Source organism: Gordonia sp. GN26, from assembly GCF_054823965.1.
This window is the reverse complement of sequence record NZ_JSYC01000040.1, coordinates 1-57,377: the sequence shown is the minus strand read 5'-3', so window position 1 is coordinate 57,377 and position 57,377 is coordinate 1. Positions and strand designations below refer to the sequence as shown.

53 protein-coding genes and 3 tRNA genes are annotated in these 57,377 nt (G+C 67.3%); 39 read left to right on the top strand and 17 right to left on the bottom strand.

Annotated elements, in window-relative coordinates; genetic code table 11:
• Positions 1-138: 138 nt before the first annotated feature.
• A complete protein-coding gene (gene mgtE / locus OK17_RS11105; protein WP_461417470.1) occupies positions 139-1,482 on the bottom strand; it encodes a magnesium transporter in 1,344 nt (447 codons plus the stop codon).
• A gap of 78 nt (positions 1,483-1,560) precedes the next feature.
• A complete protein-coding gene (locus OK17_RS11100) occupies positions 1,561-2,007 on the bottom strand; it encodes a PH domain-containing protein (RefSeq protein ID WP_461417469.1) in 447 nt (148 codons plus the stop codon).
• Positions 2,008-2,341: 334 nt separating this feature from the next.
• Here OK17_RS11100 and OK17_RS11095 point away from each other — a divergent pair, with 334 nt between their 5' ends.
• From OK17_RS11095 to OK17_RS11075, 5 genes are all read left to right on the top strand, one after another.
• Complete coding sequence (locus OK17_RS11095; RefSeq protein WP_461417468.1) at positions 2,342-4,321, top strand: acetolactate synthase large subunit; 1,980 nt, start codon at positions 2,342-2,344, stop codon at positions 4,319-4,321.
• On the top strand, positions 4,318-4,821 hold the full coding sequence (ilvN, locus tag OK17_RS11090; RefSeq protein WP_005199381.1) for an acetolactate synthase small subunit: 504 nt from the start codon (positions 4,318-4,320) through the stop codon (positions 4,819-4,821). The genes OK17_RS11095 and ilvN overlap by 4 nt, the downstream gene beginning before the upstream one ends.
• Positions 4,822-4,916: 95 nt before the next feature.
• Positions 4,917-5,930: a ketol-acid reductoisomerase gene (ilvC, locus tag OK17_RS11085; protein WP_039880683.1), complete on the top strand. Its 1,014-nt coding sequence runs from the start codon at positions 4,917-4,919 to the stop codon at positions 5,928-5,930.
• Positions 5,931-6,692: 762 nt separating this feature from the next.
• Positions 6,693-7,745, top strand: a complete 1,053-nt coding sequence (locus tag OK17_RS11080; RefSeq protein ID WP_461417467.1) for a hypothetical protein — start codon at positions 6,693-6,695, stop codon at positions 7,743-7,745.
• A 68-nt stretch (positions 7,746-7,813) separates the two neighbouring features.
• The gene (locus tag OK17_RS11075) at positions 7,814-8,584 is read left to right on the top strand and encodes a hypothetical protein (RefSeq protein WP_461417466.1); all 771 of its coding nucleotides are present in this window, start codon (positions 7,814-7,816) and stop codon (positions 8,582-8,584) included.
• Between the two features lie 364 nt (positions 8,585-8,948).
• On the opposite strand, the gene OK17_RS11070 is transcribed toward OK17_RS11075, so the two are convergent.
• Complete coding sequence (locus OK17_RS11070; RefSeq protein ID WP_006865709.1) at positions 8,949-9,614, bottom strand: S1 family peptidase; 666 nt, start codon at positions 9,612-9,614, stop codon at positions 8,949-8,951.
• Between the two features lie 331 nt (positions 9,615-9,945).
• On the opposite strand from OK17_RS11070, the gene serA reads away from it, so the two are divergent.
• Positions 9,946-11,541: a phosphoglycerate dehydrogenase gene (serA, locus tag OK17_RS11065; RefSeq protein WP_232716143.1), complete on the top strand. Its 1,596-nt coding sequence runs from the start codon at positions 9,946-9,948 to the stop codon at positions 11,539-11,541.
• A complete protein-coding gene (locus OK17_RS11060; protein ID WP_461417465.1) occupies positions 11,538-12,548 on the top strand; it encodes a 3-isopropylmalate dehydrogenase in 1,011 nt (336 codons plus the stop codon). The genes serA and OK17_RS11060 overlap by 4 nt, the downstream gene beginning before the upstream one ends.
• An 86-nt stretch (positions 12,549-12,634) precedes the next feature.
• Here the strand turns inward: OK17_RS11060 and OK17_RS11055 are convergent, their stop codons facing one another.
• The gene (locus OK17_RS11055) at positions 12,635-13,864 is read right to left on the bottom strand and encodes an MFS transporter (RefSeq protein ID WP_461417464.1); all 1,230 of its coding nucleotides are present in this window, start codon (positions 13,862-13,864) and stop codon (positions 12,635-12,637) included.
• A 123-nt stretch (positions 13,865-13,987) separates the two neighbouring features.
• Between OK17_RS11055 and OK17_RS11050 the strand changes: the two genes are divergently transcribed.
• From OK17_RS11050 to OK17_RS11025, 6 genes are all read left to right on the top strand, one after another.
• Positions 13,988-14,761, top strand: a complete 774-nt coding sequence (locus OK17_RS11050; RefSeq protein WP_461417463.1) for a fumarylacetoacetate hydrolase family protein — start codon at positions 13,988-13,990, stop codon at positions 14,759-14,761.
• Positions 14,758-15,582: an alpha/beta fold hydrolase gene (locus OK17_RS11045; protein ID WP_119032785.1), complete on the top strand. Its 825-nt coding sequence runs from the start codon at positions 14,758-14,760 to the stop codon at positions 15,580-15,582. The genes OK17_RS11050 and OK17_RS11045 overlap by 4 nt, the downstream gene beginning before the upstream one ends.
• A gap of 44 nt (positions 15,583-15,626) precedes the next feature.
• On the top strand, positions 15,627-17,105 hold the full coding sequence (gene gltX / locus OK17_RS11040) for a glutamate--tRNA ligase (RefSeq protein ID WP_461417462.1): 1,479 nt from the start codon (positions 15,627-15,629) through the stop codon (positions 17,103-17,105).
• 85 nt (positions 17,106-17,190) lie between these two features.
• Positions 17,191-17,262 (top strand) — tRNA-Gln (locus tag OK17_RS11035).
• Between the two features lie 50 nt (positions 17,263-17,312).
• A tRNA-Glu gene (locus OK17_RS11030) sits at positions 17,313-17,385 on the top strand.
• Positions 17,386-17,487: 102 nt separating this feature from the next.
• Positions 17,488-17,560: transfer RNA gene (locus tag OK17_RS11025), tRNA-Glu, on the top strand.
• Positions 17,561-17,681: 121 nt separating this feature from the next.
• On the opposite strand, the gene OK17_RS11020 is transcribed toward OK17_RS11025, so the two are convergent.
• Both OK17_RS11020 and OK17_RS11015 read right to left on the bottom strand, forming a co-directional pair.
• Positions 17,682-18,179 carry a PPOX class F420-dependent oxidoreductase gene (locus tag OK17_RS11020; RefSeq protein ID WP_119032783.1) on the bottom strand — a complete coding sequence of 166 codons (498 nt, stop codon included), beginning with the start codon at positions 18,177-18,179 and terminating at the stop codon, positions 17,682-17,684.
• Positions 18,180-18,246: 67 nt separating this feature from the next.
• Complete coding sequence (locus OK17_RS11015) at positions 18,247-18,981, bottom strand: IclR family transcriptional regulator (protein ID WP_119032782.1); 735 nt, start codon at positions 18,979-18,981, stop codon at positions 18,247-18,249.
• Between the two features lie 96 nt (positions 18,982-19,077).
• Here OK17_RS11015 and leuC point away from each other — a divergent pair, with 96 nt between their 5' ends.
• The 3 genes from leuC (at position 19,078) to OK17_RS11000 (ending at position 21,964) form a co-directional block, all read left to right on the top strand.
• The gene (gene leuC, locus OK17_RS11010; RefSeq protein ID WP_232716147.1) at positions 19,078-20,514 is read left to right on the top strand and encodes a 3-isopropylmalate dehydratase large subunit; all 1,437 of its coding nucleotides are present in this window, start codon (positions 19,078-19,080) and stop codon (positions 20,512-20,514) included.
• Positions 20,515-20,562: 48 nt separating this feature from the next.
• Positions 20,563-21,156: a 3-isopropylmalate dehydratase small subunit gene (leuD, locus tag OK17_RS11005; RefSeq protein ID WP_232716148.1), complete on the top strand. Its 594-nt coding sequence runs from the start codon at positions 20,563-20,565 to the stop codon at positions 21,154-21,156.
• A 184-nt stretch (positions 21,157-21,340) separates the two neighbouring features.
• Positions 21,341-21,964: an HU family DNA-binding protein gene (locus OK17_RS11000; RefSeq protein WP_461417461.1), complete on the top strand. Its 624-nt coding sequence runs from the start codon at positions 21,341-21,343 to the stop codon at positions 21,962-21,964.
• Between the two features lie 94 nt (positions 21,965-22,058).
• Here the strand turns inward: OK17_RS11000 and OK17_RS10995 are convergent, their stop codons facing one another.
• From OK17_RS10995 to cofC, 3 genes are all read right to left on the bottom strand, one after another.
• Complete coding sequence (locus OK17_RS10995) at positions 22,059-22,979, bottom strand: NUDIX hydrolase (protein ID WP_461417460.1); 921 nt, start codon at positions 22,977-22,979, stop codon at positions 22,059-22,061.
• A 39-nt stretch (positions 22,980-23,018) separates the two neighbouring features.
• Positions 23,019-25,214 (bottom strand): RNA degradosome polyphosphate kinase, encoded by a 2,196-nt coding sequence (locus OK17_RS10990; protein ID WP_461417459.1) that lies wholly within the window; start codon positions 25,212-25,214, stop codon positions 23,019-23,021.
• A 135-nt stretch (positions 25,215-25,349) separates the two neighbouring features.
• Entirely contained in the window at positions 25,350-26,099 is a 750-nt protein-coding gene (gene cofC / locus OK17_RS10985) for a 2-phospho-L-lactate guanylyltransferase (protein ID WP_461417458.1), read from the bottom strand.
• A 125-nt stretch (positions 26,100-26,224) separates the two neighbouring features.
• Here cofC and OK17_RS10980 point away from each other — a divergent pair, with 125 nt between their 5' ends.
• The gene (locus OK17_RS10980; RefSeq protein WP_461417457.1) at positions 26,225-27,232 is read left to right on the top strand and encodes an NAD(P)H-dependent glycerol-3-phosphate dehydrogenase; all 1,008 of its coding nucleotides are present in this window, start codon (positions 26,225-26,227) and stop codon (positions 27,230-27,232) included.
• A 35-nt stretch (positions 27,233-27,267) separates the two neighbouring features.
• Here the strand turns inward: OK17_RS10980 and OK17_RS10975 are convergent, their stop codons facing one another.
• Together OK17_RS10975 and OK17_RS10970 are read right to left on the bottom strand one after the other, a co-directional pair.
• Entirely contained in the window at positions 27,268-27,918 is a 651-nt protein-coding gene (locus tag OK17_RS10975) for a DUF3515 domain-containing protein (RefSeq protein WP_461417456.1), read from the bottom strand.
• Positions 27,919-27,975: 57 nt separating this feature from the next.
• Complete coding sequence (locus OK17_RS10970) at positions 27,976-28,221, bottom strand: Lrp/AsnC ligand binding domain-containing protein (RefSeq protein WP_006865726.1); 246 nt, start codon at positions 28,219-28,221, stop codon at positions 27,976-27,978.
• A 169-nt stretch (positions 28,222-28,390) separates the two neighbouring features.
• Between OK17_RS10970 and OK17_RS10965 the strand changes: the two genes are divergently transcribed.
• From OK17_RS10965 to OK17_RS10950, 4 genes are read left to right on the top strand one after another with little or no spacing between them, the layout of a single operon-like run.
• Positions 28,391-29,461: a thiamine-phosphate kinase gene (locus tag OK17_RS10965; RefSeq protein WP_461417455.1), complete on the top strand. Its 1,071-nt coding sequence runs from the start codon at positions 28,391-28,393 to the stop codon at positions 29,459-29,461.
• A gap of 58 nt (positions 29,462-29,519) precedes the next feature.
• On the top strand, positions 29,520-30,884 hold the full coding sequence (locus OK17_RS10960) for a type I glutamate--ammonia ligase (protein WP_461417454.1): 1,365 nt from the start codon (positions 29,520-29,522) through the stop codon (positions 30,882-30,884).
• A 50-nt stretch (positions 30,885-30,934) separates the two neighbouring features.
• Positions 30,935-31,456 carry a gamma carbonic anhydrase family protein gene (locus OK17_RS10955; protein ID WP_232716158.1) on the top strand — a complete coding sequence of 174 codons (522 nt, stop codon included), beginning with the start codon at positions 30,935-30,937 and terminating at the stop codon, positions 31,454-31,456.
• 40 nt (positions 31,457-31,496) lie between these two features.
• Positions 31,497-32,180, top strand: a complete 684-nt coding sequence (locus OK17_RS10950) for a uracil-DNA glycosylase (RefSeq protein WP_461417453.1) — start codon at positions 31,497-31,499, stop codon at positions 32,178-32,180.
• 55 nt (positions 32,181-32,235) lie between these two features.
• On the opposite strand, the gene OK17_RS10945 is transcribed toward OK17_RS10950, so the two are convergent.
• Positions 32,236-33,063: an enoyl-CoA hydratase/isomerase family protein gene (locus tag OK17_RS10945; RefSeq protein ID WP_461417452.1), complete on the bottom strand. Its 828-nt coding sequence runs from the start codon at positions 33,061-33,063 to the stop codon at positions 32,236-32,238.
• A 115-nt stretch (positions 33,064-33,178) separates the two neighbouring features.
• A complete protein-coding gene (gene rpmB / locus OK17_RS10940; protein WP_004023092.1) occupies positions 33,179-33,370 on the bottom strand; it encodes a 50S ribosomal protein L28 in 192 nt (63 codons plus the stop codon).
• Between the two features lie 276 nt (positions 33,371-33,646).
• Here rpmB and OK17_RS10935 point away from each other — a divergent pair, with 276 nt between their 5' ends.
• From OK17_RS10935 to OK17_RS10925, 3 genes are all read left to right on the top strand, one after another.
• Entirely contained in the window at positions 33,647-35,296 is a 1,650-nt protein-coding gene (locus OK17_RS10935; protein WP_154884970.1) for a DAK2 domain-containing protein, read from the top strand.
• Entirely contained in the window at positions 35,293-37,548 is a 2,256-nt protein-coding gene (gene recG, locus OK17_RS10930) for an ATP-dependent DNA helicase RecG (protein ID WP_461417451.1), read from the top strand. Before OK17_RS10935 ends, recG begins: the two co-directional genes overlap by 4 nt.
• Positions 37,549-37,691: 143 nt before the next feature.
• Complete coding sequence (locus OK17_RS10925; protein WP_461417450.1) at positions 37,692-38,480, top strand: HNH endonuclease family protein; 789 nt, start codon at positions 37,692-37,694, stop codon at positions 38,478-38,480.
• A 172-nt stretch (positions 38,481-38,652) separates the two neighbouring features.
• Here the strand turns inward: OK17_RS10925 and OK17_RS10920 are convergent, their stop codons facing one another.
• Genes OK17_RS10920 through OK17_RS10910 form a run of 3 tightly spaced genes read right to left on the bottom strand, consistent with a single transcriptional unit; the run spans position 38,653 to position 41,896 of the window.
• Positions 38,653-39,258, bottom strand: coding sequence for a mycothiol-dependent nitroreductase Rv2466c family protein (locus OK17_RS10920; RefSeq protein WP_461417449.1), 606 nt, complete (start codon positions 39,256-39,258; stop codon positions 38,653-38,655).
• Positions 39,259-39,304: 46 nt separating this feature from the next.
• The gene (locus OK17_RS10915; RefSeq protein ID WP_005199352.1) at positions 39,305-39,709 is read right to left on the bottom strand and encodes a DUF302 domain-containing protein; all 405 of its coding nucleotides are present in this window, start codon (positions 39,707-39,709) and stop codon (positions 39,305-39,307) included.
• A gap of 24 nt (positions 39,710-39,733) precedes the next feature.
• Positions 39,734-41,896, bottom strand: a complete 2,163-nt coding sequence (locus OK17_RS10910; protein WP_461417448.1) for an MMPL family transporter — start codon at positions 41,894-41,896, stop codon at positions 39,734-39,736.
• Between the two features lie 132 nt (positions 41,897-42,028).
• On the opposite strand from OK17_RS10910, the gene OK17_RS10905 reads away from it, so the two are divergent.
• Positions 42,029-42,319: a metal-sensitive transcriptional regulator gene (locus OK17_RS10905; protein ID WP_119033803.1), complete on the top strand. Its 291-nt coding sequence runs from the start codon at positions 42,029-42,031 to the stop codon at positions 42,317-42,319.
• 108 nt (positions 42,320-42,427) lie between these two features.
• Here the strand turns inward: OK17_RS10905 and OK17_RS10900 are convergent, their stop codons facing one another.
• Positions 42,428-42,664 (bottom strand): YgaP family membrane protein, encoded by a 237-nt coding sequence (locus OK17_RS10900; RefSeq protein ID WP_039880670.1) that lies wholly within the window; start codon positions 42,662-42,664, stop codon positions 42,428-42,430.
• Positions 42,665-43,045: 381 nt separating this feature from the next.
• Here OK17_RS10900 and OK17_RS10895 point away from each other — a divergent pair, with 381 nt between their 5' ends.
• The 14 genes from OK17_RS10895 (at position 43,046) to holA (ending at position 57,274) form a co-directional block, all read left to right on the top strand.
• A complete protein-coding gene (locus OK17_RS10895) occupies positions 43,046-44,329 on the top strand; it encodes a glutamate-5-semialdehyde dehydrogenase (RefSeq protein ID WP_119032771.1) in 1,284 nt (427 codons plus the stop codon).
• Positions 44,329-45,252, top strand: coding sequence for an AAA family ATPase (locus OK17_RS10890; protein ID WP_005199342.1), 924 nt, complete (start codon positions 44,329-44,331; stop codon positions 45,250-45,252). Before OK17_RS10895 ends, OK17_RS10890 begins: the two co-directional genes overlap by 1 nt.
• Positions 45,252-46,646, top strand: a complete 1,395-nt coding sequence (locus OK17_RS10885) for a vWA domain-containing protein (RefSeq protein WP_461417447.1) — start codon at positions 45,252-45,254, stop codon at positions 46,644-46,646. The genes OK17_RS10890 and OK17_RS10885 overlap by 1 nt, the downstream gene beginning before the upstream one ends.
• Positions 46,647-46,676: 30 nt before the next feature.
• Complete coding sequence (nadD, locus tag OK17_RS10880) at positions 46,677-47,402, top strand: nicotinate-nucleotide adenylyltransferase (protein ID WP_232717686.1); 726 nt, start codon at positions 46,677-46,679, stop codon at positions 47,400-47,402.
• 18 nt (positions 47,403-47,420) lie between these two features.
• Positions 47,421-47,783 carry a ribosome silencing factor gene (gene rsfS / locus OK17_RS10875; protein ID WP_010841291.1) on the top strand — a complete coding sequence of 121 codons (363 nt, stop codon included), beginning with the start codon at positions 47,421-47,423 and terminating at the stop codon, positions 47,781-47,783.
• Positions 47,780-48,493 (top strand): histidine phosphatase family protein, encoded by a 714-nt coding sequence (locus OK17_RS10870; RefSeq protein ID WP_006865742.1) that lies wholly within the window; start codon positions 47,780-47,782, stop codon positions 48,491-48,493. Before rsfS ends, OK17_RS10870 begins: the two co-directional genes overlap by 4 nt.
• A 38-nt stretch (positions 48,494-48,531) precedes the next feature.
• Complete coding sequence (octT, locus tag OK17_RS10865) at positions 48,532-49,239, top strand: diglucosylglycerate octanoyltransferase (RefSeq protein ID WP_232717713.1); 708 nt, start codon at positions 48,532-48,534, stop codon at positions 49,237-49,239.
• Between the two features lie 59 nt (positions 49,240-49,298).
• The gene (locus tag OK17_RS10860) at positions 49,299-50,159 is read left to right on the top strand and encodes a DegV family protein (protein ID WP_232717687.1); all 861 of its coding nucleotides are present in this window, start codon (positions 49,299-49,301) and stop codon (positions 50,157-50,159) included.
• A gap of 197 nt (positions 50,160-50,356) precedes the next feature.
• Positions 50,357-51,376: a helix-hairpin-helix domain-containing protein gene (locus OK17_RS10855; RefSeq protein ID WP_461417446.1), complete on the top strand. Its 1,020-nt coding sequence runs from the start codon at positions 50,357-50,359 to the stop codon at positions 51,374-51,376.
• Positions 51,377-51,378: 2 nt separating this feature from the next.
• Positions 51,379-52,764 carry a ComEC/Rec2 family competence protein gene (locus tag OK17_RS10850; RefSeq protein WP_461417445.1) on the top strand — a complete coding sequence of 462 codons (1,386 nt, stop codon included), beginning with the start codon at positions 51,379-51,381 and terminating at the stop codon, positions 52,762-52,764.
• A gap of 198 nt (positions 52,765-52,962) precedes the next feature.
• A complete protein-coding gene (locus tag OK17_RS10845) occupies positions 52,963-53,706 on the top strand; it encodes a hypothetical protein (RefSeq protein WP_461417444.1) in 744 nt (247 codons plus the stop codon).
• The gene (gene mddA, locus OK17_RS10840; protein WP_232717691.1) at positions 53,703-54,548 is read left to right on the top strand and encodes a methanethiol S-methyltransferase; all 846 of its coding nucleotides are present in this window, start codon (positions 53,703-53,705) and stop codon (positions 54,546-54,548) included. Before OK17_RS10845 ends, mddA begins: the two co-directional genes overlap by 4 nt.
• A gap of 23 nt (positions 54,549-54,571) precedes the next feature.
• Positions 54,572-56,128, top strand: a complete 1,557-nt coding sequence (locus OK17_RS10835; protein WP_232717692.1) for an HD domain-containing phosphohydrolase — start codon at positions 54,572-54,574, stop codon at positions 56,126-56,128.
• A 177-nt stretch (positions 56,129-56,305) separates the two neighbouring features.
• Positions 56,306-57,274: a DNA polymerase III subunit delta gene (holA, locus tag OK17_RS10830; RefSeq protein ID WP_461417443.1), complete on the top strand. Its 969-nt coding sequence runs from the start codon at positions 56,306-56,308 to the stop codon at positions 57,272-57,274.
• Positions 57,275-57,377: the final 103 nt, after the last annotated feature.

The following is a 57,377-nucleotide window of genomic DNA, read 5'->3' as shown; positions in this document are numbered from 1 at the left end:
CCGGGAACTGGGTTGAACGGCGTCGCACGCTGAGGGTGGGCGTCGCGAGTCGCCGAGAGACCAGGCTACTCCGCTGTGACATGCGGAAACAAAACGATTCGGACGTGACCCCGGGCCGTCGACGCAGCGGCGGCGGACTCAGATTCCCAGAACCGCCTTGGCGATGGAGAAGTAGACGATCAGGCCGGTTGCATCGCAGAACGTCGAGATGAACGGGGTGGAGAAGACCGCGGGGTCCACCCGGATGGACTTCGCGACCAGGGGCATCACGCCGCCGACGGTCGCAGCCATCGTGCAGATCGACACGATCGTCAGCCCGATGACCGCGCCGATGTCGACCCCGTAGACCAGTGCGGCGACGGCGAATCCGGCGACGCCGAGCAGCGAGCCCATCGTGAGTCCGACCCGGACCTCCTTGGCGGCGACCCGGACGACGTCGCGGGTGGTGACGTCGTCGGTCGCGAGGGCGCGGGTGACGGTGGTGGCGGCCTGCGAACCGGTGTTGCCGCCGATGCCGGTCAGCAGCGGGATGAACAGGGCGAGGGCGACCTTCTGTTCGAGGGTGCCCTCGAAGATCTCCAGGACGTTGACGGTGAGGATCGCCGACACCGCGAGGACGAACAGCCACACGATGCGGGCGCGGGTGATCGACAGGATCGATGCGTGCAGGTACGGCTCGCGGAGCGGTTCGCGCGCGCCGGCACGGGCCTCGTCGGTGTCGCGGGCCTGTTCGACGACCTCGACCGCGTCGTCGATGGTGAGGACACCGACCAGCCGGTTGTCACGATCGACGACCGGCATCGCGAGAATGCCGCGGTCGATGCATCGTTGGGCGGTGGACTCGGCGTCGTCGTCGACGTGGGCGAACATCGGCTTGCTCATCAGCTCGGCGATGGGTGCGTCGGGTTCGGCGAGGAGGAGGTCGCGGAGGCTGACGACGCCACACAGCGAACGCGCATCGTCGAGGACGGGCACGGTGTAGATCGTCTCGGCGGCGTGGCCGCGGTCCTTGACCCGGGTGAGGGCGGCGTCGGCGGTCTCGTCGCGCCGGGCGTGGACGAACTCGGGACTCATCCGACGCCCGACCGAACCGCGCGGGTAACCCAGCACGACGGCGGTGACGTCGCGTTCGCCGGGGGTGAGTTGCTGGATGAGGGCCCGGGCGACGCCGGCGGGCAGTTCGTCGAGGAGTTCGGCGCGGTCGTCGGGGTCGAGGTGATCGAACGCGGCCGCCACCTCGACCGTCCCGAGATCGTCGATGAGTCGACGCTGGGAGCCCGAGGAGAGATCGTCGAAGACCTCGACGGCGAGATCCTTCGGGAGGAGACGGAAGGCCACGCCCCGCGCCTGATGGGACAGACGGTCGAGGAGAGCCGCGATGTCACCGGCGGGCAGCGCCGAGAGCGCGGTCGCGGCCGCACCGAGCTGACCGTCGGAGATCAGGTCGTCGAGTTGGTTCGCGTCGAGCATCGCGTACGTCACGCGACGAGCCTATCGGCTGCCGTCGTTGTCAAAGCCGTTCGCGCAGCGTCGATTCTGTGCCGCCGGGACCGATCGAACCTACTTGTCGCGGTTCGCGGCGGCCTCGAACGGATCCGGGATGCGACCCTTGCTCACCACGTTCAGTACGGGTAGATCGCGAAAACCGATGGCGGGCAGCTTGATCCGCTCACCGTCGGGCCGGACCGCACGGACCGAGCTCCACTTCGGGAACTGCAGGCCGGCGATCTCGGACCAGGGGAGTTCGGTGGTGGACAGGCCACCCACCACGCGGAGTCCGTCCTCGGTGACGATCGTGCGGAGGCGGTGGATCCACATGTACAGGGCCACCGGGACGACGAAGAGAAAAGCGAACCAGTACGAGGCGCCGAGCAGCAGGACCACCACGAGCGCGACCATCGGCACCGTGAAGTACGCGACACGGTTGATGCGGAAGACCACCGGGTAGGGGATCTCCGCAGAGTCGTCGGGTGTCGAGGCGGCGGGGTCGCTGGAGTCAGTCGGCACACATCCATTGTGCCAACCCGGCCACGAGGAACGCGGCGTCGGGTCTACCCGGCAGTAGTCGGTGAGACGTCCGTCACCACCAGTGCGTTCTCATCATGTGGGACGGCATGGTCCGGAGTTTGACTCAGAACGACGCGCGGTCCTACCGTGATCTACGTGATGACAAACGGGATCCTCGTAGTAATCGGCTGGCGCGTCGCCTGACCGGTCACTTCGCAGACCCCTACCGGCATCGACGCGCCACCCTCGAACAGCGGAAGCTGTCGGGGGTTTTTTCATGTCAGGTAGTCACATCACCCAACCACCGAAATACAAACAAGATGAGGATCGTGCAGTGAGCGCACCAACAGCACGCACCGACGCCGGCCGTAATGAGCCGACGCGTAACGCCGGACTGCGTCAGCAGTCTCCCGCGGCGGGCAACCTCCGTGCGGTAGGTCAGCACACCGTCGCGCCGGAGCGCGTCAGCGGTGCGCAGTCTGTGGTCCGATCCCTCGAGGAGCTCGGTGTCGAGGTCGTCTTCGGCATCCCCGGTGGTGCGGTCCTGCCGGTCTACGACCCGCTGCTCGACTCCACCAAGGTCCGCCACGTCCTCGTGCGCCACGAGCAGGGTGCCGGCCACGCCGCCACCGGCTACGCGCAGGTCGCTGGTCGCGCCGGCGTCATGATGGCGACCTCGGGCCCGGGTGCCACCAACCTGGTCACCCCGCTGGCCGATGCGCAGATGGACTCCGTTCCGGTCGTGGCGATCACCGGCCAGGTCGGCCGCTCGCTGATCGGCACCGACGCCTTCCAGGAAGCCGACATCTCCGGCATCACCATGCCGATCACGAAGCACAACTTCCTGGTCAGTCGCGCCATCGACATCCCGAAGACCATCGCCGAGGCCTTCCACATCGCCGAGAGCGGCCGTCCCGGTGCGGTTCTCGTCGACATCCCGAAGGACATCCTGCAGAGTCAGACCACGTTCTCGTGGCCGCCGCAGATCGACCTGCCCGGCTACCGTCCGGTCACCAAGCCGCACGGCAAGCAGGTTCGCGAGGCGGCTCGCCTGATCAACGCCGCCAAGTCGCCGGTCCTCTATGTCGGTGGCGGCGTCATCAAGGCCAACGCCTCCGAGGAGCTGCTCGAGCTCGCCGAGCTGACCGGCATCCCGGTTGTCACGACCCTGATGGCGCGCGGCGCGTTCCCCGACAGCCACGACCAGCACCTGGGCATGCCGGGTATGCACGGCACCGTCGCGGCGGTGGGCGCCCTGCAGCGCAGCGATCTGCTGATCACCCTCGGCGCGCGGTTCGACGACCGCGTGACCGGTCAGCTCGATTCCTTCGCGCCCGACGCCAAGGTCATCCACGCCGACATCGACCCGGCCGAGATCGGCAAGAACCGTCCGGTCGACGTGCCGATCGTCGGCGACTGCAAGGCGGTCATCGCCGAGCTGACCGAGACGCTGCGCGACGAGCGGGCGACCACCGGCACCACGCCGGACCTGTCGGAGTGGTGGACCTACCTCGACGGCATCCGGAAGACCTACCCGCTGAGCTACGACCGTCAGACCGACGGTTCGATGTCGCCGGAGTTCGTCATCCAGGCGCTGGGCAAGGCCGCCGGACCCGACGCGGTGTACTGCGCCGGCGTCGGCCAGCACCAGATGTGGGCCGCTCAGTTCATCTCCTACGAGAAGCCGCGCACCTGGCTGAACTCCGGTGGTCTGGGCACGATGGGTTACGCGGTGCCCGCCGCCATGGGCGCCAAGGCCGCCGCACCCGACACCGAGGTGTGGGCCATCGACGGCGACGGCTGCTTCCAGATGACCAACCAGGAACTGGCCACCTGCGCGATCGAGGGCATCCCGATCAAGGTCGCGCTGATCAACAACGGCAACCTGGGCATGGTCCGCCAGTGGCAGACCCTCTTCTACGAAGAGCGCTACTCCAACACCGACCTCGCCACGCACTCGCGGATGATCCCGGACTTTGTGAAGCTGGCAGAGGCATTGGGCTGCGTCGCATTCCGCGTCGAGCGTGAGGAGGACGTCGACGACGTCATCGCGCAGGCACGTGCGATCAACGACCGCCCGGTCGTCATCGACTTCATCGTCGGCAAGGACGCCCAGGTGTGGCCGATGGTCGCCGCCGGCACCGGCAACGACGAGATCATGGCGGCCCGCAACATCCGACCGCTGTTCGACGACGAGGAGTCGGCGTCGGACCCGGTCGAAATCCACGAGACGATGAACGCCCCCCGCGGGACCGTCGACCAGCAGGTCGACAACGCCGGGGCCGACCGCGCAGCAGAGAAGGACCCGAAGTGAGCACCACCCACACCCTCAGCGTCCTGGTCGAGGACCGGCCGGGCGTCCTGGCCCGTGTCTCCGGATTGTTCTCGCGTCGCGGGTTCAACATCGAGTCGTTGGCCGTCGGACCCACCGAGCTCAAGGGGATCTCGCGGATGACCATCATGGTCTCCGTCGAGGACTTCCCCCTCGAGCAGGTCACCAAGCAGCTCAACAAGCTGGTGAACGTGATCAAGATCGTCGAGCAGGACCCGGCCAACTCGGTGTCCCGCGAGCTCATGATGGTCAAGGTCCGTTCGGACTCGACGGTGCGCACCGAGGTCATCGAGGTGGTGAACCTGTTCCGCGCCAAGGTCATCGACGTGTCGCCGGAGTCCCTCACCATCGAGGCCACCGGTACGTCGGAGAAGCTCGAGGCGCTGCTCCGGATGCTCGATCCTTACGGCATCCGCGAGATCGCCCAGTCCGGCGCCGTTGCGCTCGGACGCGGACCGAAGAGCATGTCGGCCAACCGCTGACCGTAGACTGCGCTGTTGACAGCGGCGAAAGAATTTATATGTCCCTCGGCGAGAGAGAGAATCGCGAGGGGCGCCACAAATCGAAGGGAAACAAAGTGGCCATCGAACTGTTCTACGACGACGACGCAGATCTGTCGATCATCCAGGGTCGCAAGGTCGCGGTGATCGGCTATGGCAGCCAGGGCCATGCGCATTCGCTGTCGCTGCGTGACTCGGGCGTCGACGTCGTCATCGGCCTGCGTGAGGGCTCCAAGTCCAAGGCCAAGGCCGAGGAGCAGGGCCTCAAGGTCCTGACCGCTTCCGAGGCTGCCGCCTGGGCCGACGTCATCATGGTCCTCGCACCCGACACCTCGCAGGCGCAGATCTTCACCGAGGACATCGAGCCGAACCTCAAGGACGGCGACGCGCTGTTCTTCGGTCACGGCCTGAACATCCACTTCGGCCTGATCAAGGCTCCGGAGAACGTCACCGTCGCCATGGTCGCCCCGAAGGGCCCCGGCCACCTCGTCCGTCGCCAGTTCGTCGACGGCAAGGGTGTGCCCGCGCTCATCGCGGTCGCCCAGGACCCGAAGGGTGAGGGCCAGGCTCTCGCTCTCAGCTACGCCAGCGCCATCGGCGGTGGCCGCGCCGGAATCATCAAGACCACCTTCAAGGAAGAGACCGAGACCGACCTCTTCGGTGAGCAGGCCGTGCTCTGCGGTGGCACCGAGGAACTGGTCAAGGCCGGCTTCGAGGTCATGGTCGAGGCCGGTTACGCACCGGAGATGGCCTACTTCGAGGTGCTGCACGAGCTCAAGCTCATCGTCGACCTCATGTACGAGGGTGGCATCGCCCGCATGAACTACTCGGTGTCCGACACCGCCGAGTTCGGTGGCTACATCTCGGGCCCCCGCGTCATCGACGCCGACACCAAGGAGCGCATGCGCGCCATCCTCAAGGACATCCAGGACGGCACCTTCGTCAAGCGCCTCGTCGCCAACGTCGAGGGCGGCAACAAGGAGCTCGAGGGCCTGCGCAAGCAGAACGCCGAGCACCCGATCGAGGTCACCGGCAAGAAGCTGCGCGACCTGATGAGCTGGGTTGATCGTCCGATCACCGAGACCGCCTGAGTCTAAGCATTTCTTACGATCGGCCCCCGGGATTTCCCGGGGGCCGATCGGCTTTTAGGCCACGGTCGACCGGGACCGGCTGTGAATGGCCTGTGACGTGATGTTGCAGGGGACTGCTACCGTCACCTGCGAACATCAATGGGGGTGTGATGCGGGTAGATTCTGGGGTGCTCCAATCGCTTGCCAACCAAGCCGACGACGCTGCTTCGGCTCTTGTGGCAGCTGATCTCGGAGACAAGGCGCGACTCGCTGCGGATTGTGTCGACGGTTCGGCGACGCAGTGGGCTGCACGACTCGTTGCTTTGGAGCTTCGGTCGCGGGCGGAGTCGATTTCCGACAGTCTGAGCTCCATCGGAAACGCAGTTCGAGGCGCGGGCAATACGTTTGAGGTCGAGGACGCGGCGCTAGCTCGAACGTTCGAAAGTCTCGAGTTCGGGGCCGGGAGGAATTAGCGTGCTGCCGACTCGCCCGCAGCTCACCGGTTGGGCTCCGGCAGCACTCGCCGGCGGCGGGGAATCAGTTGACACAGCAGGGGCGACGACCGAGTCTGCTGTCGGGTCGGTGTACACGGCGTGTCAGAGTCTGCCCTCACTGAGAGGCTGGACAGGGCTGAGTCACGATGCCGGGACAGCGGCGTTCCGGCGCGCGACCAACTCGGCGACAGATCTTGCGTCGTTTGCTGCCTCAGTAGGGTTGGCGCTCTCCGAGGGGGCACACACGCTTGGAAAAGCGCGAACAGACCTTCTGGCGAAGGCTGACGCCGTGGACGCGAGCAAACTCTGGGTGACCGACGCGTGGGTCGTCTTGATCGACCCGATTGAAATGTCCATCGAGGAGGCCGATCGTCTGGCCGGGGAAGCTAATCGACAGCAGGGCGCCACAAACCAACTCCTGTTGGCAGTCGACGCCGCTGACAACTCAGTTGCACAGGCCATCCAGGCCGCCGCGGGCAAGCACGGTTGGACAAACCCGTCGACAAACATGTTTGTACCGATTCCGGGGCTAGTGGCCCCGACCGATCAAGTGCCGAACCCGGGCACCCTTCTGGGTCTGCAACAGCAGCTGATGGTGCGTGCCGAGGACATGGCGATGACGGTGCGAGCAACAGAGAGGTTCGAAGATGATCAGGGCCGCCACAAGATTCTCTACATGCAGGACGGTAGTCGCCAAGTCATCACCGAATGGGATCCGTACCGGGGGTCCATGCCGTCAATGAAGCTTTTCGAGACGACTGTCAAGCATTATGACCGCGGCGGGAAGGTGATCTCGACTTCGCACTCATGGGAGGACCTCACCGGAACGAAGGTATTCTCCACCACCTGGGCTGACGGAACTACGGCATATGCGGAGGAATGGGAGGACGGATACAAGACCGGCCGAGTGACTACGCCGGACGGTCGTACTGGGGACATACCGGCGGACAGCCCGTTCTTCTCGCATCCGATCGAGACGACCATCGGGGGCGTGCTCAGTGGAGTCGACAAGTATGTCGATGACGGTCACGGTATCCCGCGGATCTCGGCGGCAGGCGCCGAGAAGCTCGGGGCGGGTGCTAAGTACGGTGGTCCAGCGCTGGCGATCGGCGTTGGAATCTATGACGTTGTAGTGGCTGAGGACAAGTGCGTCGCGGGGTTCTCGGCTGCGTTCGGCGCCGCCGGCGGGTATGCGGGCGGCGTTCTTGGCGCAGGCGCGTCCGCCCCTGGCGGCCCGGCGGCTGTCGCCGGTGCCGCAGGAGGCTCCATGGCTGGAAGCTGGCTCTTCGGGTGGGTCGGCAAGAAGGTCGGAGAAGCCGTTTGTCCAGCGCCGACGTCGTGACATACGCTCCACGGGTCGAAAACTGTTGCGTCGGGGGCGTTTCCGACGAGGGTAGAGGGGGGAGTTTCGTGACCGATGTACGCAGGCCGGAAGCGTGGCGGGGTGGCCGTGTGATCGGACTCCTATTCGTCGCTCTGATGACGCCGGCTGCGGTTGCTCTGGCGGTGAGTGCGTTTCGAGCGCGGGATGTGCCGACTGCCTTCGTTACAGCTGCGTTTTCGTTGGCGATAATCATCGCTGCAGTCGGTGTACTCCAAGTCCGTGTTCTCGAACGGGTCGAGCCCAACGTTGAGTTCACTGGCGCGCGGACCATTTTGCGTTACGACCGTGTCTACGATCGCCTGATTCGTGTCGCGCTGGCGCTGGCGACTGTCGGCGGTGTGGGATTCGTGGTGCTCGTCCCGTCGGGCGTGATCGACCTGTCGCTGACGCCAGGACAGAAGGTCTTCTTTCCGATCGGGGTCGCCGTCATCGTAGCCGCCGCGGTTTATGGCGAGTATGCCCGCCGGAAATATGGGCCGCCGAGTATCACCTTCGACGACCAGGGCTTGACGCACCATCGGACTGCGTCTGACACGGAGATCCGGTGGGTCGACATCGCTCGAATCACGGCGGAACGGACCGAATCACGGCCGGCCCGCGACGTAGTGGTCATAGAGAGCGCGCCTGATTCGCCGCGATACATGCTGGGTGACGCGCCCTGGTATACGCCGGGCGGAGCGGCGCTCTACTCGATGCTGCGCTTCTATTGGATGAACGCCGAGTCACGGACTGAACTGGTGGACGGCAGTGCCGCGGAGAGGCTCGACGCTGACCAGTTCGCCGACACCGGTCGGTAGGCGGCGGTAGTCCTGCGTATGCACTGACAGCGGGCCCGCATCTCTCCGGAGGTGCGGGCCCGCCGTCGTCGACGCACAAACCCACCCTTTTTCGGCAGACCCACCCCCGCGAAAGGGGCGGATCTGCCGAAAAAGGGTGGGTTTGCGGGAGCGGTGGGTGGCCGCGGGCCCCGAAAACCGCCCCTGGAAAGCACCCCTGAAAGAGACCCTCCACAGGGGGACCGGCGGCACTATGTCGCCGGTCCACCCCTGGAGGGTCGATCTCAGGGGCGGTTTTCAGCGAAAGCTGCGGCTGGGCGGGCAATGTCCCGGAAACGCACAACGCCCCGGGTGTGAACCCGGGGCGTCGCATGGGGAAGTTCGATCAGGCGATCGTGAATCCCTTGTACTCGGGGATTGAGGCCACCCGGTTGAGGATCGGCTTGATGTTGGTGCCGGTCTCCGGGCCGAAGCAACCGAGGAAGTAGTAGGCGTTCACCATGCCGACGAGGCGGTCGCCGACGACGACGGGGCTGCCGGAGTCGCCTTCGATGACGCACAGCTGGCTCAGGTGGACGTCACCCTCGGAGAACCAGGCGATGCCACAGGTGTTTCCGGTGGTGCGGCCTTCCTTGCACGCGATGGTGGGGAAGCCGATGGGTCGGGGGTCGACCGAGCGGATCGTCACGCCGCGGACGGTGCGCAGCGGCACGACCTTCGAGGCGTCCATCTGGATGATCGCCATGTCGAGGTCGGAGAACGAGTGGGTGATGGTGCCGGCCTGGCCGCGGTCCTGGAAGGTCTCCGAGTAGACCTTCTGGCCGGGGTTACCGCAGTGTCCCGCGGTGATGCCGATGAGCTTGCCGGTCTTGGAGCGGCCGATCGTCGTCAGGGTGCAGGCTGCAGCGGAGTTACCACCTTTGAGGACAAGAATTCCAGAGCCGCCCCCGAGGAAGATCTTCGCCGGGGCCGCAACCGCGACACCCGCTCCCCAGCCGGCGAGCACCGTCGCAGCCAAAACCGCCAACAGTGCCGTCAGCTTCTTCGTCATCCGCTCTCCACTTCTAATTCGCAATGCGCCGAAACGCCTGCCGGAAAGGTCGCGGCAGGCGGTCAAAGCACACCGTACCGGGACTCCCCGGCATTCGCTCCGGCGTGGGATCGACCCGCGGTCGGTTTGCAACCCTTCCGTGATGCTCGCCGTAACGCGCCGTAATGCCCGTCACACTCTACCCAGCCACACGGACACGGCTTCCCTTTTGGGGTAGACCGCCTGTTCGGAGCCATCTACCAGACCTTTAAGCTGTGATGCGGAGAGTCCACGACGCTCCGTCCTGCCGAAGGTGAGAAATCGCACCTGCCCCGAACCTGGAGAAAAGACTGTGAGCTCTGCTGGCCGCCCGGTCGTACTCATCGCCGACAAGCTGGCGCCGTCCACCGTGGAAGCACTCGGTGACGGTGTCGAGGTGCGATGGGTCGACGGCCCGGACCGTCCCAAGCTGCTCGAGGCCGTCGTCGACGCCGACGCCATCCTCGTGCGTTCCGCGACGACTGTCGACGCCGAGGTCCTCGACGCCGGCAAGAAGCTGAAGATCATCGCGCGCGCCGGTGTCGGTCTCGACAACGTCGACGTCCCCGCGGCCACCGCCCGCGGCGTCATGGTCGTCAACGCGCCGACCTCCAACATCCACACCGCCGCCGAGCACGCCATCGCGCTGCTGATGTCGGCGTCGCGCCAGATCCCGGCCGCTGACGCCACCCTGCGCGAGAAGACCTGGAAGCGTTCGTCTTTCAACGGCGTCGAGATCTTCGACAAGACCGTCGGCGTCGTCGGCCTCGGCCGCATCGGTCAGCTGGTCGCCGCTCGTCTGGCCGCCTTCGAGACCCACATCATCGCGTACGACCCCTACGTCTCGCCGGCCCGCGCCGCTCAGCTCGGCATCGAGCTGGTCAGCCTCGACGAGCTCCTCGAGCGCGCCGACTTCATCACCGTGCACCTGCCCAAGACGCCCGAGACCCTCGGTCTCATCGGCGCCGAGCAGCTCGCCCGCACCAAGAAGGGTGTCGTCATCGTCAACGCCGCCCGCGGTGGTCTGATCGACGAGCAGGCACTGGCCGACGCCATCAATTCCGGCCAGGTCCGCGCCGCGGGCCTCGACGTCTTCGCGACCGAGCCCTGCACCGACTCGCCGCTGTTCGACCTCCCGCAGGTCGTTGTGACCCCGCACCTCGGCGCCTCCACCAGCGAGGCCCAGGACCGTGCCGGCACCGACGTCGCCAAGAGCGTTCGTCTCGCCCTGGCGGGTCACTTCGTGCCCGACGCCGTCAACATCACCGGCGGCGCGGTCGACGAAGAGGTCGCCCCGTGGCTCGAGGTCGCCCGCAAGGCCGGTGTCCTCGTCGGCGCCATCAGCAAGGAGCCGCCGACCTCCATCGTCGTCGACGTCCGCGGTGAGCTGGCCGCCAAGAACGTCGAGGTCCTCGGACTGTCGGCGCTGCGCGGCCTGTTCTCGGCAGTCCTCGACGAGCCGGTCACCTTCGTCAACGCCCCGGCCGTCGCCGAGAGCCGTGGCGTCACCAGCGAGGTGACCACCGCTCCGGAGAGCCCCAACCACCGCAGCGTCGTCGACGTGAAGGCCGTCTTCGCCGACGGCTCGGTCCACAACGTCTCCGGCACGCTCACCGAGCCCCGCCTCGTCGAGAAGATCGTCAACATCAACGGCCGCAACTTCGACCTCCGCGCCGAGGGCCACAACCTGATCGTCAGCTACGCCGATCGTCCGGGCTCGCTCGGCAAGATCGGCACCCTGCTCGGCGATGCCGGCGTCGACATCCTCGCCGCCGGTCTGTCGCAGGATGCCGAGGGCGGCGGCGCGACCATGATGCTGCGCGTGAGCAGCGCGGTCGGCGACGACGTCGTCGAGGCCATCGGTACGGCCGTGGGCGCCACCCTGATCGAGCAGGTGGACCTGTCGTGAAGCTCGCTGTCATCGCCGGCGACGGCATCGGACCCGAAGTCATCGGGGAGGCGCTCGGTGTCCTCGAGGCCGTCGTCCCGTCGGTGAGCACCACCGAGTTCGATCTCGGCGCTCGCCGCTACCACCGCAACGGTGAGCTCCTCACCGAAGACGACCTCGAGTCGTTGCGCCGCCACGACGCAATCCTGCTGGGCGCCATCGGCGATCCGTCGGTGCCCCCGGGCATCCTCGAACGCGGCCTGCTGCTCACCATGCGTTTCGCCCTGGATCACCACGTGAACCTGCGTCCGTCGCGCAGGTACCCGGGTGTCACCTCGCCGCTGGCCGGCGACCCCGAGATCGACTTCGTCGTCGTCCGCGAGGGCACCGAGGGGCCCTACACCGGCAACGGTGGCTCGATCCGCGTGGGCACCCCGCACGAGGTGGCCACCGAGGTCAGCGTCAACACCCGCTTCGGCGTCGAACGCGTGGTGCGCAACGCTTTCCAGCGTGCGCAGCAGCGTCGTAAGAAGCTCACGCTGGTCCACAAGACCAACGTGCTCGGCTTCGCCGGGAAGTTGTGGAGCCGTGCGGTCGAGGAGATCGGCGCCGAATTCCCCGACGTCACCACGGACTACTGCCATGTGGACGCGGCGACCATCTACCTGGTCACCGACCCCGGCCGCTTCGACGTGGTCGTCACCGACAACCTGTTCGGCGACATCATCACCGACATCGCGGCTGCCGTCAGCGGCGGAATCGGGCTCGCGGCGTCGGGCAACATCGATGCCACCGGCGCGAACCCGTCGATGTTCGAACCGGTTCACGGTTCGGCACCCGACATCGCCGGTCAGGGCAAGGCCGATCCGACCGCTGCCATTCTGTCCACGGCGCTGCTGCTCCAGCACCTCGGTGAGAACGACGCCGCGGCCCGGATCGAGAAGGCCGTCGCCGACGACCTCGCCGAGCGCAGCGGCCCGGTCGTCACCAGTGAGGTCGGCAAACGCATCCGCGAACGCCTCGCCTGAGGTCCGCGAACCCGCACCACGGAATCAACCCACCACCCGGCGATCGGGTGGTGGGTTGATCCATATGTGGTGGATTCCCGGGCCGGTCAGGCCTTCACCGGCTCCTCGTCGAGCCGTTGGGCGTCGCGCGGGACCAGGGGAGTGGCCACCAGCGGTGCGAGCGCGGTCACCGCGAACGCCGCCGGGAAACCGACCGCGGCGATCAGAGCCCCCAACACCGGCGTCGTAGCCGCGGTCACCAGGTACTGTCCGGTGTTCTGCACCGCGAGTCCGCGTCCGCTCCAGTCGGGCCCGGCGAACTCGGCGATGGCGGTGAACGCCAGGCCGTTGTCGGCCACCGAGATCACGCTCGCCACCGCCATCAGAGCGGGTGCGACGGGACTGTCGAACCAATCCGCCACGGCGAGAGCGCACATCGATGCGACACCCGCGACCGCGATGATCCGGATGGGACCCATCCGGGAGAGCCAGGCGTCCGACCATCGGCCCGCGGCGATCCGGCCGAGGGCGCCGACCACCTGCGTCACGGTGATCAGGATCCCGGCGCCGGCGGGTGACCAGTCGTGGGCCACGATCAGCCACGTGGGCACGAAGGTCCACATCATCGACTGCGGTACGACGAGCAGCATGCTGACGACGTGGACGCGGGCCAGAAACGAGTTGCCCCGGTAGGGGTTTCGGTCGGTCGTGGGATCGTGTTCGGTACCAACGGAAGTCGCCGGACGCGGTGGGTCGGTGATGCCGATCAGCACGGCGACCAGGCCGACGGCGGTGATCACGGCGGGGATGGCCAGGGCCACAGCAGGTCCCTGGATGTCCGCGACGACCGGCATGGTCAACGCGCACGTCCCGATGCCCAGGGGTTGCGCCATCTGCCGGACACCCATCGCGGTGCCGCGTTGCTGGGAGGGGAACCAGCCCACCACGATCCGACCGCTGGCGCCGTTGGCGGCGCCGGATCCGATGCCACCCACCAGGAGTGCCGCTCCGACGAGGACGTACGACGCATCGGCGGCCGCAGCGACGGCCGCGCCGGTGGCGCCGACGAGCGAGATCGACAGGGAGATCAGCAGGATCCGGCGTTCGCCGTATCGGTCCAGCAGGATCCCCCACAGGAACGTGGCCATCATGAGGCCGATCGTTGGGACGGCGGCGAGCGTCGACGCCGCAGTGAGGGTCAGTCCGGCGTCGGTGTGCAGCGCGGGGATCAGATACGCGACGCCGCTCACGACGCATGTGGTCGTCAGTGCGGCGAGCAGGGAGCATCCGAGGATGACCCACCTCCTGGTGCTGGAAATGATGCTCACGTCATCCATCCGAACTCACCCCGCTCCGAATCTCATACTTTGGAACAATTGGTTCACATTCTAAGACTGATGGATGGGATGGCCAACTCGGCTCCCAACGGATGGGATCGATGGGTGCGATAGGGTCTGGACATGCGCTTAGGTCGAATTGCGAGTCCCGACGGAGTGGCCTTCGTGTCCGTCGAAGGGGAGGGCGACGACGCTGTCGCCAAGGAGATCGCCGAGCATCCGTTCGGCACCCCGACGTTCACCGGTCGCTCCTGGAAACTGGCCGACGTCCGTGTGCTGGCCCCGATCCTGGCCAGCAAGGTGATCTGCATCGGCAAGAACTACGCCGCGCACGCGGCCGAGATGGGTGGTGAGGCACCCGCCGACCCGGTGATCTTCATCAAGCCCAACACCTCGATCATCGGTCCCGAGGTCCCGATCGTGCGCCCGCCGTCGTCGGACCGCGTCGACTACGAAGGCGAACTGGCCGTGGTCATCGGCCGTCCCTGCAAGGACGTCAAGGCCGCACAGGCCAAGGATGTCATCCTGGGTTACACCATCGCCAACGACGTGACCGCCCGTGATCACCAGAAGGCCGACGGTCAGTGGACACGTGGCAAGAGCTACGACACCTTCTGCCCGCTCGGTCCATGGATCGAGACCTCCTTCGATCCGTCCGACGTCGAACTCGTCACCGAGCTCGACGGAGAGGTCAAGCAGCGCACGCGGACGTCATTGATGCTGCATGACATCGGCGAGATCGTCGAGTGGATCACGCGGATCATGACCCTGCTCCCCGGTGACGTGATCCTCACGGGCACGCCCGAAGGGGTGGGACCCATGGTTGCCGGACAACGGGTCTCGGTGACCGTCAACGGAATCGGCACGCTCTCCAACCCGGTGGTGGACAAGGCATGACAGCTCCCAGTACGGCACGCGTCAACGGCATCGACATCTCCTACAGCGTGGCCGGGAGCGGCCCGCTCGTCGTCATGGTGATGGGCACCGGGAGTCCCGGTCGCGTGTGGAAGGCCAATCAGGAACCGGCACTGGTGAAGGCGGGTTATACCGTCGTCACCTTCGACAACCGCGGCATCGCCCCGTCGTCGGAGTGTGCGGAGGGTTTCAGCCTCGACGACATGGTCGCCGACACCGCCGCACTCATCGAGCATCTGGGTCGCGGTCCGGCGATCGTCGTGGGCACCTCGTTGGGCGCCCGGATCACCCAGGAACTCGCCCTGGCGCGGCCCGACGTCGTCAAGGCTGCCGTCCTGATCGCCACCTATGGTCGCAACACCCCGCTGCAGGAAGCGATCTCGGCCGGTGAGCGCGCGCTCTACGACAACAAGATCAAGCTGCCGCCGGAGTACGAGGCCGCCATCACGGCTCATCTCAACCTGTCGCCGCACACCCTCGACGACGACCGCTCCGCCCGGGATTGGCTCGACATCATCAGTTTCTCGCCGCAGACGATCACCCCGGGGGTGCGTGCGCAGCTCGAACTCCACAACAAGGAGTCCGACCGGCTCTCGGCGTACCGCAACATCACCCGTCCGACGCTGGTCGTCGGGTTCGCCGACGACCGCACCCTGCCGCCGAAGCTGGCTCGCGAGGTGGCCGAGGCGATTCCGGGTGCGGAGTACGTACAGATCGAACGTGCCGGGCATTTCGGCTATCTCGAACAACCGGCCGAGGTGAACCGCGTGCTCGTCGACTTCTGCGGGCGGTTCCGGGACTGAACGCGCCGGTCAGGGCCTAAGGCGGTTTCGATACCCTGAAGGTCATGACCAGTAGTGAAGCCGTACGAGTCCGATTCTGTCCGTCCCCGACCGGTACACCCCATGTGGGACTCGTGCGGACCGCGCTGTTCAACTATGCCCAGGCGCGTCACGACGGTGGAACCTTCGTGTTCCGCATCGAGGACACCGACTCGTCGCGCGACAGCGAGGAGTCGTACCAGGCGATCCTCGATGCCCTGCGTTGGCTCGGGATGGACTGGGACGAGGGCCCCGAGGTCGGTGGCCCGTACGGCCCCTACCGCCAGTCGGAGCGGCGTGAGATCCACGCCGACGTCGTGGCACGTCTGCTCGAGGCGGGGGAGGCCTACGAGGCCTTCTCCACCCCTGAGGAGGTCGAGGCGCGGCACAAGGCGGCCGGCCGCGATCCCAAGCTCGGTTACGACAACTTCGACCGGGACCTCACCGACGAGCAGCGGGAGGCCTACCGCGCCGAGGGTCGCAAACCGGTTGTGCGCCTGCGCATGCCGGACACCGATCTCACCTGGGATGACCTCGTCCGCGGCACGACGACGATCAAGGCCGGCACCGTTCCCGATTTCGCGCTGACCCGCGCATCGGGCGACCCGCTGTACACGTTGGTCAACCCGGTCGACGACGCCATGATGAAGATCACCCACGTCCTGCGTGGGGAGGACCTGCTCTCGTCGACGCCGCGGCAGCTCGCGCTGTATGAGGCGCTCATCCGCATCGGCGTCGCCGACTTCGTGCCGAAGTTCGCCCATTTGCCGTTCGTGATGGGCGAGGGCAACAAGAAGCTGTCCAAGCGCGACCCCCAGTCGAACCTCTTCCATCACCGCGACCGCGGGTTCATCCCGGAGGGTCTGCTGAACTACCTCGCGCTCCTCGGGTGGGGTTACTCCCACGACACCGACGTCTTCTCACTCGACGAGATGATCGCGGCTTTCGATGTGCGACAGGTGAATTCGAATCCGGCCCGCTTCGACCAGAAGAAGGCCGACGCGATCAACGCCGAGCACATCCGCCGGCTCGAAACCGGTGACTTCACCGCCCGTCTCAGGGAGTTCCTGATCGGCCACGGGCACCTGTCGGAGCCGGTCGACGATGTGAGTTTCGCCGCACTCGCCGAGTTGGTCCAGACGCGCATCCAGGTCCTCGGCGACGCCTGGGACCTCATCAAGTTCGTCTACGTCTCCGACGACGAGTTCACGATCGACGAGAAGGCCGCGAGCAAGAACCTGGGTGCCGACGCAGTGGCCGTTCTGGACGCCACGATCGCCGCCATCGAGCCGTTGGCCTCCTGGACCACCCAGGAGCTGCAGGACGCCCTCAACGCGGCGCTGGTGGACGGTATGGAGCTCAAGCCGCGTAAGGCGTTCGGTCCGGTGCGCGTCGCCGTCACCGGTTCGCAGGTGAGTCCGCCGCTCTTCGAGTCGATGGAGATCCTGGGTCGCGACAAGACCCTCGCGCGGCTGTCCGCGGCACGCGAGATCGCCGCCAAATAGCCCTCTGAACTGCACGTTTATGGACTTCCGGCAACCCTTTGCTATCGTCTTTCTCGGCACTTTTCCTCAGGGAAAAGGAAGTCCATGGGGTATGGTGTAATTGGCAACACAGCGGTTTCTGGTACCGCCATTCTAGGTTCGAGTCCTGGTACCCCAGCGAACTGAAGAAGATCGAATCCGTGAGGTTCGATCGCTGGAAGTTCCTTTGGCCCCGTCGTCTAGCGGCCTAGGACGCCGCCCTCTCAAGGCGGTAGCGCGGGTTCGAATCCCGTCGGGGCTACAGAAGCTCCCTCTTCCTGCTCGCGCAGGACGGGGGAGTTTTTCACTGCAAGGTGAGTGCGGCCGGACCCGTGTTAAGGTCTGGTTCGCCGGAAAGTTCCAAGGCCCCGTCGTCTAGCGGCCTAGGACGCCGCCCTCTCAAGGCGGTAGCGCGGGTTCGAATCCCGTCGGGGCTACGCGAACACCCTCCCTCTGTCCAGCAGAGGGAGGGTGTTTTTCTTTGCGCGGCAGACGAACTCGCCCGCGTCGCGATGTGATGATCGCTACACGGGCGAGCTGTCGGTTTCGTCGGTCGGGTTACAGGTACTGGGCGGTACTTCCCGACGCCGGCATCTCCGGGATGCCGAGCTTGCGGTGATCCCACGAGCGGATGCGTGAGGGCACCAGACGGACCGCCACGCGCTTGTGCATCATCTGCTCGACGAAGGGGCGCGATTCCTCGGTGTAAGGGGCCGTGTAGCGCTCCCAGACGCTGATCCCGACCTTCAGGCATGAGTCTGGGTCGTCGAGGATCTCGGCGGTCCCCTCGAAGGAGACGCCGCGCAATGTGTCGTAGGTGTCGCCGTCCTCGATCATCACGGTGCATCGGTTGTTGCGGCGAAGGTTGACCGCCTTCTGCGACTTGGACTTCGTCTCGAACCAGATCTCGCCGTCGATGACGCCGTACCACATGGCGACGAGGTGGATACCGCCGTCGGGGCCCGTGGTGGCGAGGGTGGCCGTGCGGCTGCGCGCGACGAATTCCTCGATCTCGGCGTCGGACATGACGATCTGGTTGCGTTGGTTGACTCCCATGTGACGAAGCTATCCGACGGACCCGTCGCACGGAACGGTCACGATGGGGATCGGCAGTGACGGTGGCTCAAGCGCGGGAGGTCTGCAGCCGCTTGTGGATCGCGTCGGCGGCGGCGAGGAGATCGGCGGCCCAGCGGGCGCCCGGGCGTCGGCCCATGCGGTCGATGGGTCCGGACACCGAGATCGCCGCGACGACGTCGCCGTTGCCGTCGCGCACGGGCGCCGAGACGCTCGCCACGCCCGCGGCGCGTTCGCCGGCACTCTGGGCCCAGCCGCGGCGTCGGATCTCGTGCAGTGCCCGCTCGCTGAAGACGCTGTCGTGCAAGAGGGCGCGCTGCGTCGCGGGGTCGGCCCAGGCGAGCAGGACCTTGGCCGCGGAGCCGGCGCTCATCGGGAAGCGTGTTCCGACGGGCACGGTGTCGCGGAGTCCGGTGGGCGGTTCCATCGCTGCGACGCACACCCGCTCGGCGCCCTCGCGGCGGTAGACCTGAACGGATTCGCCGGTGATGTCGCGGAGTCGGGGAAGGACCATCAGGGCCGACTCGGTCACGGGATCATGGGCGGATGCGGCGAGTTCGCCGAGTGCTGGTCCCGGCTGCCAGCGACCGGTGATGTCACGTGCGAGGAATCGGTGTGTCTCGAGGCCGACCGCCAGGCGGTGGGCTGTGGCGCGGGGGAGCCCGGTGCGCTCGCACAGCTCCGAGAGGTTGCACGGGGCGTCCGCAATGGCATGGAGCACAGCCACGGATTTGTCGAGTACGCCGATTCCGCTGCTGACCCCGAATGCGCTATCCTTTCCCATAGGACGATACTAGCTGTCCAAATAGTGAGATGCACGTTTTCATCGTGAGATGGGCGTGCACCGTCCGCCGAACCCGAGAAGATATCGAGTGCAGCCATGAGCAACAGCCCAGCCCAGCCGCTTACTCTCGCCGAGAAGGTCTGGCGCGACCACGTTGTCGTGCCCGGTGAAGCAGATGCGTCCGGAACCAGGAATCCGGACCTGATCTACATCGACCTCCATCTCGTGCACGAGGTAACCAGTCCGCAGGCCTTCGACGGCCTCCGGTTGGCGGGACGCCCCGTGCGGCGTCTCGACCTGACGATCGCCACCGAGGACCACAACGTCCCGACGATCGACATCGACAAGCCGATCGCCGATCCGGTGTCGCGCACCCAGGTCGACACCCTCCGCAAGAACTGCGAGGAGTTCGGTGTCCGGTTGCACCCGATGGGTGACACCGAGCAGGGCATCGTGCATGTCGTCGGTCCGCAGCTGGGTCTGACGCAGCCCGGTATGACCGTGGTGTGCGGTGACAGTCACACGGCCACCCACGGCGCCTTTGGTTCGATCGCCATGGGCATCGGCACCAGCGAGGTCGAGCACGTCCTCGCGACGCAGACGCTTTCGTTGCGGCCGTTCAAGACGATGGCGATCAACGTCGACGGTGAACTGCCGCCCGGCGTCACGGCCAAGGACCTGATCCTGGCGATCATCGCGAAGATCGGCACCGGCGGCGGGCAGGGATACGTCCTCGAGTACCGCGGCGAGGCGATCCGCAAGCTGTCGATGGAAGCCCGGATGACCGTGTGCAACATGTCGATCGAGGCCGGCGCCCGCGCCGGCATGATCGCCCCCGACGAGGTCACCTACGAGTTCCTCAAGGGTCGTCCGCACGCCCCGAAGGGTGCCGAATGGGATGCGGCTGTTGCCTATTGGGACAGCCTGCGCACCGACGAGGACGCCGTTTTCGACGCCGAGGTCCACATCGACGCCAGTGAGTTGACCCCGTTCGTCACCTGGGGGACCAACCCTGGGCAGGGTGCCCCGCTGGGATCGACTGTTCCGAACCCCGCCGATTTCGGTGACGAGGTCGCGTCGAGCGCCGCCGCCAAGGCTCTGGAGTACATGGATCTGAAGCCCGGTACCCCGTTGCGTGACATCAAGGTCGACACGGTCTTCGTCGGATCGTGCACCAACGGCCGTATCGAGGATCTGCGCGCGGTCGCCGACGTCCTCAAGGGGCGCAAGCTCGCCGACGGCATGCGGATGCTCATCGTGCCCGGCTCGATGCGGGTGCGCGCCCAGGCCGAGGAAGAAGGTCTCGGGGAGATCTTCCTGAACGCCGGCGCCGAGTGGCGTCAGGCCGGTTGCTCGATGTGCCTGGGAATGAACCCGGATCAGCTCGCCCCCGGCGAGCGTTGCGCCTCGACGTCGAATCGCAATTTCGAAGGGCGGCAGGGCAAGGGCGGACGTACCCACCTGGTGTCGCCGGCCGTCGCAGCCGCCACCGCGATCCGCGGGACGCTGGCCGCTCCGGCCGATCTCGGTTGAGTAACCCCCAGACCACATTCCAGACAACTTCCGAACAGGGGCTTTGAAATGCAGCCGTTCACCGAACACACGGGCATTGGCGTCCCGCTGCGCCGCAGCAACGTCGACACCGACCAGATCATCCCGGCCGAGTACCTGAAGCGCGTGACCCGCACGGGCTTTGAGGACGGCCTGTTCGCCGGATGGCGCACGGATCCGGACTTCATCCTCAACAACGAGCCGTGGAGCAACGGCTCGGTGCTCGTCGCCGGTCCGGACTTCGGCACCGGCTCCTCGCGCGAGCACGCCGTGTGGGCACTGTCCGATTTCGGGTTCCGCGTGGTGATCTCGTCTCGTTTCGCCGACATCTTCCGCGGGAACGCGGGCAAGGCGGGTCTCGTCGCCGCCCAGGTCGAGCAGGCCGACGTCGAGCTGCTGTGGAAGCGTCTCGAGGAGAATCCCGGGATGGAAATCACGGTGAGCCTTGTCGATAAGACCGTCACCGCCGGAGACCTCGTGGTGCCGTTGGCAATTGATGACTACACGCGGTGGCGCCTGATGGAGGGTCTCGACGACATCGGATTGACGTTGCGCCAGGTAGACGCGATTTCCGAGTACGAATCGAAGCGCCCGTCGTTCAAACCGAGGACCCTCGCGGACTGACCCGAGACCCCTTTTCGGCCGCGCGGACGGCCGGGTCCCGCCGAAGCGGAGACCTTGTGAGCTGACATGCGATTTCGCAACACGGCGTCTTAATTGGCGTGGAAGATGGACGTTTTCAAATTCGACGTTTACCGTGTGTTGGTAGCTGGCCGAAAATCGGCCAGATCAGCTTGCGGAGGTACTCATGAACAAGGCGGAGCTCATTGATGAGCTGACCAAGAAGCTCGACGCGGATCGCAAGACTGCGACTGAAGCCGTCGAGCTCGTCGTCGACACGATCGTTCGCGCGGTCAACAAGGGCGAGAGCGTGACGATCACCGGCTTCGGCGTCTTCGAGAAGCGGAAGCGCGCACCGCGCGTCGCGCGCAACCCGCGCACCGGTGAAACCGTGAAGGTCCGTGCTACTTCGGTTCCCGCGTTCCGTCCGGGCGCTCAGTTCAAGGCCGTCGTGGCCGGTAAGCAGAAGCTTGCCGCCAACGGTCCGGCTGTGAAGCGCGGCAGCGGAACCACCGCGGCCAAGAAGGCTGCTCCGGCGAAGAAGACCGCGGCCAAGAAGGCCACCCCGGCGAAGAAGACCGCAGCCAAGAAGGCCACCCCGGCGAAGAAGACCACGGCGGCGAAGAAGACCACCGCGGCCAAGAAGACCACGCCGGCGAAGAAGACCGCAGCCAAGAAGACGACGACCGCGGCAAAGAAGACCACCGCGGCCAAGAAGGCTGCTCCGGCCAAGAAGACCGCCGCAAAGAAGGCTCCGGCCAAGAAGACTGCGGCGAAGAAGGCTCCGGCCAAGAAGTCGACGCGTCGCTGAAAACCGGCCCGGTCAGGGCAAACCTCTCAGATCAACCCCTGGTGACTTCCCCATCAGGGGTTGATCTGTGTCCGGGGTACTCAGCGCCCGGTGTTCACTCCGGGGGCAGGGGACTCGCGATGTGATCGGCCGCCACGAGCCGACCGTCGTGTAGCGAGCAGACCCATACGCTGCCCTTGCGGTTGGACGCCTTCGGCAGCGAGATCCCGTCCCGCTCGGCCCACCATTCCATGAGCGGTGGGATCACCTTCCCCTGGCTGCAGACGGCCGATGGGTCCGGCGTCTCCGCGGCCAGCTCCCTGATGCGGCGTTGTGCCGCCGCCGGATTGGCGCGATAGGCCTCTTCGGAGAGGTCCGGTTCGCTCCGTACCTCGACCTCGAGGCCGGCCCGGAGAGGTTCGAGCGTCTGCTCGCAGCGCACTCGATCCGCGGCGTGGACCCGTCGGGCGCCGAAGGCCAGCAGGAGTGGGACGAGGGCCGCCGCCTGCGTGCGGCCCACGGCGTCGAGCGGGCGGAGGCGGTCGTCACCCTTGTACTGAGAACGTCGACCCGCCTTGGCATGACGCACCAGAAGCAGGGTGTGCAGATCGGCCGGTAGCCGCGTGAACTCCCGCAGGACCTGACGATCCAGCTCGTGGCTCAGCGTCTCACGCGCCTTCTCGACCGTGAGCCAGCGCAATTCGTCGACTTCGTCGTCCGGAGTGAAGCCGGCGTCGCTGCCGCGCGCCGACCAGTAGCGTACGTGCTTGCGGCCCGCGTCGACGTCGTAGTGGATATCGCCCAGGTGCCGCCCGAGGACGACGTGTTGTCCGGTCTCCTCGGCGATCTCGCGGACCGCGGTGTCGACGAGGGTCTCGCCCGACTCGCCTTTGCCCTTGGGGATCGTCCAGTCGTCGTAGCGCGGCCGGTGGACGACGGCGATCTCCACGTCCTCCGTCGCCGTCGAGCCCGATGTCCCCGGACGCCAGACCACGGCGCCCGCGGCCCACACGTTCTTCGGCGAGTTCTTACCCATCGGTGATCACCATCTGGAAGGAGCGCCCAGGCCGGCCGGTCACGAATTGGTCTCCGGCCGACGACGATTGCGGCGCATCATCTGCCGTTGGTGATCGCGGACCTCTTCACCGGCGGCGGGGGAGGCCACCCAGCTGCCGTCGGTCTGCAGGACCCAGCAACGGGTACGGGGGTCGAGCGCCGAGGCGAAGATGTCGCCGAGCTCGCCGGCGAGGCGTTTGTCGCGCACGTTCACCATCACCTCGACGCGGCGATCGAGATTGCGGTGCATCATGTCGGCGCTGCCGATCCAATACTCGTTCTGGGCACCGAAATGCAGAATCCGGGAGTGCTCGAGGAACTGGCCGAGGATCGACCGGACGTGGATGTTGTCGCTGACACCTTCCATCCCCGGGCGCAGCGCGCTGATGCCGCGGACCACCACGTCGACCGGAACCCCGTTCTGCGACGCACGATACAGCGCGTCGATCACCTGTTCGTCGACCAGTGCGTTCGCCTTCAGCTGCACGCGGGCACGGTCGTCGCCCGCGCGGAACAACTCGATCTCGCGGTGGATGCGCTTGATGATCCCCGCCCGGATGCCCTGGGGGGCAACGAGGATGTTCCGGTACTCCTTCTTGCGGGAGTAACCGGTCAGCGTGTTGAACAGGTCGGTCAGGTCCGCACCGATGTCGGGAGCGGCAGTCAGCAGGCCCACGTCCTCGTACAACCGCGCGGTCTTCGGGTTGTAGTTGCCGGTGCCGATGTGGCAGTACCGCTTGATCGTCGAGCCCTCGCGCCGCACCACCAGACATGTCTTGCAGTGCGTCTTGAGACCCACGAGTCCGTAGACGACGTGCACTCCCGCCTGCTCGAGCTGGCGGGCCCACTTGATGTTGGCCTGCTCGTCGAAGCGGGCCTTGATCTCCACCAGCGCCACGACCTGCTTGCCGGCCTCGGCGGCGTCGATGAGCGCGTTGACGATCGGGGAATCGCCCGAGGTGCGGTAGAGCGTCTGCTTGATCGCGAGGACCTGGGGGTCGGCCGCGGCCTGTTCGATGAACCGCTGCACGCTCGTCGAGAAGGAATCGTAGGGATGGTGCACGAGGACGTCGCCCTCGCGCAGCGTCGAGAAGACGCTCTTGGGCGTCTCCCGCTCGCCGAACGCCGGATGGGTGCCCGGCACGAACGGGCGGTCCTTCAGATGCGGCCGGTCGAGGTCGTATAGCTCGAAAAGCGAAGACAGGTCGAGCAGACCGGGCACCTGGATCACGTCGGCGGGGTTCACGTCGAGTTCGCGCAGCAGCAGTTCGAGCATGTGCTCGCTCATGTCGTCGGCGACCTCGAGTCGTACCGGCGAGCCGAACCGGCGTCGGGCGAGTTCCCGCTCGAGTGCCTGCAGGAGGTCCTCGTCGCGGTCCTCCTCGACCTCGAAGTCGGCATTGCGGGTGATCCGGAAGGCGTGATGCTCAACGACTTCCATACCCGGGAACAGGGTGCCCAGGTTGGCGGCGATGAGGTGCTCCATCGGGAGGAACACCGCCTGTTTGGGGCTCCCGTCGTCGGTGCCGCGGTAGGGCACCAGCTGATCGACCCGGATGAAGCGGTTCACATTGTCGGGGACCTTCACCCGCGCGAAGTGTTCGCCGCTCTCGGTGACGTCCTTGACTGTTACCGCGAGGTTCAACGACAGGCCGCTGATGTAGGGGAACGGGTGAGCCGGGTCGACCGCCAGCGGCGTCAGCACGGGGAAGACCTCGTCCTGGAAGTAATCGATCATGCGGGCGCGCTGCTCTTCGGTCAACTGCGACCAGGAGACGACATAGATGTCGTTGGCGGCCAACGCCGGCCGGACCGAGTCCAGGAAGACGCGGGCATGGCGGTCGGCGATGCTCTGTGTGCGCCCGGCGATGCGCATCAACTGTTCGCGCGGGGACAACCCGTCGGCGGACCGGACCGACAGACCCGTCTCGTCGCGACGCTTCAGGCCGGCGACCCGCACCATGAAGAACTCGTCGAGGTTGGAGGCGAAGATGGCGAGGAACTTCGCGCGCTCGAGCAACGGCAGCGAGGTGTCCTCCGCGAGGGCCAGCACACGGGAGTTGAAGTCGAGCCAACTCAATTCGCGGTTCAGGTACCGGTCCTCGGGCAGATCCGCGGACTCGTCGGGGACGAGGGTTGCGGCCGGCGGTGCGTTGGGGATCGGCGTGGTCGTGACCGTCGTGGTGGTCGATGAGGTCTCGTCGGCAGGGCTCACCCGTCAATCATGGCCCAAAGTCACCGCGCTTGGCATGGGTCGAAGGCCGGAACCTCGGTGCCGGCGGCACGATGTCCGAATCGGCATGGTGCGACAGGCAAACCGAGCGCACTCAGATGTGGCGCAGAGCAACCGTCACAGACGACGCAGCGCGTCGGCGGTGTGGGGGCCGAGACCGAGTGCACGGGCGGCGTCGAGATCGGTTGCGGTGTCGACGTCCGTGCGCAGATCGGTCCACCGGGTATGGGCGGGATCGAGTTCGACGGCACCGGCGGCCCGGTGCGCCGCCGCCGATCCGGGGCCGAAACGCGGTGCGTCGTCGAATGCTCCGGGGTCACCGGGGGTGAAGGTGCCGTGCAGCAGGACGGTGCCGCTCCCGTCGCGATCGGTGAGGAAGCTGAGGCGATGTGCGGGCGCCTCGTGCAGCACCTCGCGCAGCGAGTCGCTCGTCGCAGCGGGCAGATCGGCCTGGACGAACACGACCCGCGTCGAATCGGGCCATGTCTCCCGCGCCCACCGCGCACCGTGACCGAAGGCGGCGTTGAGTCCGGAGCCCGCGGTCGGAGAGACCACCTCGGGCAGTCCATGGGTACCCGCGCGCTGCGCGGCGGCGAGTACGTCGTCGTCGGGACTGACGACGACGACCCTCGAGACGCCGGCACCGCGCAGCGCCTCGACGGTGTCGAGGAACATCGCGAGGACCAGCGAGCCACGGGTCGTCGGATCGTCGTGGCCGAAGGCGGTCGCCAACGTGGCCGCCAGCCTCGACTTCGCGCGATGCAGACTCTTGACCGCCAGCACGGCCGCGACCGTCGCCCCGCCGGCCGCGGGGCTACCCGAGGCGGCGCTGAGGTCGACGCTCATGTCGACGGCGCTGTGGTCCATGCTGACCATCATGGTCCACCGCCGGACCGGGGGTGACATTCCGGGTCGGTCATCGGTGAAGTGGCATTAGGGTGGGCTGGTAGTCGTTCGGTCCGGTGAAACGGACCCGGGGCAGGAGGAGTGCGGTGCGCGCGGCGGTCATGGGTGCTGGTTCCTGGGGTACGGCGGTGGCGAAGGTCCTCGTCGACGCAGGGACCGAGACGGTCATCTGGGCACGACGCCCCGAACTGGCCGATGCGATCAACTCTGAACACGTCAATCCGAACTATTTGTCGGACATCACGCTTCCCGGAGAACTCACTGCGACCAGCGACCCGGTCGAGGCCCTGAACGGCGCCGACATCGTCGTCTGCGGGGTGCCGTCGCAGTCCCTGCGGGAGAACCTCAAACAGTGGACCCCGCACATCGGCTCCGACGCGTCGCTGGTGTCGCTCGCCAAGGGCATCGAGACCAGCACGCTGCTGCGGATGAGCGAGGTCATCGCCGAGGTCACCGGCGTTCCCGACGACCGGATCGCGGTGCTCACCGGGCCCAATCTCGCGCACGAGGTCGCCGAAGGGCAGCCCGCCGCGACGGTCATCGCCTGCACCGACGAATCCCGCGCGGTCACCCTGCAGAGCGCCTTCAGCACGCGCTACTTCCGCCCCTACACGAATACCGACGTCATCGGTTGCGAGATCGGTGGCTCGGCCAAGAACGTGATCGCGCTGGCGTGCGGTATCGCCAGCGGCGTCGGATTCGGCCAGAACACCCTCGCCACGATCATCACCCGCGGTCTCGCCGAGACCATCCGCCTCGGCGTTGCCGTCGGCGCAGAGATCGAGACGCTCGCCGGACTCGCGGGTGTGGGCGACCTGGTCGCGACCTGTTCGTCCCCGCTGTCGCGGAACCGGACCTTCGGTGCCCGGTTGGGCGAGGGGGCGACGATGGCCGAGGCGCAAGCGGCAACAAACGGACAGGTCGCCGAGGGTGTGAAGTCGTGTTCGTCCGTGCGCGCGCTCGCCGAGAAGCATCAGGTCCCGATGCCGCTCACGGATGCGGTGCACAAGGTGTGCCACGACGGGCAGTCGGTTGCCGACGCCATCAATTCACTGCTCGGCCGCAGAGCCAAGCCGGAGATCTACCGGGACTGAGGCCCTCGAACCGGTCCGCGGAATCCGTCGTCAGGTCAGCCGAAGTCGAGCGGGCCGCGATCGAGGGTCTGGTCGATGAGACCCGAGATGTCGGTGATAGGACCGTTCCCGGCGTTCGACGGCACCCACAGCGCGACGTAGGGACGATGGTCGACGCACACGTAGGCCTGACCGGAACCGTCGACGGTGTCGGTGATGAACCACTGCACACCGGCCTGGCCCGCGGCGTGGATCTCCTGCAGGTTGCTCGTCGGGGACAGTTCCGCCGGCCGGGTCACGCCACAGCGGAGCGTCAGATCGTCGCCGGATCCCTCCGCGGGCCAGGTCGCCCGGTCCCCGGAGATCTCCTTGTCGCCGAATCCCTCGAAGGTCTGCGGCACCGCCTCGAGCAGTCGCGTGCAGTCCGCCGACGCGCTCCCGTCGGCCGCATAGGACTCGACAGGGTTCACCGCATCGGGGCGCAGCGCGGCGAACGCGATGAACCCCGCGATCACCATGATCGGGATGGCGACGAGGGTCGCGATGAGTGCAGGACTCAGCCGGGAATCGGTGCCGTAGCGCTCGTCGGTGGTGGGGTCCTCGGTGGCCACGGCGTCATCATCACCGGCAGGGGCGCCGGCGACCGGGTCGTCCGCCTTGTCGTCCACGGGATCCTGTGGGGTGTCATCCGAACCTGCTGACGTCACCCCACCACATTAGGAGCCATCCGGGCCCGGGCCGACGCCGGGACCAGCAGAACCGAACTAGCGGGTGTTGGAGACCACCGGGCAGGTCAGGGTGCGGGTGATCCCGTCGACCTTCTGGATCTGAGGGACCACGTTCTCGGTGAGCTGCGTGGCATCGGCGGCATCCACCCGGACGATCACGTCATAGGGTCCGCTGACCTCCTCGGACGAGGCGACCCCCGAGATCTCGGCGATCGTCGCCGCTGCCAGGGCGGCTCTCCCGACCTCGGTCTGGATCAGTATGTATGCCTGAACCACGGACATCCTCTCCGTTTGTGCCCCATCGCCGACGCGGCTGTCGAATCCCGCGGCCATGGGCGCTGCGCGGCGAACACCGTTCGCCGTGAGCCCAATACACTGTGGCACACATTGTCACCGACAAACCCGCTCACGCGCGACTCAAACCGGACACGACGAGAGTGAGACCCGACAAGTGACCTCCGACGACGTCGGCACAAACAGATCCGACTCCGTCGGTAAGGACAGGTCCGACTCCGTCGGGATCGACAGATCCGACTCCGTCGGGCAGATCGGCGAGCGGGCCGTGATCGCCGCACTCACGGCGGCGGCGACCGCAGCCGGACCGGCCGACGACATCGTGATCGGTTCGGGTGACGACGCGGCGGTCCTCGACATCGGTGGTTCGGCGGTCATCAGCACCGACACCGTGGTCGAGGGACGGCATTTCCGGTTCGACTGGTCGACGCCGCAGCAGATCGGGGCGCGGGCGGTGGTCCAGAGCTCGGCCGACGTCGCCGCGATGGGTGGCCGGACGACGGGACTGGTCGTGTCGATCGCCTGCCCGGCTGCGACGTCCGTGGGCGTCATCCTCGATCTCAACGACGGGGTTGTCGGCGCCGCCCATGCGCTGGGCGCACGAGTGCTCGGCGGGGACCTGGTGGCGGCGGAGCAGGTGGTCGTGAGCGTCACCGCGGTCGGGGCACTCGAAGGTCGACGGCCGGTGTCCCTGGGTGGCGCCCGTCCCGGGGACGTGCTCGCCGTGAGTGGTTCCCTGGGCGCGAGCGCTGCCGGGTTGGCGGTGTTGTCGACGCCAGGCGTCGACGATTCGCGGTGGCCCGAAGTCGTTGCCCTGCATCGTGTTCCGATGCCCGACCTGAGCCAGGGTCCCGTCGCGGCCGCCTCCGGAGCGCATGCGATGACCGACATCTCCGACGGTCTCGTCGAAGAGCTCATCACCATGTCGCGGGCCGCGGAGGTGGCCATGGTCGTCGAGGTCGACGCGGTGCCGCGACGACCCGATCTGGCCCGGCTGGCAACGGAACTCGGAGCCGATGTGGACGAATGGGTTCTGACGGGTGGCGAGGATCATCACCTGCTCGCGGCCTTCGACGCCGCGTCGGTGCCCGACGGTTGGACCGTGATCGGATCGGTCCGCGCGGCCACGTCGTCGACCCCGGAGGTGTGGGTCGACGGCCGGCGCGTCGGCGGACCCGACGGGCCCGATCTGCACGGGTGGCAGTCGTTCGCCGCTCCGCGCGGATGATGTGCCGAATCCGTGCGGTTCCGCCACCGGGACCGCCGCGCTCCACGACACTGTGGACATGGGCTCGCGATCCGATTCCGTCGGCGACACGTCGTCGTCGATCCTCTTCGCGACCGTCGTCAACCCGGCCGGCCTGACGCTGGCGAAGACGGTCACCCCGGAACGCGTGCCGGCGTTCGCATCGGTGGGACTCGGCGCCAGCCCGTCGTGGCACGCCTTCGCGATCGACCAGACCGGGATCGCGTTCAGCGACGAGGTCGGGGTGGTGGGGGACCAGCGCATCCGGATCGATCTCGATGCGCGGGTGGATCTGGACGCGACGCTGAGTTGGGCGCCCGGTGAGTTCTTCGGCCTCAACGGGGATCCGGTGCCGCAGTGTGCCCGTGGCACCCTGCGACGTGTCGTCGCCGAACTGGCCGACGCCGGTCTGCACGCCATGGTGGGCCACGAACTCGAGTTCGTTCTCGTCGCCGCGGACGGATCGCCGCTGCCGTCCGCCCCGTGGACCCCGTATGGCGCGGTCGGACTACTGGAGTACGAGGAGTTCGTGCGGGACGTCCTCGTCTCATGCCGTGCCGCGGGCATCACCGTCGAACAGTTGCATCCGGAGCATGGGCGATGGCAGTTCGAGGTCTCGCTCGGTCCGGCGGACCCCGTCACCGCCGCCGATCGGCTCGTGCTCACGCGGCTCATCATCGGTCGCATCGCCCGCAAACACGGTCTGCGCGCGAGCTTCTCGCCGAAACCCTTCGCCGACGAAGCGGGATGCGGTGCCCATCAACACGTCTCGCTGCACCGCGGGGATCGGCCTCTGTTCTCCGGCGGAACCGGCGTCGCCGGGATGACGCCCGACGGTGCGCACGCACTCGCCGGCATCGTCGATGCGCTCCTGGAACTGCAAGGAGTGCTGTGCGGGTCGGTGGTGTCCGGGTTGCGCATGCTGCCCGGTCAGTGGGCGGGTGCGCACGTCTGCTGGGGTGTGGAGAACCGCGAAGCGGCGGTGCGGCTGGTCCGGCAGGACTCGGCCCATAGCGCGAGTGTCACTGGAGCGCAGGGTGTTACATCGGATGTTCGCGGGCGGGGTGCCAACGTCGAGGTGAAGATCACCGACCCGTCGGCGAACGTCTACTTCGCCACGGCCGCCATCCTGGGCGCGGCAGCGGCCGGCATCGAGCGGGAGGCCACCCTGCCGCCCGAGGTCGGGGTCGACCCGCGCACCCGTGCAGCCGGGGAACGAACGCTGCTCTCCACCGATCAGGGGGAAGTCGTCGATCGGATGGACGTGTCGCCGCTGCTGCGCGGAATCCTGGGCGACCCGGCGGTCGATGCGCTCGTGGCGGTCCGCCGGTACGAGGTCGTCCACATCCCGGACCACACCCCCGAAGCGCTCACCGAACGGTTTCGGCTGGCCTGGAGCGTGTGACCGGCGCGGGTGGGCTCGGACCGCTGTCGGTACGTGGCTAGAGTCTCGGTATGGCGATCTACGCACTCGACGACCGCGAGCCCGTTCTGGGCAATGACACCTATGTCCATCCCGATGCGGTGGTGATCGGAGCCGTCACCCTCGGCGACGGCGTCTCGGTGTGGCCGGGGGCCGTCCTGCGCGGCGACTACGGCACCATCACCATCGGTGAGCGCAGCAACATCCAGGACGGCACGGTCATCCACTGCACCGTCTTCGAACCGACCGTGATCGGTGCGCGCTGCGTCGTCGGACACAATGCGCACATCGAGGGCGCGACCATCGGCGACGACTGCCTCATCGCCTCCGGGTCGGTGGTCCTCAACGGTTCGACGATCGGCAACGGTGCGATCGTCGGAGCCGGCGCCGTCGTCCCGTTCAAGTTCGACGTGCCGCCGCGCCGCATGGCTCTCGGCGTGCCCGCCCGCCTGCGGGAGAACTACGAGGTCCCCGAAGGCCACACCGACCTCAACAGCGAGATGTACTTCCAGAACGCCCAGTACTACCGCAAGTCGCTGCGGCGACTCGACTGACACGAATGACCACACCGATGGGACCGATGGGGAGACCGGAGTGACCGCACCGACCAAACCGCTCGCCGAGATCATCGACCCCGGCTGGGCCGAGGCCCTCGCCCCGGTCGAGCCGATCATCACCGAGATGGGCCAGTTCCTGCGCAACGAGATCGCCGAGGGACGCCGCTATCTGCCCGCCGGGCAACACATCCTGCGGGCCTTCACCCGGCCGATCGACGACGTGCGCGTGCTCATCGTCGGGCAGGACCCGTACCCGACCCCGGGACACGCTGTGGGACTGAGCTTCTCCGTGGCCCCCGACGTACGTCCGATCCCGCGATCGCTGGCCAACATCTACACCGAGTACTGCTCCGACCTCGGGTATCCGATGCCGAGCAACGGCGACCTCACCCCCTGGGCCGACAACGGCGTGCTGCTGCTGAACCGCGTCCTGACGGTCGCGCCCGGGGAGCCCGCATCGCACCGCAAGAAGGGCTGGGAAACCGTCACCGAATGCGCGATCAAGGCACTCGTCGCCCGCGACGAACCGCTTGTCGCGATCCTCTGGGGCAAGGACGCCGCCTTGCTGCAGGAGTGGCTGCCGGATGTCCCGACCATCGTCTCCGCACACCCGTCGCCGTTGTCCGCGTCGCGCGGCTTCTTCGGATCGCGGCCGTTCAGCCGGGCCAATGAAGAACTCGCCGACCTCGGTGCCGACCCGGTGGACTGGCGACTGCCCTGATGACACAACCGCCCCGCTTCCACGCGGAAGCGGGGCGGTCGGGTCAGCGGTGAGATCAGCGCGTCTTGCCGAACTCCGGCGCGCGCTTGCCGACGAATGCGTCGACGCCTTCGATACCCTCGGCCAGTCCGGAACGCTCGGAGATGGACCGCCCTTCGAGGGCCAGCTGTTCGAGAAGCGAGTTCTCCGACGAGACCGACAGCAGGCGCTTGGTGCCCGAGTCGGCGGAGCGGGGGCCCGCGGCGATCTTCTCGGCGTTGGCGCGTGCTACGGCCTCGACGTCCTCGTCGGCGACGATTTCGGAGAAGATGCCCCAGTTCAGTGCGTCGTCGGCCGAGAGGACGCGGTCGGTGAGGATGATCTGGCGGGCCCGGGCGGCGCCGACGGCGCGGGGGAGGGTCCAGGTGAGCCCGCCGTCGGGGGTGAGTCCGATGCCGCGGTATGCGGGACGCAGCTTGGAGGAGGTGCCGCCGATCGCGACGTCGGCGTGCAGGACCAGCGACATGCCGGCGCCGGCCGACCAGCCCTTCGCGGCGGCGACGACCGGGATCTCGGCCTCGTACAGAGCCGTGACGAAGGCGTGGAAGTTGTCGGCGATCTGGCGCAGGTAGGTGGGACGGTCGTCGGCAGCGGCGAAAGCGCGGACGTTGCCGCCTGCACAGAAGTTCTTGCCCGGACCGACGAGCAACACCGCTCCCACGTCACGACGGCCACGAGCCACCTCGCGCAGCGCCTGGGTGCCGGCGGCGATCCCGTCGTCGTCGAGGGAGTTGCCCGCGCCCGCAGCCGAAATCGCGATTGTCAGGACGCCGTCGGCCTCATTGACGAGAGCCGGGGCGTCGGGCTGGGTGGTGTCGGTGGCAGGGGATTGCGTGGAGGTCATGCGCGAAACATTATCCCGCGCACACCAAAGACCCGACGCCGGGGAGCTTGCGCTCGGTGGCATCGGGTCTTGTGCTCTCGGAACCCCGGATCACCCGTATGCGGGTGACGGAAGATCAGACAGCTGCGGTCTTGCCGGCCTTCAGGCAGGAGGTGCAGACGTTCTTACGCTTGCGGTTGCCCGGGGCGACCTCGACGCGAACAGACTGGATGTTCGGGTTCCAGCGGCGGTTGGTACGGCGGTGCGAGTGAGACACCGACTTGCCGAAGCCCGGGCCCTTGCCGCAAATGTCGCAGACGGCAGCCATCGTCGAACTCCCTTGATAGATGAATATGGTCTTTGGTCAGCCTTCCGGATCGGCACCACCGGAAGGTGTGCGCGTGGACCGAAAGGCAACCCTGCAAGGATAACCAGCTCGGGTGGGCGTGACCAAATCCGGGTCGGAAGGCGCCATCCCGCGGTGCGGACGTCCCCGGGTCGTCGGGGGCGCCGAGTAACCTGACACACATCCTTCCAGCCGGTCCCGTCGGCCCGCGACCCAGCCCCGTCGTATGCCCACGTCAGAGCGAGAAAGAGTCACCGCGTGATCGCCCGCACCATCAACCCGCAGCTGCTGCGCGACTGGGCCCGTGTCTGTGTCGACCAGCTCGAGGAGTTCCGCGGCGAGATCAACGACCTCAACGTCTTCCCGATCCCCGATTCGGATACCGGCAGCAACATGCTCTTCACCATGCGTGCTGTCGCAGAGGCCGCCGACGCGGCACCGGATGACGCGACGTTGCCGCAGGTCGCCCGCGCGATGGCCGATGGTGCGGTGGCCCAGGCCCGCGGAAACTCCGGCATCATCCTGTCCCAGGTTCTCGTCGGCCTGGCCGACGGCGCAGAGATCCTCGGCGACACCGACTCCCTGACGTTCGGTGACCTGGCGTCGCTCGGCCTGCGCCTGGGATCGCTCGCAGCGACCCGCGCGGTCAGTGAGCCCCGCGAGGGCACGGTGCTGACCCTCGTGCGGGTGGCCGCCGAGTCGGCCGCCGCACATGAGAAGGAGACCGCCGCCGACATCGTCCGGGCCGTCGCCGACGACTGCGCCGAGGCGCTCGAACGCACACCGGAACAGTTGTCGGTGCTCGCCTCCGCGGGCGTCGTCGACGCGGGCGGGCGCGGTTTCCTCGTCATCGTCGACGCGATGGTCCGGGTGATCACCGGAGTGGCCAACCGCCGACGCCGCTACCGCGGCATCCTCACCGACAGCGCGACCCTCGGACACGGGGTCGACGACTCGTGCGTGGAGAGCAGCGATCAGGACTTCGAGGTCATGTACCTGCTCGACGGCGCGGCCGGTGAGCAGATCGCCCGACTCCGCGAGCGGCTGAACGAACTCGGCGACGCCGTGGTCATCGTCGGCGACAGTTCGAGCGGCGAGGGCGAGCGATTCTCCGTTCACGTCCACACCTGCGAACCCGGTGCCGCCGTGGAGGCCGGTGCGGGACTGGGGCGCCTGTCGGACATACGCATCAGCTGCTTCGCGCTGGATGCCATTCGCGCACAAGCTGATTCGAACGAGCCTCCGCCCCGGCACAAGCGGGCGGTGGTCGCGGTCGCATCCGGCGAGGGGGCTGCCGACCTCTTCGCCGAGGCCGGGGCTACCGTACTCCGCGCCGACGACGGACTGACCGCACATGCGTTGGGGCAGGCGATCCGCGACACCGACAGTGCGCACGTGGTCGTGATGGCCAACGGCGCATTGAGTTCTCAGGATCTCGTCACCGTCACCACCGACGTGCGTTCGACGCAGCGGTCGGTGCTGATGCTCCCGACGTCGTCGATGACCCAGTGCCTGGCCGCGCTCGCCGTGCACGACCCGAGCGAGATCCCGGATGTCGACGCCTACGCGATGGCCGAGGCCGCCGCCGGTGCGCGGTGGGGATCGCTGCAGCTCGCGACCACCAAGATGATGACGCTGGCTGGAATGTCGGAGGTCGGGGATGTCCTGGGACTCATCGGCGACGACGTCCTGGTGGTGGCGCCCGATCAGACCTCCGCGGGTACCGCACTGATCGACCTGATGCTCGCGACCGGTGGTGAACTGGTGACCGTGCTCGCCGGGACCGACGTCGACGAGGACGCGCTCGAGGCCGTCGGCGAACAGATGCGCCGCAACTACCCGGGCATCGAGCTCGCGGTCTACCGGACCGGGCAGCACAGCGATCTGCTGCAGGTGGGTGTGGAGTGAACGAACTGGCCCTCGCGGATTCGCTGTCCGACGTCCTCGGAGCCAAGCCTGCCGAGAAGCTCGCGGGGCTCGGTGTGACCACGGTCGGCGAACTGCTGCGTTACACCCCGCGCCGGTACATCCGGCGGGGTCTCGTGGCCGACCATCAGCGACCCGAACCGGGGGAGTGGCTCACCATCGTCGGCCGGATCACCAAGGCCGACCTGATCCAGATGAAGAGTCGTCGCGGCCAGTTCCTGAAGGTCAAGGTCACCGACGACAACGAGGTCTACGAGGCGAGCTTCTTCAACCCGAAGTTCATCCGGCACCAGCTGCGCCCCGGCGCCCGGGTGATGATGGCCGGGACGGTCAAGTACTTCCGCGAGCAGATCCAGTTGTCGCATCCGGAGTGGATGATCCTGCCCGACGGCGACCCCGAGATCGAGGACCATGTCGTCGGCTCCAAGATGCTGACCGAGATGTACGCGGTCGAGGAGGAGATCGCCAAAGAACAGGGGGTACATCCGGTCGTCGCGATGTTCGACCGCGAGATCCTGCCGATGTACCCGGCCACCAAAGAGGTTCAGACCTGGGACATCCTCGGTGCGGTGCGGCGAGTTCTGGACCACTGCGCGCCGATCCCCGACGCGTTGACCGATGCACAGCGTCGAGAGCGCGGACTCGTCTCGACCGACGAGGCGATCCGCAAGATCCATCTACCCGACTCCGAGGACGACGTGAAGGTCGCCTCACATCGGCTGAAATTCGACGAGGCGCTGGCGATCCAGACGGTACTCGCCCAGCGGCGCCTCGCGGGTCGCAGCGAGTCGGCGCCACCGTGCCCGCACGTGCCCGGCGGCCTCGAAGACAAGCTGCGCGAGCGCCTTCCGTTCACGCTCACCGAGGGTCAGGTCGCGGTCGGGGAAGAACTGGCCGCAGATCTCGCGCTCGCCCAACCGATGTCCCGACTGCTGCAGGGCGAGGTGGGTTCCGGTAAGACCCTCGTCTCCCTGCTCGCGATGCTGCGGGTCGTCGACAACGGATACCAGTGCGCCATCCTCGCTCCCACCGAAGTGCTTGCCGCACAGCATCACCGGACGATGAAGAAGATGCTCGGTGACCTCGCCGAGGGTGGCGAGCTGACCGCGGCCGAGGGGGCGACCCGGATCGCCCTGCTGACCGGGTCGATGAAGACCAAGGGTCGGCGCGAGACGCTGCTCGACGTGGTGACCGGCACTGCCGGAATCGTCATCGGCACCCACGCCCTCCTGGAGGAGAAGGTCGAGTTCTTCGACCTCGGCCTCGTCGTGATCGACGAACAGCACCGTTTCGGCGTCGAACAGCGTGATGTGTTGCGCAACAAGGGCCGTGACGGTCGCATCCCGCACTTCCTGGTGATGACCGCAACCCCGATCCCGCGCACCGTCGCGATGACCGCCTTCGGCGACCTCGAGACGTCGGTCCTGCGTGAACTGCCGCGCGGCCGTCAACCCATCTCGACGTCGGTGGTGCCGATGGGCCGGCAGAACTGGGTCGACCGGGTGTGGTCGCGAGCCAACGAGGAGATCGACGCCGGCCGCCAGGTCTACGTGGTCTGCTCACGTATCGGCGACGACGACTCCCCGGAACCCGAACCCGGCCCCGACGGCGAAAAGGGGCCGAAGACGACGTCGGTGGTCGAGCAGTACGAGGCCCTCGTGGCCGGTCCGTTCGCGCATCGCCGGGCCGAGATGCTGCACGGCCGTCTGGCGCCGGAGGAGAAGGCCGAGATCATGGACGCGTTCGGCCGCGGCGAGGTCGATGTCCTGGTGTCCACCACCGTCATCGAGGTCGGCGTGGACGTCCCCAACGCCACCACGATGGTCATCGTCGACGCCGAGCGGTTCGGAGTCAGTCAGCTCCATCAGCTGCGCGGTCGCGTCGGCCGTGGCCAGCATGCAGGCCTGTGTCTGCTGATGACCAACAGCAACGAGATCTCCCAGTCGATGCAGCGTCTGCGCGCGGTCGCCGGATCGAACGACGGCTTCGAACTCGCCCGCGTCGACCTCGAACAACGCCGCGAGGGCGACCTGCTCGGTTCGCTGCAATCCGGTGTCAACACCTCGCTGCGGTTCCTCTCGCTGCTCGAGGACGTCGAGGTCATCGAGGATGCGCGCGGACTCGCCGAGGAGGTCGTGAGCGAGGACATCACGCTGCTGCACCACAGCCCGCTGGCCGATCTCGTCGACGGGATTCTGGTCCCGCAGAAGATCGCGTATCTCGACAAGTCCTGATCTGCGCTGGTGTTCCCGCCCTCTGCTCCCTGAGGTGCGAGGAGCGATAGCGACGAGCCTCGAAGGGCGGCGACGTGAATTGCTGCGCAGGAATCAATTCCGAGTAAATGGAACCGCACCGCCCAGCGGTGCGTCAAAGTCCCATGGTCCTTCACGACGCGACGTTCCGATCGCCGACGCTACGGCGGCTGCGCATGCGTCTGCGGTGGATCGGCTGGAACGGATCGGCGGCCGGGTCGTGGTCGGCGCGGCAGTGGGGGCTGCTGGTCTTCGCGGTGGTCACGGCGATCGTGGTCGCGGTGGGGTCCGGTGGATTCGACCCGCGACCCGACACCGACCCGCGGGTTCGGGCACTGGCGCGAGAAGCGTTGGCGCGTCTGGCGTCGATACCTGTGTACGCGCAGCGTCCGGACCGCGACGACTACGACCGGAGCGCATTCGGCTCAGCGTGGACGGACGCAGTGACCGTCGCCGGCGGCGGTAACGGATGCGACACCCGTAACGACATCCTGGCACGGGACCTACAAGACATTCGGGCCGGACCGGTCTCGAGGTGCCCGAGAGGGGTTCTCGCAGGGGAGTTCCGGAGTCCGTACAGCGGTGAGTTCGTGGTGTTCCGTCGTGACCGCGGGGCGTCGAACGTACAGATCGACCACATCGTGCCGCTGGCCTACGCCTGGGACATGGGCGCATGGTCGTGGGAAGCCGGCCGCCGGATTGACTTCGCGAACGATCCGGCCAATCTCGTCGCCGTCGACGGGGCGTCGAATCAGGAGAAGGGCGACTGGGAACCGGCACGATGGATGCCGAAGGCTCGCGGGTTTTGGTGCCAGTACGCGATCCAGTTCGTGACGGTCAGCGCGACATACGGTTTGACGGTCGACCGGGGGTCACGGGAGGTGCTAACCAAAGCACTCCGTTGCGCGGGTTGACCTGATTCGGGCGGTGTGGCCGTCGGACGCGTTGTGCAGCACATGCCGAAAAGGGCGGTGCCGACCCGCACCGATACCGACCCGGACCGCGTAGGCGGTACCGAGCGGTATGGAGCGGATCGTCAACCCCAAGTGTGGCCGGACCGGTTCGCCGGCTGAGCGCCGGACGAGATCAGGCCGAGAATGTCGGCTTGCCTCCGGTGGGGCGCTTGAGCTGCGAGAAAGCGGACGTGACGCCGAGGGTGGTGATCGCGGTGTAGAGGGCGTGCGCTTCGTCGCCGGTCGGGATGGCGGAGAGGACCGGGCCGAAGAAGTGGGTGCCGTCGATGCCGGTGATGGGGCTACCGCCGGTCTCTCCCAGTGCTTCCTGGCTCCGCTGATGCGCTGTTTCCACTGTGTCGTCCCACGAGTCGTCGTCCATTGCGTCGGCCAATTCGGGAGGGAGCCCGGCCTGGGCGAGAATCTCGGCGACCACGGCAGGGGTCATCTCATCACCGGCGTGGTGGATGCGGCGGCCCATCGCCGTGTAGAGCGGCTCAACCGATTCTGCGCCGTTCTTCGCGATGGCGGCCATGAACACCCGGCCGAGTCGGCGGGAGGTGTCCCACTGCCGGCGCTGCTGGTCCGACGCGGGCTCCCGATCCTCGTTCAGGACGGCCAGGCTCATCACGTGCCAGGCGACGGTGTCATCGTGTCTCTCGGACTGGTCGGTGAGCCATCGCGATGCGGCCCATGCGAAAGGGCACACCGGATCGAAGTAGAAGTCGAAGCGGGTCATGACAACTCCTGTCGTATCAGGGGATTCTTTTCCGAGGTCGGCGGGGTCAGGACTGATCCGACAGGGCGTCGATCGCGGCCTGCAGCTTCGCGGCGGCATCGACGGCGACGGACTCGAGCTCGGGCTCACCCGAGACCTGAACCATCAGAGCCGGATTCATCGCCTCGACGAGTGTCGTGCCGGGATGGTCCGGGTTCGCTCGGACGACGACGTTGCACGGGAGCAACAGTCCGATCTGGCGTTGGACCCCCAGCGCTCGATGAGCAAGAGGCGGATTGCAGGCGCCCAGGATCAGGTACGGCTCCATGTCCTCGTCGAGCTTGGTCTTCAGCGTCGCGCGGACGTCGATCTCGGTGAGGACGCCGAATCCCTGGTCGGCGAGAGCGGCGCGGGTGCGTTCGACCGCTTCGTCGAAGGGGACGGTCAAAGTGGTGGCGAGTGCGAGTGTCATTCTGTTCCTTCGTTTCGGAGATGGTCAGTGAGAGAAGCTGATCGAGGGCAGGATGCGGCGCAACCAGCTGGGCGCCCACCAGGCGGCGCGGCCGGTGATCCGCAACAGGGCCGGAAGGAGTGTGAGGCGGATCAGGACGGCATCCAGCAGAACTGCGACACCGAGGATGATGCCCATCTCCTTCGGGGGGAGAGGCTCGGCCAGGGCGAAGGTGAAGAACACCGCCACCATGACCGCCGCCGCGGCGAAGATGATCCGGCCGGAGTGGGCCATGCCGTCGATCTGCGCCTGTGTGGCGTTGTCGGACCGCTCGAAGTGTTCCTTCGCGGTGGCGAGCAGGAAGACCGTGTAGTCCATCGCGATCGCGAAGATCATGGCGAAGAAGAACACCGGTCCCCACCCGTCGAGGAAGCCCTGCGGTGTGAAGCCCAACAGGTCCGCGAGGTGCCCGTCCTGGAAGATGAGCTTCGCGACGCCGAAGGCAGCTGCCGTCGACAACAGACTGACCACGGTGCCGATCAGGGCGATCAGCGGTGCCTGCAGCGAGACCAGGAGCAACAGAAAGCCCAGGATGAGGATGACGGAGACAACCAGCGGGAAGTAGTCGTTCAGGGCCTGCTGGAGGTCCAGGTTCTCGGTGGGCGCGCCACCGACCAGCGCGCTGTCGGGAAGGGTGTTGCGCAGGTCGTCGACGATCGTGCCCATCTGCTCGTCGGATGGATCGACCGACGGAAGTGCCTGCATGAGAACGTAATCCGAGCCGTCTGCGGCGGGCATCGGGGGAGTCACCATCTGGATTCCCGGGGACTGAGAAGCGGCCTGGGCGGTCTGCTGCGCCTCGTCGGCAGGCGCGACGATCTGCAACATCCCGGGTGCGCCCTCGCCCATCTGTGACTGGACGAGTTCGTAACCCTGACGCACCGGTGCGTCCTCGGGGACGACGGTGATCGACGGCATCGCGACCTTCAGGCCGAACACCGGGATCGCGAGCGCGACGAGAACGCCGAGGGAGCCGACGGCCACGGTCCACGGGTGACGGTGCAGGAAGAGTCCCCAGCGGGCGAACACCGGTGAACGGTGTTGCTGACGGCGGGCATACGGCATCGACACCGCATTGACCCGGGGACCCAGCTTGCCCAGTGCGGCGGGCAGAAGTGTCAGAGTTGCCGCCAGGACGAAGACGACGGCGAGCATGATGCCCACGGCCATCGTTCGCACCGCGGGTGCGGGAACCAGCAGCACCGCGGACAGGCTCACCAGGACGGTGATGCCGGAGAGCAACACCGCCTTTCCTGCGGTGTCCATGGTCTCGGCGACCGCGGCACGCATGTTGTCCTCGTAACCGCGCATGGCATCGCGGAAGCGCGACACGATGAACAGGGCGTAGTCGATGCCCAGGGCCAGGGCGAACATCATGGCGAAGTTGATCGCCCACACCGAGATCGGGGTGACCTGGTTGAGCAGGACCAGTCCGCCGGCGGAGGCGACGAGTCCGGCGATGGTCAGCAGCAAGGGAAGTCCGGCCGCGACCAGCGACCCGAAGGCCAGCACCATGATCGTCAAAGTGACCGGCCAGGAGAACAATTCGGCCTTGATCATCGCGTCGTGGTTGGCCTTGTTGAAGTCACTCCACAACGCCGACGCGCCGGTCGGGTAGACCTCGACGCCGTTTCCGGACAGACCGGTCAGATCGTCTTTGTGTTCGTCGACCGCCCGCACCATGTCGTCGGTGTTGGCGGCAGCGCCGATGATGACGATGCCGGTGTGACCATCGGGGCTGATGGACATCCCCGGTTGTGGTGGCACGACCTTGGCGAATCGGTCATCGGTCGCCGCGAGTTCGGTGATCTGTCCGACGACGGCCTGGACCGCGGGACTCTCCACGCGATCGCGGTCGGAGTGGACGACCACCTGGACCGCGGCCGAGGAGTTCCCGCCGAAATGCTGTTGGGCCAGCTCGCGGACCTGGACGGACTCGGACCCGTTGGCCTGCCATCCGGCGCCGGCGAGGGAGGAGAACACCGAGGGTGCCGCCGCTCCCAGGACCACCAGGAGCAGTACCCAGACGCCGAAGACCCAACGGGCGCGACCCGCCATCGTCGCGCCCCAGCGTCCGAGGAGCCCGGCTGTGGGACCCGAGGTATCAGGTGCTGCTTCGTCTTCGGACAAGGCCGAATTCGACGACATGAGAATCCTTTCGTTTATACCCCTAGGGGTATCCGATCTGGCGTCGAACATACCCCTGGGGGTATCCTTGGTCAAGGGGCCGATATCGATCGGTTGCGGAAACGGCGGAATGCCGAGACAGGAGAGGTCGGAATGACCAGTGATGGGAGGGCCCGTGCGGCCGTCGACGACGAGGCGATGGGTGCTGTCCTGAATCGGCTTCGACGCGCTCAGGGCCAGCTTGCGGGCGTGATCGCCATGATCGAGGCGGGTCGGGACTGCGCGGACGTGGTCACGCAGCTCGCGGCGGTGTCACGCGCGCTCGACCGCGCAGGGTTCAAGATCGTTGCATCGGGGATGCGGCAATGTATCGAGGCCGCTGACGGCGAACAGCCGCCGTTGTCCGAAGCCGAACTGGAGAAGTTGTTCCTCGCCCTGGCGTGACGACGCGCGGGCTGATGTGGTGATGGGCGCGGGGCGGAAGAGAGAGGGCTGTGGGGCCCTCCCTCTTCGGTGATCGCCGGCGCGCGCCGGCGTGATGTGTGTGCGGCGCTAGCTGGGGTAAGCGGCGCGGGGCAGCCCGGCCTTCGCCATCAGCAGGCTGGCCGGGCACCATCCGACCGCGCTGTAGAGCAGCAGGTTCGCGGCGACGAACAGAGTGAGCACGGTCCACCATGGGGACACCGTCAGCACGAGGATGACGCTGATCGTCACCATGACGCCCGCGAGCGCGGGCACCATTCTTTCCACCGTCAGTCGGGGCTCGTGAGTACCGGTTGCGCGTGTCATGGGTCTTCCTTCTGCAGGGGACGTGTGAACGCCCGGGATCGACAACGACGCCACTATACCCCCTGGGGTATAGTGGCGTCGTTGTCTCGAACTCGAACGTAAGGACCGAGAGCATGTGTTCACCGGTGAAGTGCCCAACGTGTGGCAAGACGACCTGGTCGGGCTGTGGCAGCCACGTCGACCAACTCAAGCGTCGCGTTCCCGCTTCTCAGTGGTGCGACGGGCACGAGCAAGAGCCGTCCCGACGTTCCAAGTGGTGGTCGCGAGCCTGACCGGACGAATCTCCTTTGGGGACGGGCTCGGCCCGGCGCTACTCTTGAGAACGGCATATCTCCCGCGACGACCTCGTCGCGGCGACCACCCGCGAAGTCGAGGAAGTTGATGAGCGCACCCACCGCAGAGCCCTCCGTCGCAACCGGCGAGTCCGACACCGAGAAGGTCGTCCTCGGACTCGCCAGAGCTGCGAAAACGGCATCCCGCTCACTGGGTGGACTGACGACGGCGGACAAGAACGATGTCCTGCTCGCGGCCGCCGACGCCATCGAGGCCGCCACGGAGACGATCCTCGCGGCCAATGCCGAGGACATCCAGCGCGCCGAGGAGGCGGACACCGAGGCGAGCCTGCTCGACCGCCTGCGTCTCGATGCATCCCGCGTCGTCGGCATCGCCAACGGTCTGCGGCAGGTCGCGGTCCTGCCGGACCCTATCGGCGAGATCGTCGCCGGCAAGACCCTGCCCAACGGGCTCCAGCTCCGACAGCTCCGGGTTCCTCTCGGCGTTGTCGGCATCGTCTACGAAGCTCGTCCCAACGTCACCGTCGACGCCTTCGGCATCGCCTTCAAGTCCGGTAACGCAGTGCTGCTCCGCGGCTCGTCGTCGGCGCGGTCGTCGAACGCCGAACTCGTCCGCATCCTGCGGGAGACCTTGTCCTCCAAGGGGGTCAGTGCCGACGCGGTGTCGTTGCTGCCCAGCGAGGACCGCTCGAGCGTCACCGCGCTCATCCGCGCCCGCGGGCTCGTCGACGTCGTGATCCCGCGGGGCGGTGCCGGACTCATCGAGGCCGTCGTCTCCAATGCGACCGTCCCGACCATCGAGACCGGCGTCGGCAACTGCCACGTCTACGTGCACGCCCTCGCCGACCTCGACGTCGCCGTCCGCGTCATCCTCAACTCCAAGACGCGTCGGCCGAGTGTCTGCAACACCGCCGAGACCGTCCTCGTCGACAAGGCCGTCGCCGTCGACGCGCTGCCCCGGATCACCCAGGTGCTCCAGTCGCAGGGTGTTGTCATCCACGGAGACGAGCCCGGCATGGAACCGGCCACCGAGGACGACTGGCGCAAGGAGTACCTGTCGATGGACATCGCGCTGAAGATCGTCGACGATCTCGACGCCGCGGTCTCACACATCGACACCTACGGCACCGGGCACACCGAGGCGATCATCACCACCGACCTCGCGGCCGCGGACGAGTTCACCCGCCGCGTCGACGCCGCCGCAGTCATGGTCAACGCCTCGACGGCCTTCACCGACGGCGAGCAGTTCGGGTTCGGCGCCGAGATCGGCATCTCCACCCAGAAGCTGCACGCCCGCGGCCCGATGGGCTTGCCGGAACTGACCTCCACCAAGTGGCTGGTCTGGGGCAACGGCCACGTTCGGCCGGCCTGATGACGACCCCCGCCGAGTACACCGGCTCCGGACCGCAGGTTGTCCCGTCGTTCACCTCCGTCGACGACGTCGTCGCGAAGCTGCGTGCGACCGGCTATCTCGCCGACGACGCTACCGCGACGTCGACCTTCCTCGCCGACCGTCTGGGCAAGCCGCTCCTGGTCGAGGGGCCCGCGGGTGTCGGCAAGACCGAGCTGGCCAAGTCGATCGCCGCGGCCACGGACGCCGAACTCGTCCGCCTGCAGTGCTACGAGGGCATCGACGAGGCACGCGCTCTTTACGAGTGGAACCACGCCAAGCAGATCCTGCACATCCAGGCCACCGGCAACCGCGCCTGGGACGAGGCGAAGACCGACATCTTCTCCGACGAGTTCCTGCTGCCGCGTCCGCTGCTCAAGGCGATCTCGCGCGAGGGTTCGACCGTGCTGCTGATCGACGAGGTCGACAAGGCCGACGTCGACATGGAAGGTCTGCTCCTCGAGGTGCTCAGCGACTTCGCGATCACCATTCCCGAGATGGGAACCGTTGCCGCGCAGCGCCGTCCGATCGTGCTGCTCACCTCCAACGCCACGCGCGAACTGTCCGAGGCGCTCAAGCGCCGCTGCCTGTACCTCTACATCGACTTCCCTGATGCCGAGCGGGAGAAGGAGATCCTCGCATCGCGGGTACCGAACCTGTCGTCGTCGCTGAGCGCGGAACTCGTCCGCATCGTCGGCGTGCTGCGGACGCTGGACATCCGTAAGAAGCCGTCGGTGGCCGAGACGATCGACTGGGCCAACACCTTGCTTGCACTCGGCGCGGGCGAGCAGGCCGACACCAAGCGCGGGGGCCTCGACGACGGTCTCATCGCGCGCACGCTCGGGGTGGTGCTCAAGCACCGGCCCGACCTGAAGACGGCTCTCAAAGAACTCAAGCTGGGCTGATGACGACTCCGCTCGTCGCGCACCTCACCGATTTCGTCGACGAGCTGCGTCGTCGCGGGATCGTCGTGGGGCCGTCGGCGCTGATCGACGCGGCGAGCGCGATGGAGGTCCTCGACCTGCTGGAGCGCTCGCGTCTCCGCGAGGGGTTGGCGACCACGCTGCTCGTCGACAATGCGCATCGCGGGGTGTTCGACCGCGTCTTCGATCTGTGGTTCCCGGTGGGAGCCGGAATGCGCACCGTCACGGAGGATCTGCCACGCGACGAGGAGGGCAACCTCGATGTCGAGGCCGTGCGTGACGCGCTCGCCGAGATGCTGGCCGACGACGCGGCGGCCAGTGACGGCCGGCTCGAGCAGGCGATCGCGATGATCGTCGACGAGCTGGGACGCTATGGCTCCACGAAGGGTGAGGCCTTCTCGGCGTACCAGGCGATCTCCGCGGTGAGCCCGCAGACGCTGATCGCCAAGATCGCCGCGGCGATGGCCGGGGACGGCGAGGGCGAAGGTGGCCGACCGGGCACCGAGCCGCTGTACCGGCAGGCCGCCCGCCAGAAGGCCGCCGATCTGCGGGCAGCGATCGAACGCGAGACGCAGCGTCGGATGGCCGACCGCAACGGCCGCGACAAGGTCGGGGCCTACGCGGTGCCGCCGCTGCCGGAGAACGTCAACTTCCTCTCCGCCGGCGCCAAGGAACAGGTGGAGATCCGCAAGACCATCGAGCCGTTGGCCCGGCTGCTCGCGGCAAAGCTCGAGACCCGACGACGCCGGGCCCATCGCGGTGCGGTGGACGTTCGCAAAACGCTGCGTGCGTCGATGTCCACCGGCGGTGTCCCGATCGAACTCAGTCACCGCAAGCCGCGTCCCGGCCGCCCCGAGCTGATCATCATCTGCGATGTGTCGGGGTCGGTCGCCGGCTTCAGTCAGTTCACGCTGCGGCTGGTGTACGCACTGCGCCAACAGTTCTCGAAGGTGCGGGTGTTCGCGTTCGTCGACACCGTCGACGAGGTGACCGAGTTCTTCGACCACGGCGAAGAGGATTTCGGCGCGGCGATGCACCACATGATCTCGACTGCGCGGATCTCCACGCGCGACGGGCATTCCGACTACGGCAACATGCTCGCCGGTTTCGTCGGCGACTACGCCGAGACGCTGACGCATCGAGGAGCGCTGCTGGTCCTCGGCGACGGCCGCAACAACTACCACGACGCCCACGTCGACGCCCTCGCCGAACTCGTCGACCGCGCCCGCCACGCGTACTGGCTGAACCCCGAGGCCAGAGAGCACTGGGGGACCGGTGACTCGGCCGCCACCGACTACGCGGAGGTCATCGACATGTTCGAATGCCGCAACGCGACGCAGCTCGGCACGGTCATCGCCGACCTGCTGCCGATCTGACCGCGGCGTCACCGCGTAGACTGACCATCCATGTCAACCGACCGCCACCGTGCGCGCCGCATCGGCGTGATGGGTGGCACGTTCGATCCGATCCACAACGGACACCTCGTCGCGGCCAGCGAGGTCGCTCATCGCTTCGACCTCGACGAGGTGATCTTCGTCCCGACCGGGCGCCCATGGCAGAAGCTCGGCGAGCACACGATGGTGAGTCCGCCCGAGGACCGCTACCTGATGACGGTCATCGCCACGGCGTCGAATCCGCAGTTCAGCGTCAGTCGCGTCGACATCGACCGCGACGGCGACACCTACACCGTCGACACGTTGCGCGACCTGCGGAAGCAACTGCCCGACGCGCAGCTGTACTTCATCACCGGCGCCGATGCGCTGGAATCGATCCTGTCCTGGCAGGATTGGGAAGAACTGTTCGACCTCGCCCGCTTCGTGGGCGTGAGCCGGCCCGGTTACGAACTCGACGCCACGCACCTGGCCCAGCACCTCGAGCAGATGCCCGATGACACGCTGCACCTGCTGGAGATCCCGGCGCTGGCGATCTCCTCGACGGAATGCCGCACGCGTGCGGCGAAGGGCCGCCCGGTCTGGTACCTGGTGCCCGACGGCGTCGTGCAGTACATAGCCAAGCGGAAGCTGTATCGTGCGCCTCGGGCGTCGTCGCCCGGAGTAGCTGCACCGGGAGCGGAGCGGGTGGGCTACGAGGAGCCTGCACCCGGGGCGGACCGGGCGTCGACCCGTAAGTGAATTTTCGAGAGGACTTGTGTGACTGCGTCAGCTGAAGCGTTGGAGATGGCCAAGGTGGCTGCTCTGGCGGCCGCGGAGAAGCTCGCCCATGAGGTGACCGTGATCGATGTGTCGGAACAGTTGGTGATCACCGACGCCTTCGTCATCGCGTCGGCGGACAACGAGCGACAGGTCAATTCGATCGTCGACGAGGTCGAGGAGAAGCTGCGCGAGGCCGGTCACAAGCCGCTGCGCCGCGAGGGCACCCGTGAGGGACGTTGGGCGCTGCTCGATTACGCGGACATCGTCGTGCACATCCAGCACACCGACGAGCGCCGGTTCTACGCGCTGGAGAGTCTGTGGAAGGACTGCCCGGTCGTCGAGGTCGAAGGACTTTCGTGAGCGGGGGTCCCGACACCCACGACACCGCGGTCGAACGTCTGACCCCGGTCGTCCGGCGGCTGATCCTGTTGCGCCACGGGCAGACCGAGTACAACGCGGGTAGCCGTATGCAGGGACAGCTCGACACCGACCTGTCCGAGCTCGGTGTGCGGCAGGCGAATTCGGCCGCCATCGAACTGGCGAAGCGACAGCCGCTGGTGATCTGGTCGTCGGATCTGAAGCGCGCCCGCGACACCGCGGAGGCGCTCGCCCAGCGAACCGGACTGGCGGTGACAACCGATGTGCGTCTTCGTGAGACGCATCTCGGCGAGTGGCAGGGCCTGACGCATCTCGATGTCGACGAGGTCATGCCGGGCGCGCGTGCGGTGTGGCGCGACGACGCGACGTGGACGCCGCCGGGCGGTGAGAGCCGCGTCGACGTGGCGAGGCGCTCCACCCCGCTGGTCGACGAGCTGATCGAGCAGTTGCCCGACTGGGGTGTCGGCGACAATCCCGAGGCTCCGGTGGTGCTGGTGGCCCATGGAGGGGTGATCGCGGCGATGACGGCGGCGCTTCTCGGTCTGCCGGTGGACAACTGGCCGGTCTTCGGTGGTCTCGCGAACACGAGCTGGGTGCAGCTGTCGGGCCACGGTGCGCCCGGCGACCTTCCGCGGTGGCGGCTGGACGTGTGGAACGCGTCGGCCGAGGACTCGGACCCCGCCGTTCAGTGACCGACGTGAACGGCGGCGCCCCGTCGGGGGAGCGCTGCATGATGGTCCTGTCCGACTCGCTGGCCTACTACGGCCCGGTCGGCGGGTTGCCCGCGAACGACCCGCGGATCTGGCCGTCGCTGGTCGGAGCCGAGGTGGGTCTGCCGGTGAAGCTGTTCGGCCGGATCGGCTGGACGAGCCGTGACGTCTGGTGGGCGCTGACCCAGGACCCGAACATCTGGGCGACCGTGCCGCACACCGACGTCGTCGTCCTGGCGTTCGGCGGCATGGACACGTTGCCCTCGCCCTTGCCGACCGCGCTGCGCGAGCAGATCCGCTATGTGCGGCCGAATCGACTGCGGCAGTTGGTCCGTGACGCGTACTCGTGGGTGCAACCCCGTGGTTCGCGTCTGGGGTGGCCGCTGGCGCTGCCGCCGAAGGTGACCGTCGAGTACCTCGACAAGATCCGTGAGGCCCTCACACAGCTCCGTCCGGATCTGCCGATCGTCGTGTGCCTGCCGCCGACGCATCGCAGCCCGTACTACGGCTATGTCCACACGGGCCGGATCCCGACGACGGCGGCGATCGCGCGGTGGGCCGAGCAGCACGGATTGCCCTGCGTCGACTTCTATCCCGTGACCCGGGATGCCTTCTGGGATCCGGCGGCGGAGATGAACCCGGACGGCATCCACTGGGGCTTCTCCTGCCATCGACAGATCGCCGATCTGGTGGCGCCCGTGGTCGAGAAGAGCCGGGCGAACACGTAGTAGGCGGAGGTCGTGACTCCCATGTGAGGTCCGACCGGTGAACCGGCTAACGTAGACGGGTGCCTGTCGTCGTCGTCACAGATTCGTCGTCTCGGTTACCGGAAGCGGTCACCGAGCGATACGGGATCCGGCAGGTCCCGCTGCATCTCACGATCGAGGACAAGGATTACCGCGAGGGCGTCGACCACATCCCGGAGGATGTCGTCTCGACGCCGGGAGTGACCACCTCGGGTGCCAATCCGAGCGAGCTGACCGAGTACTACGAGTCGGCACTCGAAGCGAGCGAAGGTGCCGGCGTGGTGGCCGTGCACATGTCGCGGAAATTGTCCGGCACCTGGAGTTCGGCGCGGCTGGCGGCGGAGAAGTTCTCCGGGCAGGTCCGCATCGTCGACTCCCGATCTGTCGGTCTCGCAGTGGGTTTCACGGCCATCGCGGCGGCACAGGCGTCCGCGGACGGCGCCGATCGGGATCGCGTGTACGAGTCCGCGATCCGGCAGGCCGCGACCGTCGACTCACTGCTGTGTGTCCAACAGCTCGACAACCTGCGCCAGAGCGGCCGGATCTCCGCCGCCGGCAAGCTCTTCGGTTCGGCGCTGTCGATCAAGCCGATCCTGCACATGGTCGACGGCACGCTCCAGCTCAAGGAGCGTCACCGCACCTTCTCCAAAGCCCTCGACAAGATGGTCGACGCGGCCGTCGAGTCGGCCGGCGGACGCGCGGTCACGGTCGGCGTCCAGCACTGTGAGACCCCCGACGTCGCGGCGGAGGTCCTCGCCACACTCCGAAACCGGCTGCGAATGGTGACGTCCGAGCTGACCGTCGACCTTGGACCGATCCTCGGCTCCCACGTGGGCCCGGGATCGGTGGGCATCGTCATCGCTTCGCATCTCGAACCGATCGACGGACTCGAGGAAGACTGAGCCGGTCCCGCGGCCGGAATGATGTCGCATGCGACATCGCTCCGACGGCACGACGTCGGTCGAGTTCGCGTGTGCGGATCGACGTCGCGCGCGACTCGAGCCGGGACCGGTGCACAGTCTGGTTGCTGTCCACAGATCTCTCGGCTGCCCGCTTTCCCAGGTCGATTCGGCGCTGAAACGCCCTAGCGTGTGGCGCCATGAGCGCATCAGGACGGCGGAATCCGCTGGACCGTCTGGGACCGGTCGTCGAGTCGCCGGCGCGGCGGGACCTGTCGCCGGCCGCCGCCGAATCCGACCCACCGCCCGGTGTCGTCGACCCGGTCGCGGCAGCTGTCGCGGTCGAGGAAGCCGAACATCCCGGCTGGGGGATCGGCGGGATGCCGACGTGGCTGGATGCGGCGCCGGCACCGCCACCGTCGCGACCACGGCCCGACCGGCCCGACCGGCTCGGGCGGTTCGACGAGGTCTTCGACCCCCACGATGACCGGGTGGGAGGGGACTGGGACGAGGACGACGATCCCGTTCCGCGTCGACGCTTTGCCTTGGCACCGCCCGCGGCGATCGCACTGATCGCGGTCGGGGTGATCGCCTGCGTCGTGGCCGGATTCGGACTGTTCCGCGGAACAGATACGACACCGGTGGTGGACTTCGGCACGGCCGGACCGTCGTCGAGGACCGACGTTTCCGCACCCCCGGTTCCACCACCCAGTACGACGCCGGCGCAACTGGTGGTGAGTGTCGTCGGGCTGGTGAACAAACCGGGACTGGTGCGGCTGGCTCCCGGCGCCAGGGTGGCGGAGGCGATCGATCAGGCCGGAGGGGCGCGCAAGGGTGCGGACCTGTTGTCGCTGAATCTCGCCCAGGTGCTGCGAGACGGGGATCAGGTGCTCGTCGGTTACGCCGGTGGCGATGGTCAGATGTCGATGCGCAGCGCGGTGGTCGGTGCGGACGGCGCATCAGCGGCACCCGGTCCCTCTGCGGGTCCGAGCGGTCCACCATCCGAGTCGTCGGCGGCCGCACCCGGCGGTCGGGTCGACCTGAACACGGCGACCGAGACGGAGTTGGATGCGCTGCCCGGCATCGGACCGGTGACGGCGAAGGCGATCCTCGACTGGCGAGAGCGCAACGGGCGCTTCTCGTCGGTGGACCAGCTCGCCGAGGTCGACGGGATCGGCCCGGCGCGACTGGCGAAACTGCGTGACCACGTGACGGTTTGACGATGGACTTCCGGCTGCTCGTGCCGGCGGTGATGGTGTGGTCGGTGACGGCGTGCGGTCTGGTGGCCCCGGTTGGTGTGAGCGTCGGCATCGCGATCATCGGGTCGGTGGTCGCCGTCGCCGGTGCGTTCGGCTCCCGCCGGTTTGGTTGGGGAGTGGTGGGGCTCGTGGTCGTGGGAGCCGGCCTGGCCGCTGCGTGTGCGGCATCGCTCGCTCTCCGGCAGGAAGTGCGCGCCGATCATCCGTTGGCGCATGTGTCGGGAAAGGCTACGGCGGTCATGACCCTCCGCAGCGATCCGACCCCGATCGGCCCCGTCGGTCAGGGACGCATCCGGGCACGAGTGGAGGTCGAACAGATCGGCGGTCAGCGGGTTACGAGCGCAGCTGCAGACCTGCGCGGTGCGGCACAGGCATGGTCGGGGTTGTTGCCCGGCCAGCGGGTTGTCGCGGTCGTGAAGGTGCGGGCACCGCCGGACCGAACCCTGCTCGTAGCATCGGTGACGGCTTCGACTCCGAAGCTGGTCGGTGAACCGCCCACGTATCAGCGAGTCGCCGGTTCGATCCGGCAGCGCCTCCAACTGGTGGCCACCCGCGGCCTCGAACCAGAGGCAGCGGGTCTGCTGCCGGGGCTGGTGATCGGTGACGAGAGCGGCGTCGACGAGGACCTGCGCGACGACTTCCGCGCCGCCGGGCTCAGCCATCTCACGGCCGTGTCGGGAGCGAACTTCGCAATCGTCTGCGGTGCGGCGCTTCTCATCGTCCGGAGCATCGGGGTGCCACCTCGCGCGGCGGCGGTGATCGGGCTCGTGGTGATCGTCGGGTTCGTGATGCTCGTCCGACCCACGCCGAGCGTGCTGCGGGCTGCGCTGATGGGGGCGGTCGGGGTGCTGGCGCTGTTCGCGTCGCGGCGCTCGCAGTCGATGCCGGCTCTCGGGGCCGCGGTGATCGGTGGCCTGCTGTGGTGGCCCGAACTCGCCCTGCAACCGGGTTTCGCGCTGTCGGTGGCGGCCACGTGCGCCATCGTGCTGTGGGCGCCGCGTCTTCGGGACCGGTTGCGGGCGTGGCGATGTCCGACTGGGCTGGCGGAGGTGATCGCGATGGCGGTCGCCGCGCAGGTGGTCACCGCGCCGATCGTCGTGCTGGTCACGGGTCGGTTGTCGGTGGTCGGGATCGTGGCGAATCTGCTCGTCGCGCCGGTCGTCGCGATCATCAGCGTGGTCGGTACCGTCGCCGCCCTCGTGGGTGCGATCGGGCCGCCGGACGGGTTCGGCGCGGGGATCGCGGAACTGCTGGTCCGCGCACTCGGGCCGGAGCTGTGGTGGATGGTCGGGTGCGCGCACGTCCTCGGTGGGCCCGGGTGGGCGAGTGTCGAGATGCCGTGGGCATGAAAACCGCCCCTGAGATTCGCCCCTGGGAACCACCCCCAGGATGCGCCCTCCAGAAACTGGCCGTCGACACTATGTCGCCGACGTCGCTGCACAGGGCGCTTTCCGGGGGTGGTTTTCTGCGAGCCCGAGAGGGATTCGAAACGGAAGATGAGGCAGATGCCCCACGCGGGTGAGGTGGGCGCGGACGACGCTGGGGTCATGAACACACAGACACCCCGTCAGGTCGTCGCCGACCTGCACGCCCACCCTCAGCTCGTGGATACCAGCGACGAACGATTCGCCGGATACGGCGTCATGGGATTGCCGTTCGCGTCGGGCCACTATCTGGCCCTGCGCGAAATGATCGCCAGTTCCATCGGGCCCGCGTACCGGTCCGTCTGGCATCGGAATCCGAACGGGCACTGGACGATCTACACGACGACCGAGCCCGAACAGAGTTGCCCACGCTACTTCGGTAAGGGGGCGACCACCCGCTACGTTCCCTCGATCGACGTCGGATGGAACGACGACCGGACCATCGAGGTGGCGATGGGCGAGACGTTCCGCTGGCAGATCGAGCTGACCTCGTCACCGGCGACGAGCCTGATGACCGCCCTGAGCGGTGCGACGCCGGCCGCAGCGTGGCATAGCCGGGCCCTGCTGCATGCAATCGGGCCGATGGCGACCGTGATGTTGCGCGCCGGCCGGATCCGGATGTGCGCACGAACCCCCAACGGACCGGAGTTCCGCGGCACGCCGCTGTATGTCTGGCGTGTCGCCGACAGCCGGGCATCGCTCGACGGCCAGGACTTCGGCGCTCCCGCACCACTCGACGAGCAGATCAGCGTCGGCGACATCCCGCTCCCGCAACGCGGACTGTTCTTCGTCGGACGATCGGCCTTCGATGCACCCGACACCGCAGACACTCACCAACATCTCACCGACACAGGAGTTCAGACATGACCACGACAGAGACCGCCTCGACAACTGATACCGTCCCGCCGACAAGTCTTCTCACGCGCACCGGGTACCTCGCCTACGGGGTGGCGGCCTACGTCGCCTTCCTGGTGGTGTTCCTGTGGGCCATCGCCTTTGTCGAGGATGCCTCGATCGTGATCGGAGGCGTCGAGATCGTGCCGCGGACCATCGACCGCGGCGGGCCGTCGGCGGGCGTCGTGACCGCGCTGACGATCGACCTCGGACTGCTGACACTGTTCGCCGCACAACACAGCGTCATGGCGCGCGACGGATTCAAACGACGGTGGACGCTAATCGTGCCGCAACCGATCGAGCGCAGCACCTACGTTCTGGCGGCCACGGCATGCCTGGCAGCCCTCCTGTGGTGGTGGCACCCGATCACCGCCACCGTCTGGGATGTCTCCATCCCCGCCCTGCGGTGGATCCTCGTCGCGGTGTCGCTGTTCGGCTGGGTTCTCGTCCTGACCTCGACGTTCCTCATCAACCACTTCGACCTGTTCGGTCTGCGGCAGGTGGTCGCCCACGCACGTCGGCGGCCGCTCCCGCCGTATCGGTTCATCACGCCCCTCTGGTACGGGATCGTGCGTCATCCGATCTACCTGGGCTTCGTCATCGCATTCTGGGTGACCCCGACGATGACCGTCGGACATCTCGTGTTCGCGTGCGCGACGACGGGATACATCTTCGTCGGAATTCACCTCGAGGAACGGGATCTGATCCGGTCGTTCGGGGACGACTACGTCGAGTATCGGCGTCACGTCCCGATGCTGGTGCCCGGGCTACGTACGCGTCGAGCGTCGTCGCGGACGCACGCACAGGTCGGCTGACACCCGAGGCGATGAGGGCGACAATGAACGCCATGAGCCCGCAGACGGTGCTGCCGCGTCGTGTCGAGGTGCTGGCCGGCCTGTCGGTCGCCATCGACCTCGGGCTCGGCCAGCCCGCCGAGCACATGCTGCGGTCTGCGGTCGTCGCCACACGATTGGCACGCCGGCTCGGGCTCGACCGCTCGCAGCAGGACACGGTGTACTACGCGACGCTGGTGATGTGGATCGGTTGTCATGCCGATTCCGCCGAGTATGCGCGCTGGTTCGGCGACGACATCGCGGTGCGTCGCGACGCCTATCTCGTCGACTGGTCGGGGCTTCCGTACCTACGTTTCCTCGTCGGCAATCTCGGTCGCGGAGAATCACTTCCGCATCGGATGAAGATCATGGCCGAACTCTTACGGGATTCACGCGGCAACTTCGCGGCACTCGTGCACTCGCATTGCCTGTCGGCGGCTGCATTGGCCGCCCACATCGGACTGGGGCCCGACGTGGAACAGGCGATTACGTACACCTTCGAGCGGTTCGACGGGGGAGGGCTTCCCAGCGGGATGTCCGGCGCGGAGATCCCGATCGAGATGCGGGTGGCACAACTCGCGGACATGGCCGAGGTCCATCAGCGCACGTATGGCCTCGACGGTGCGGTCGCGATGGCGCGGAGCCGGCGGGGTGGGCATTTCGATCCCGACGTCGTCGATGTGTTCGTCGACGATCCCGCTGAACTGTTCCCGGCGGACTCCGATGACCCGTGGGAACTGGCGCTGGCCATCGCGCCGGATGCCGAGTTGCGTCTCGACGATCCGGGACTCGATCACCTTCTGCTGGCCATCGGAGATTTCGTCGATCTGAAATGTCCCTTCGCGCTGGGGCATTCACGCGGGGTATCGACGTTGGCGGAATCGGCTGCCGGACACCTCGGTCTCGAGCGGTCGGAGATCGACGAGACCCGTCGTGCGGGCTGTCTCCATGACGTCGGGCGGATCGGGGTGTCGAACCAGATCTGGTCGAAGGCCGGCGACCTCACCGCGGCGGAGTGGGAGCGCGTTCGCATGCACCCGTATCTCACCGACCGCGTCCTCACGCGCATCCCCGGGCTCCGGGACGTGGCACGCATCGCCCGCACCCACCACGAGCACCTCGACGGCACCGGCTATCCGCTGGGACTCAGCGGACCGGCGCTCGGGCAGCCGGAACGCATTCTTGCTGCCGCGGTCGCGTATCGGTCGGCGGTCGAGCCACGGCCGTATCGGGAGGCGATGTCGACGGACGAGGCGGCTGCACGGCTCGAGCGCCGTGCCCATCGCGGTGAGCTCGACGCCGACTGCGTCGAGGCAGTCCTCGCCGCCGCGGGTCACGCGCGGGCCCGGGCACGACGCACCGACGCGCTCACACCGAGGGAGCGGGAGATCCTCGGACTCGTCGCGCGTGGGCTGACCAACCGGGAGATCGCGTCGAAGCTGGTGTTGAGCGAGAAGACCGTGCGCAACCACGTCGAGCGGACGTACACGAAGATCGGGGCGTCGAACCGGGTGGGCGCGAGCCTGTATGCGCTGGAGAACGGGTTGGCGGGACCGGCATGAGTCGCCGCCTGAAATCCGCCCCCGGAATCCGCCCCTGGAAACGACCCTCCAGCGGGCCGCGGCCGACAATACGTCGTCGGAGCCGCTGCACAGGGCGCTTTCCGGGGGCGGATTTCAGCGGGGGCGGACCGGCCACACCCGCGAACCCGTGTCGGCCCGATCTGGCACGATGAGCACGTGACCGATCGCCTGCACCTGCTTTTCGGAGACGACGACTTCCTGACCGGCCGGGTGATCTCCGGGGTCGCCGAGGCGACGTCGAAGGAGGCGGGCACCCCGGTCCCGGTGACCCGGGTCCGAGCGGGTGACGTCAGCGAACACGAGCTCGCCGAGTTGCTGAGCCCGTCGTTGTTCGCCGAGGAACGCATCGTCGTCGTCGAGTCCGCCGCCGAAGCGGGCAAGGAGCCGGCGGCGCTCATCGCGGCGACGGCCTCATCCCTGCCCGAGGGCATCACGCTGATGGTGATCCACACCGGTGGCGGACGTGCCAAGTCGATGGTGCCGGCGTTGAAGAAGGCCGGAGCCGTCGAGCATGCGACCACCGCACCGAAATGGGCGTCGGACCGGATGACCTTCGTCCGCAACGAGTTCCGGTCGCTAGGTGTGAAGGTCAGCGCCGACGTCGTCGAGCAGGTCGTCGAAAGCGTGGGTTCGGAACTGCGCGAACTCGCTGCCGCGTGTGCGCAGCTCGTCGCCGACACCGGCGGCAAGGTGAACCGCGAGAGCGTGCAGCTGTACTACCAGGGCCGGTCCGAGGTGACCGGTTTCGAGGTCGCCGACAAGGCGGTCCTGGGGGACAGGGCCGGAGCGCTCGAGTCACTCGCCTGGGCGCTGCACCACGGTGTGCCGCGCGTCCTGCTGGCCGATGCCCTCGCCGAAGCCGTCCACGCCATCGCCCGCATCCGGCCGATGGGTTCGATCGATCATTTCGCCGCCGCCTCCGAACTCGGCATGCCGCCGAACCGGGTCAAGAGCGTGCAGGCGAAGGCCAAGGCGTGGGACTCGGAGTCGATCGCCCGCGCGGTCGGGGTAGTTGCGAAACTCAACGGCGACGTCAAGGGCCAGGCCGCCGACGCCGACTACGCACTGACCTACGCCGTCGCCGCGGTCGCGGACCTGCGGCCGGACGGTCGACGACGCAGCTGATTCAGCAAAAGGTTCCGCTGAGCGATACCTGTTGCTGAATCGCGTCGGGCAGGGCTGGTTTCGATACAGCTCCTCGCTGCGCTCGTCGCCACTCAACCGGCGT

Excerpts from the sequence above, each read along its gene's own strand:
- OK17_RS11070 (WP_006865709.1), bottom strand. The coding sequence starts at position 9,614 with ATGACGAAGAAGCTGACGGCACTGTTGGCGGTTTTGGCTGCGACGGTG.
- OK17_RS11055 (WP_461417464.1), bottom strand. The coding sequence starts at position 13,864 with ATGGATGACGTGAGCATCATTTCCAGCACCAGGAGGTGGGTCATCCTC.
- OK17_RS11050 (WP_461417463.1), top strand. The coding sequence starts at position 13,988 with ATGCGCTTAGGTCGAATTGCGAGTCCCGACGGAGTGGCCTTCGTGTCC.
- OK17_RS11045 (WP_119032785.1), top strand. The coding sequence starts at position 14,758 with ATGACAGCTCCCAGTACGGCACGCGTCAACGGCATCGACATCTCCTAC.
- gltX (WP_461417462.1), top strand. The coding sequence starts at position 15,627 with ATGACCAGTAGTGAAGCCGTACGAGTCCGATTCTGTCCGTCCCCGACC.
- OK17_RS11020 (WP_119032783.1), bottom strand. The coding sequence starts at position 18,179 with ATGGGAGTCAACCAACGCAACCAGATCGTCATGTCCGACGCCGAGATC.
- OK17_RS11015 (WP_119032782.1), bottom strand. The coding sequence starts at position 18,981 with ATGGGAAAGGATAGCGCATTCGGGGTCAGCAGCGGAATCGGCGTACTC.
- leuC (WP_232716147.1), top strand. The coding sequence starts at position 19,078 with ATGAGCAACAGCCCAGCCCAGCCGCTTACTCTCGCCGAGAAGGTCTGG.
- leuD (WP_232716148.1), top strand. The coding sequence starts at position 20,563 with ATGCAGCCGTTCACCGAACACACGGGCATTGGCGTCCCGCTGCGCCGC.
- OK17_RS11000 (WP_461417461.1), top strand. The coding sequence starts at position 21,341 with ATGAACAAGGCGGAGCTCATTGATGAGCTGACCAAGAAGCTCGACGCG.
- OK17_RS10995 (WP_461417460.1), bottom strand. The coding sequence starts at position 22,979 with ATGGGTAAGAACTCGCCGAAGAACGTGTGGGCCGCGGGCGCCGTGGTC.
- cofC (WP_461417458.1), bottom strand. The coding sequence starts at position 26,099 with ATGGACCACAGCGCCGTCGACATGAGCGTCGACCTCAGCGCCGCCTCG.
- OK17_RS10970 (WP_006865726.1), bottom strand. The coding sequence starts at position 28,221 with ATGTCCGTGGTTCAGGCATACATACTGATCCAGACCGAGGTCGGGAGA.
- OK17_RS10960 (WP_461417454.1), top strand. The coding sequence starts at position 29,520 with ATGGGCTCGCGATCCGATTCCGTCGGCGACACGTCGTCGTCGATCCTC.
- OK17_RS10955 (WP_232716158.1), top strand. The coding sequence starts at position 30,935 with ATGGCGATCTACGCACTCGACGACCGCGAGCCCGTTCTGGGCAATGAC.
- OK17_RS10945 (WP_461417452.1), bottom strand. The coding sequence starts at position 33,063 with ATGACCTCCACGCAATCCCCTGCCACCGACACCACCCAGCCCGACGCC.
- rpmB (WP_004023092.1), bottom strand. The coding sequence starts at position 33,370 with ATGGCTGCCGTCTGCGACATTTGCGGCAAGGGCCCGGGCTTCGGCAAG.
- OK17_RS10925 (WP_461417450.1), top strand. The coding sequence starts at position 37,692 with ATGGTCCTTCACGACGCGACGTTCCGATCGCCGACGCTACGGCGGCTG.
- OK17_RS10920 (WP_461417449.1), bottom strand. The coding sequence starts at position 39,258 with ATGACCCGCTTCGACTTCTACTTCGATCCGGTGTGCCCTTTCGCATGG.
- OK17_RS10915 (WP_005199352.1), bottom strand. The coding sequence starts at position 39,709 with ATGACACTCGCACTCGCCACCACTTTGACCGTCCCCTTCGACGAAGCG.
- OK17_RS10910 (WP_461417448.1), bottom strand. The coding sequence starts at position 41,896 with ATGTCGTCGAATTCGGCCTTGTCCGAAGACGAAGCAGCACCTGATACC.
- OK17_RS10905 (WP_119033803.1), top strand. The coding sequence starts at position 42,029 with ATGACCAGTGATGGGAGGGCCCGTGCGGCCGTCGACGACGAGGCGATG.
- OK17_RS10900 (WP_039880670.1), bottom strand. The coding sequence starts at position 42,664 with ATGACACGCGCAACCGGTACTCACGAGCCCCGACTGACGGTGGAAAGA.
- OK17_RS10895 (WP_119032771.1), top strand. The coding sequence starts at position 43,046 with ATGAGCGCACCCACCGCAGAGCCCTCCGTCGCAACCGGCGAGTCCGAC.
- OK17_RS10890 (WP_005199342.1), top strand. The coding sequence starts at position 44,329 with ATGACGACCCCCGCCGAGTACACCGGCTCCGGACCGCAGGTTGTCCCG.
- OK17_RS10885 (WP_461417447.1), top strand. The coding sequence starts at position 45,252 with ATGACGACTCCGCTCGTCGCGCACCTCACCGATTTCGTCGACGAGCTG.
- nadD (WP_232717686.1), top strand. The coding sequence starts at position 46,677 with ATGTCAACCGACCGCCACCGTGCGCGCCGCATCGGCGTGATGGGTGGC.
- octT (WP_232717713.1), top strand. The coding sequence starts at position 48,532 with ATGATGGTCCTGTCCGACTCGCTGGCCTACTACGGCCCGGTCGGCGGG.
- OK17_RS10855 (WP_461417446.1), top strand. The coding sequence starts at position 50,357 with ATGAGCGCATCAGGACGGCGGAATCCGCTGGACCGTCTGGGACCGGTC.
- OK17_RS10850 (WP_461417445.1), top strand. The coding sequence starts at position 51,379 with ATGGACTTCCGGCTGCTCGTGCCGGCGGTGATGGTGTGGTCGGTGACG.
- OK17_RS10845 (WP_461417444.1), top strand. The coding sequence starts at position 52,963 with ATGAACACACAGACACCCCGTCAGGTCGTCGCCGACCTGCACGCCCAC.
- mddA (WP_232717691.1), top strand. The coding sequence starts at position 53,703 with ATGACCACGACAGAGACCGCCTCGACAACTGATACCGTCCCGCCGACA.
- OK17_RS10835 (WP_232717692.1), top strand. The coding sequence starts at position 54,572 with ATGAACGCCATGAGCCCGCAGACGGTGCTGCCGCGTCGTGTCGAGGTG.